Source organism: Pseudofrankia asymbiotica (assembly GCF_001983105.1).
GTDB classification, from domain to species: Bacteria; Actinomycetota; Actinomycetes; order Frankiales; family Frankiaceae; genus Pseudofrankia; species Pseudofrankia asymbiotica.
The window spans coordinates 1-57,671 of record NZ_MOMC01000063.1 but is presented as its reverse complement, the minus strand read 5'-3'; the positions used below and the strand labels follow the sequence as shown (position 1 = coordinate 57,671).

At 71.8% G+C, this 57,671-nt stretch carries 41 protein-coding genes (1 of these 41 running past the window's edge); 14 read left to right on the top strand and 27 right to left on the bottom strand.

From position 1 onward, the window contains the following. From BL253_RS28850 to BL253_RS28840, 3 genes are all read right to left on the bottom strand, one after another. Positions 1-282: the beginning of a peroxiredoxin-like family protein gene (locus tag BL253_RS28850; RefSeq protein ID WP_076820477.1), read on the bottom strand. Its footprint begins 384 nt before the window's first position; the window shows 282 of its 666 coding nt (coding positions 1-282); the start codon lies at positions 280-282; the stop codon falls past the left edge of the window. A 401-nt stretch (positions 283-683) separates the two neighbouring features. Beyond that, the gene (locus BL253_RS28845; RefSeq protein WP_241835246.1) at positions 684-1,934 is read right to left on the bottom strand and encodes an RNA polymerase sigma factor; all 1,251 of its coding nucleotides are present in this window, start codon (positions 1,932-1,934) and stop codon (positions 684-686) included. Then, a complete protein-coding gene (locus BL253_RS28840; protein WP_241835248.1) occupies positions 1,931-2,284 on the bottom strand; it encodes a YciI family protein in 354 nt (117 codons plus the stop codon). Before BL253_RS28840 ends, BL253_RS28845 begins: the two co-directional genes overlap by 4 nt. 284 nt (positions 2,285-2,568) lie before the next feature. On the opposite strand from BL253_RS28840, the gene BL253_RS28835 reads away from it, so the two are divergent. From BL253_RS28835 to BL253_RS28820, 4 genes are read left to right on the top strand one after another with little or no spacing between them, the layout of a single operon-like run. Beyond that, positions 2,569-3,123 (top strand): TIGR03086 family metal-binding protein, encoded by a 555-nt coding sequence (locus BL253_RS28835; RefSeq protein ID WP_076820454.1) that lies wholly within the window; start codon positions 2,569-2,571, stop codon positions 3,121-3,123. Beyond that, the gene (locus BL253_RS28830) at positions 3,120-3,500 is read left to right on the top strand and encodes an ArsR/SmtB family transcription factor (RefSeq protein ID WP_076820453.1); all 381 of its coding nucleotides are present in this window, start codon (positions 3,120-3,122) and stop codon (positions 3,498-3,500) included. The genes BL253_RS28835 and BL253_RS28830 overlap by 4 nt, the downstream gene beginning before the upstream one ends. Next, positions 3,497-3,964, top strand: a complete 468-nt coding sequence (locus BL253_RS28825; protein WP_076820452.1) for an SRPBCC family protein — start codon at positions 3,497-3,499, stop codon at positions 3,962-3,964. Before BL253_RS28830 ends, BL253_RS28825 begins: the two co-directional genes overlap by 4 nt. Further along, complete coding sequence (locus BL253_RS28820) at positions 3,961-5,181, top strand: Fic family protein (RefSeq protein WP_241835245.1); 1,221 nt, start codon at positions 3,961-3,963, stop codon at positions 5,179-5,181. The genes BL253_RS28825 and BL253_RS28820 overlap by 4 nt, the downstream gene beginning before the upstream one ends. A gap of 170 nt (positions 5,182-5,351) precedes the next feature. On the opposite strand, the gene BL253_RS28815 is transcribed toward BL253_RS28820, so the two are convergent. The 4 genes from BL253_RS28815 to BL253_RS28800 all read right to left on the bottom strand — a co-directional run bounded on the left by BL253_RS28815 (position 5,352) and on the right by BL253_RS28800 (position 10,664). After that, on the bottom strand, positions 5,352-6,746 hold the full coding sequence (locus BL253_RS28815; RefSeq protein WP_076820451.1) for a PP2C family protein-serine/threonine phosphatase: 1,395 nt from the start codon (positions 6,744-6,746) through the stop codon (positions 5,352-5,354). Between the two features lie 176 nt (positions 6,747-6,922). Beyond that, on the bottom strand, positions 6,923-8,875 hold the full coding sequence (locus tag BL253_RS28810) for a flavin-containing monooxygenase (protein ID WP_076820450.1): 1,953 nt from the start codon (positions 8,873-8,875) through the stop codon (positions 6,923-6,925). 58 nt (positions 8,876-8,933) lie between these two features. After that, complete coding sequence (locus BL253_RS28805) at positions 8,934-9,776, bottom strand: SDR family NAD(P)-dependent oxidoreductase (protein WP_076820449.1); 843 nt, start codon at positions 9,774-9,776, stop codon at positions 8,934-8,936. Positions 9,777-9,902: 126 nt separating this feature from the next. After that, the gene (locus tag BL253_RS28800; protein ID WP_076820448.1) at positions 9,903-10,664 is read right to left on the bottom strand and encodes a DeoR/GlpR family DNA-binding transcription regulator; all 762 of its coding nucleotides are present in this window, start codon (positions 10,662-10,664) and stop codon (positions 9,903-9,905) included. A 278-nt stretch (positions 10,665-10,942) separates the two neighbouring features. Here BL253_RS28800 and BL253_RS28795 point away from each other — a divergent pair, with 278 nt between their 5' ends. Further along, positions 10,943-12,166 (top strand): MFS transporter, encoded by a 1,224-nt coding sequence (locus BL253_RS28795; protein ID WP_198946435.1) that lies wholly within the window; start codon positions 10,943-10,945, stop codon positions 12,164-12,166. A 48-nt stretch (positions 12,167-12,214) separates the two neighbouring features. Here BL253_RS28795 and BL253_RS28790 read toward each other — a convergent pair whose 3' ends face one another. Together BL253_RS28790 and BL253_RS28785 are read right to left on the bottom strand one after the other, a co-directional pair. Next, positions 12,215-13,411: an EAL domain-containing protein gene (locus tag BL253_RS28790; RefSeq protein WP_076820447.1), complete on the bottom strand. Its 1,197-nt coding sequence runs from the start codon at positions 13,409-13,411 to the stop codon at positions 12,215-12,217. 142 nt (positions 13,412-13,553) lie between these two features. Continuing rightward, on the bottom strand, positions 13,554-14,021 hold the full coding sequence (locus BL253_RS28785; protein ID WP_076820446.1) for a nuclear transport factor 2 family protein: 468 nt from the start codon (positions 14,019-14,021) through the stop codon (positions 13,554-13,556). A gap of 568 nt (positions 14,022-14,589) precedes the next feature. Between BL253_RS28785 and BL253_RS28780 the strand changes: the two genes are divergently transcribed. Then, the gene (locus BL253_RS28780) at positions 14,590-15,360 is read left to right on the top strand and encodes a hypothetical protein (protein WP_076820445.1); all 771 of its coding nucleotides are present in this window, start codon (positions 14,590-14,592) and stop codon (positions 15,358-15,360) included. Between the two features lie 117 nt (positions 15,361-15,477). Here BL253_RS28780 and BL253_RS28775 read toward each other — a convergent pair whose 3' ends face one another. Beyond that, positions 15,478-16,362, bottom strand: a complete 885-nt coding sequence (locus BL253_RS28775) for a DUF1353 domain-containing protein (protein ID WP_076820444.1) — start codon at positions 16,360-16,362, stop codon at positions 15,478-15,480. Positions 16,363-16,647: 285 nt separating this feature from the next. Between BL253_RS28775 and BL253_RS28770 the strand changes: the two genes are divergently transcribed. After that, positions 16,648-18,225 (top strand): AMP-binding protein, encoded by a 1,578-nt coding sequence (locus BL253_RS28770; RefSeq protein WP_076820443.1) that lies wholly within the window; start codon positions 16,648-16,650, stop codon positions 18,223-18,225. Between the two features lie 86 nt (positions 18,226-18,311). Here the strand turns inward: BL253_RS28770 and BL253_RS28765 are convergent, their stop codons facing one another. After that, positions 18,312-20,939: a protein kinase domain-containing protein gene (locus BL253_RS28765; RefSeq protein WP_076820442.1), complete on the bottom strand. Its 2,628-nt coding sequence runs from the start codon at positions 20,937-20,939 to the stop codon at positions 18,312-18,314. A 411-nt stretch (positions 20,940-21,350) separates the two neighbouring features. Further along, a complete protein-coding gene (locus tag BL253_RS28760) occupies positions 21,351-22,718 on the bottom strand; it encodes a hypothetical protein (protein WP_076820441.1) in 1,368 nt (455 codons plus the stop codon). A gap of 672 nt (positions 22,719-23,390) precedes the next feature. Here BL253_RS28760 and purL point away from each other — a divergent pair. From purL to BL253_RS28735, 5 genes are all read left to right on the top strand, one after another. Next, complete coding sequence (gene purL / locus BL253_RS28755; protein ID WP_076820440.1) at positions 23,391-27,335, top strand: phosphoribosylformylglycinamidine synthase; 3,945 nt, start codon at positions 23,391-23,393, stop codon at positions 27,333-27,335. Between the two features lie 177 nt (positions 27,336-27,512). After that, positions 27,513-28,658, top strand: a complete 1,146-nt coding sequence (locus BL253_RS28750) for a hypothetical protein (protein WP_076820439.1) — start codon at positions 27,513-27,515, stop codon at positions 28,656-28,658. Positions 28,659-28,956: 298 nt separating this feature from the next. Further along, positions 28,957-29,562 (top strand): gluconokinase, encoded by a 606-nt coding sequence (locus BL253_RS28745; protein ID WP_076820473.1) that lies wholly within the window; start codon positions 28,957-28,959, stop codon positions 29,560-29,562. Continuing rightward, positions 29,559-31,241 (top strand): GntT/GntP/DsdX family permease, encoded by a 1,683-nt coding sequence (locus BL253_RS28740; protein ID WP_076820438.1) that lies wholly within the window; start codon positions 29,559-29,561, stop codon positions 31,239-31,241. Before BL253_RS28745 ends, BL253_RS28740 begins: the two co-directional genes overlap by 4 nt. A 177-nt stretch (positions 31,242-31,418) precedes the next feature. Further along, a complete protein-coding gene (locus tag BL253_RS28735) occupies positions 31,419-33,488 on the top strand; it encodes a SpoIIE family protein phosphatase (protein ID WP_076820437.1) in 2,070 nt (689 codons plus the stop codon). A 28-nt stretch (positions 33,489-33,516) separates the two neighbouring features. Here BL253_RS28735 and BL253_RS40565 read toward each other — a convergent pair whose 3' ends face one another. The 4 genes from BL253_RS40565 to BL253_RS44135 form a co-directional block, all read right to left on the bottom strand. Beyond that, positions 33,517-36,531 (bottom strand): ATP-binding cassette domain-containing protein, encoded by a 3,015-nt coding sequence (locus tag BL253_RS40565; protein WP_076820436.1) that lies wholly within the window; start codon positions 36,529-36,531, stop codon positions 33,517-33,519. 165 nt (positions 36,532-36,696) lie between these two features. Continuing rightward, positions 36,697-37,560: an enoyl-CoA hydratase/isomerase family protein gene (locus BL253_RS28725; RefSeq protein WP_081438791.1), complete on the bottom strand. Its 864-nt coding sequence runs from the start codon at positions 37,558-37,560 to the stop codon at positions 36,697-36,699. A gap of 128 nt (positions 37,561-37,688) precedes the next feature. After that, positions 37,689-38,528, bottom strand: coding sequence for an NAD(P)-dependent oxidoreductase (locus tag BL253_RS28720; protein WP_076820435.1), 840 nt, complete (start codon positions 38,526-38,528; stop codon positions 37,689-37,691). Between the two features lie 177 nt (positions 38,529-38,705). Beyond that, positions 38,706-40,130 (bottom strand): ATP-binding protein, encoded by a 1,425-nt coding sequence (locus BL253_RS44135; protein WP_076820434.1) that lies wholly within the window; start codon positions 40,128-40,130, stop codon positions 38,706-38,708. A gap of 951 nt (positions 40,131-41,081) precedes the next feature. Between BL253_RS44135 and BL253_RS42520 the strand changes: the two genes are divergently transcribed. Further along, a complete protein-coding gene (locus tag BL253_RS42520) occupies positions 41,082-41,720 on the top strand; it encodes a hypothetical protein (RefSeq protein ID WP_158230440.1) in 639 nt (212 codons plus the stop codon). A 106-nt stretch (positions 41,721-41,826) separates the two neighbouring features. Beyond that, entirely contained in the window at positions 41,827-42,600 is a 774-nt protein-coding gene (locus BL253_RS39675) for a VOC family protein (protein WP_241835244.1), read from the top strand. A 288-nt stretch (positions 42,601-42,888) separates the two neighbouring features. Here BL253_RS39675 and BL253_RS28695 read toward each other — a convergent pair whose 3' ends face one another. The 11 genes from BL253_RS28695 to BL253_RS28645 form a co-directional block, all read right to left on the bottom strand. Next, positions 42,889-45,810: an FHA domain-containing protein gene (locus tag BL253_RS28695; protein ID WP_076820433.1), complete on the bottom strand. Its 2,922-nt coding sequence runs from the start codon at positions 45,808-45,810 to the stop codon at positions 42,889-42,891. A 176-nt stretch (positions 45,811-45,986) separates the two neighbouring features. Then, on the bottom strand, positions 45,987-47,111 hold the full coding sequence (locus BL253_RS28690) for an NDMA-dependent alcohol dehydrogenase (RefSeq protein ID WP_076820432.1): 1,125 nt from the start codon (positions 47,109-47,111) through the stop codon (positions 45,987-45,989). A gap of 100 nt (positions 47,112-47,211) precedes the next feature. Next, positions 47,212-48,336, bottom strand: coding sequence for an ABC transporter substrate-binding protein (locus BL253_RS28685; RefSeq protein WP_076820431.1), 1,125 nt, complete (start codon positions 48,334-48,336; stop codon positions 47,212-47,214). Between the two features lie 40 nt (positions 48,337-48,376). Next, positions 48,377-49,426 carry a phosphotransferase family protein gene (locus tag BL253_RS28680; protein ID WP_076820470.1) on the bottom strand — a complete coding sequence of 350 codons (1,050 nt, stop codon included), beginning with the start codon at positions 49,424-49,426 and terminating at the stop codon, positions 48,377-48,379. Between the two features lie 225 nt (positions 49,427-49,651). Continuing rightward, on the bottom strand, positions 49,652-51,022 hold the full coding sequence (locus BL253_RS28675) for an ABC transporter substrate-binding protein (protein ID WP_076820430.1): 1,371 nt from the start codon (positions 51,020-51,022) through the stop codon (positions 49,652-49,654). Positions 51,023-51,363: 341 nt separating this feature from the next. Next, a complete protein-coding gene (locus BL253_RS28670) occupies positions 51,364-52,578 on the bottom strand; it encodes a CaiB/BaiF CoA transferase family protein (RefSeq protein ID WP_076820429.1) in 1,215 nt (404 codons plus the stop codon). 132 nt (positions 52,579-52,710) lie between these two features. Continuing rightward, a complete protein-coding gene (locus BL253_RS28665) occupies positions 52,711-53,865 on the bottom strand; it encodes an amidohydrolase family protein (protein ID WP_076820428.1) in 1,155 nt (384 codons plus the stop codon). A gap of 91 nt (positions 53,866-53,956) precedes the next feature. Then, positions 53,957-55,117 carry a thiolase family protein gene (locus tag BL253_RS28660; protein ID WP_076820427.1) on the bottom strand — a complete coding sequence of 387 codons (1,161 nt, stop codon included), beginning with the start codon at positions 55,115-55,117 and terminating at the stop codon, positions 53,957-53,959. Continuing rightward, complete coding sequence (locus BL253_RS43055; protein ID WP_081438787.1) at positions 55,104-55,706, bottom strand: Zn-ribbon domain-containing OB-fold protein; 603 nt, start codon at positions 55,704-55,706, stop codon at positions 55,104-55,106. Before BL253_RS43055 ends, BL253_RS28660 begins: the two co-directional genes overlap by 14 nt. Further along, positions 55,703-56,959, bottom strand: a complete 1,257-nt coding sequence (locus tag BL253_RS28650) for a cytochrome P450 (protein ID WP_076820426.1) — start codon at positions 56,957-56,959, stop codon at positions 55,703-55,705. Before BL253_RS28650 ends, BL253_RS43055 begins: the two co-directional genes overlap by 4 nt. Before the next feature lie 148 nt (positions 56,960-57,107). Beyond that, positions 57,108-57,590: a nitroreductase family deazaflavin-dependent oxidoreductase gene (locus tag BL253_RS28645; protein ID WP_081438786.1), complete on the bottom strand. Its 483-nt coding sequence runs from the start codon at positions 57,588-57,590 to the stop codon at positions 57,108-57,110. Positions 57,591-57,671 lie beyond the last annotated feature (81 nt).

Below are 57,671 nucleotides of genomic sequence, written 5' to 3'. Positions count from 1 at the left end.
GAGGTTGCAGTACGGACACCAGGCGCCGCGGTAGAAGACGATGACGACCGGCCCGTCAGCCACCAGAGCACTCAGAGCGCGCTGCTCGCCGTGGACGTCGGGCAGAACGAAGGCGGGCGCTGTGGTGCCCACCGCTGGGACGGCGGCGAGCCTGAGCGCGGCGAGACGCTCGGCGTCCGCGTCGAAGGGATCCAGCACCTCACCGAGCTGGTCGCGAAGCTGCTCGCGCAGCGCGACGGTGGCGTTGGTCAAGGAGGTGGTGGCGGTGTGGGCGATTTGCATGTCCATCACGCTAGGCCGAGATCGCGGGCAGATGTATACCAGAAAATCTCGATTTCTTGTCCGATCGTCTAGGCCTCTGGGTGGAACGCTACGATTCGCTGGCGGACCCGTTGATGTGCTCGAACTCGAACTCGAACTCGGACGCGTGTCGGGAGCCGGTCGCCGTGGACCGTCGACGCGCTCGCCGCGCAGGCCCACGTCTCGCGCACGACCAACCACGAACCCGGTCGTGGTCATCGCCGCCGACCCGACGAGATCGTCGCTCGCGCCCCTGGTGGTCGTGGAGACGGCGGCTTCACCCCGGCCGCGATCGTCGATCGTCGCATTGCGCGACAGCACCCGGCTGGCGTTGATCGCTGCCTACCAGGTGGCGACACGGACGCCGAAGTCCCGCGTTCCCGCTAGGCAGGTGGATGGAGCCGGGCGGCACGGCGGATGAGGTAGCGCTGTTCGGGGAGGCTGGCGGTCATCTGGGCGGCGCTTAGGTAGGAAGCGTGGGCGGCGTCAGTGTCGCCGGCCTGTTCGAGGAGGTGTGCGCGGACGGCTTCGAGGCGGTGGTTGTGGGTCAGCCGGTCGTCGGCGTCGAGGGTGCCGAGGGCGGTGAGGCCGGCGGTGGGCCCGTGGACCATGGCCAGCGCGACGGCGCGGCTGAGGGTGACTACCGGTCCCGGCGCGATGTGGGTGAGCAGGTCGTAGAGGGCGAGGATCTGCGGCCAGTCGGTGTCCTCGGCGGTCGGCGCCTCGTCGTGCAGCGCCGCGATGGCGGCCTGGACCTGGTATTGGCCGACCGGTCCGGTGCCCAGCGTCCGGGTGAGCAACGTCTGGCCCGCGGTGATGGCTGCCTGGTCCCAGAGGTCTCTGCGCTGGTCGGCCAGGGGTACGAGGGAGCCGTCGTGGTCGGTGCGTGTGCCGCGGCGGGCGTCGGTGAGCAGCATCAGGGCCAGCAGGCCGGCGACCTCGGTCTCGGAGGGCAGCAGGCGATGCAGCAGGCGGGTGAGCCGGATCGCCTCGGCGGTCAGGTCGACCCTGGTCAGCGCCGGGCCCGAGGTGGCGGTGTATCCCTCGTTGAAGATCAGGTAGAGAACGTGCAGGACGACGGCGAGCCGGTTGGTGCGGTCGCGGGAGGTGGGCAGTTCGAACCGGACGCCGGTGTCGCGGATCAGCTGTTTGGCCCGGCTGATCCGCCGGGCCATGGTGTCCTCCGGCACGAGAAACGCGGCGGCGATCTGCGCGGTGGTCAGGCCGCCGACCGCGCGCAGGGTGAGGGCGAGCTGGGACGGCGCCGACAGGGCGGGGTGGCAGCACAGGAACAGCAGGACGAGCGTGTCGTCGGGGTCGGGGTCGGGGTCGGGGCCGGGGTCGGGCGGTTGGCGGGTCGGGTCGAGCGCGGCCGTTTCCTCGCGGCGGCGTCGGGCGCTGTCGCTGCGCCAGTGGTCGACCAGTGTTCGGGTGGCGACGGTGGTCAGCCACGCCCGGGGCCGGTCGGGGATGCCGTCGGTGGGCCACTGGACGGTGGCGGCGAGCATCGCTTCCTGGACGGCGTCCGCGCAGGCGTCGAACTGGCCGTGGCGGCGCGCGAGCGCGCTGAGGACCCGCGGCGCCAGGTCGCGCAGCAGGTCCTCGAACGGCTCGGTCGCGATCGGTGGCCTCACATCTGCTGGGGTGGCTCGTCCATGACCCGGCGGATCTCCATCGGGTACTCGGTGACCGCGACGACTCGCGAGGCGATCTCGACCGCGCGTTCGTGGCTGGCCTCGACGATCCAGTAGCCGGCGAGGGATTCCTTGATCTCGGCGAACGGCCCGTCGGTCGGCGTGGGAGCACCGTCACTGAACCGCACGGTCGCGGCCTGCGTCGGGTCGGTCAAATGCCGGCTCTCGACCACCTCACCGGACTCCCGCAGGTCACGGTCCATCCGCATCATCGTCGCCTGCATCTCCATGATCCACTCGGGGCTTCGGCTCGCCAACGAGTCACCCAGACCCCCGAACATCATGATCATGTACTTCACGGGTTCCCCTTCCGTCGCGCGCCCGGTCGCGAGCGCCGCCTCCCGGTCGGAGCAGGCCTTCCGGATCCGGACATCTCCGGGAGGATTTTCTCGCCGGAGCGGTCTGGACCGGCGCCAGACTCGATGGCTCCCGCGCGGGGTCGCAGGAATTCGACGGCGAGGTACGCCGCCCGGGGGCGGTGAGGCTCCAGCACTCTGCGCGCGTCTCGCGGGCCCACTTGCGGATGACATATGTTTGCGATAGATGTTAATTAACGACTATGTGAAGGACGGCCATGGCAACGGCTTCCGTTCTGGACCTGTACCGCCGGGCCGGCACCCACACCGCGACGATCATGGCAGGAGTTCGGCCGGAGCAGCTGACCGCGCCGACGCCGTGCGCGACATGGACCGTCCAGGACCTGGTTGACCACCTCGTCGGCGGCACTCACTACCTGCTGGCGGCAACGACCGGCGCCCAGTCGGGAGAACCGCCCACCCGATCCACCACCGACCGGTTCGCCGCCGGTTTCGCCGCCGTCCTCGACGCGGTGGCCCAGCCCGCCGCGACACGACGACGCTGCCTGTCGCCCCTCGGTTTCGAGTGGAGTGTCGGCGAGGCCCTGGCCGGCACGTTCATGGACGTCCTCGTCCACGGCTGGGACCTCGCCACCGCCACCAGCCAGGACCCCCGCCTCGACCCCGACCTGGTTCAGGCATGCTGGGACATGTTCATCCCCGACATGCCCGAACGAGGCCGCGGCGCAGGGCTGATCGGACCGGAGGTCGCGGTGCCCGCCGACGCACCGCTCCAGGACCGGCTACTCGGCGTGATGGGGCGGCACCCGTGAGCCAGACCGGCCCGCTCGACCGGGCCGACCCGGACGCGGACACCGGCCAGGTCGACGCCGCGTTGCGGGCGCTGGCCCACCCCCGGCGCCGGGCGATGCTCCGCCTCGTACTCGGCGGCGAACGCACCGCCGGCGAACTCGCCGAAGCGGCCGGAACGTCCGCTCCAGACGCCAGCCGCCATCTGAAAGTGCTGCGGGAGGCCGGCCTGCTCAGCGTGCGGGCCCAAAGGAGTAGCCGGCTCTACCGGCTCGACCCCACCCGGCTGGCCGAGGTCCGCGCCGTCCTCGACGAGTTCTGGGACGACCGCCTCGCCGCACTCAAGAACACGGCGGAGACCATGGCCGCCGAAYGGCACCCCCGGCGCGACACGGCGTGAAACTCGTCGTCAGGGAGATCACGATCGACGCACCCGTCGCCCTGGTCTACGAACTGCTCACCGACCCCGTCCTGCTGGTGCGCTGGCTCGCCGACGAAGCCGACATCGACCCTCGACCAGGCGGCCTGGTGCGCTGGAAACACGCCAACGGCGACGTCTGCACCGGCCAGGTCGTCGAGGCCGACCCTCCCCGGCGGCTGGTGTTCACCTACGGCTGGGAACGCGCCGAGGTACAGATCCCACCAGGATCGACGACCGTCGAGATCGACCTGGCTGTCATCCCGACCGGAACCCGGCTACGCCTCGTCCACCACGGTCTCGCCGGACCCATGGCTGACGCCCACAACGGCGGCTGGATCCACTACCTGACCCGGCTCACGACGGCCGCCACCGGCGCCGACCCGGGCCCAGACCCGTTCGCCGACCAGCGCGTGCCCACCCCAGCCGAGCTGGCGGGACGATGAGCACCGCCCGGACGACGCACGGTCCGCCGGGCCGCCGGGCTCGATTTGACGTGATGACTGCGTCAATCTATCATGCGGGCATGCTCTACCCCACGCCGTCGCTCGCGCCTGCCGATGAGCGCGTGCTCGACGAGATCGACGCCATGCGGCAGGCGCTGAGGTACCAGATACAGACCACGCCGTCGAAATGGACTGCCGGGCTCAGGAAGTTCCTGACCGCGGATGCGGTCGCGGCCTCGAACTCCATCGAGGGTTTCAAGGTATCCACGATCGACGTCGAGGACTTGATAGATGGCGAGCGGGATGTCGAGGTCTCGGACGAAAATCGCGAGGAGACCCTTGCTTACCAGCGGATGATGACGTATATCCAGACGCTGCACGATGCCCAGGATTTCTGCTATAGCAAGGGTCTCTTAAACGCGCTGCACTGGATGTTGCAGGGCCACCGGCATTCGGCGCGCAAGCCGGCCGGGCAGTGGCGTCGAGGTCCCGTCTACGTCACGGACCCCCGTGACCCCGGCATCGCGGCCTACACCGCCCCGGATGCCGAGGACGTCCCCACCCTGATGGAGGAACTCGTCGACTGGATTGGCACCGAGAATGGGCCCCACCTGCTGGTACGAGCGRCTATGGCGCATCTGCACCTCGTGTCCATCCACCCGTGGGCTGACGGGAACGGCCGGATGTCCCGGTCCCTGCAGACGCTCATGATCGCTCGTGAGGGTGTTCTCGCCCCGGAGTTCTCGTCCATCGAGGCGTGGCTTGGGCGCCCCGGCAACACCTGGGAGTACTACCGCGAACTCGCGGACCGGGGCCCACGGTACGTTCCCGACCAGGACGTCGCCAGCTGGATCCGCTTCAGCCTGACCGCCTATCACCAGCAGGCCCAGACTGTGCAGGGCCGACTCGACCGCTCCGGACGGGTATGGGGTGCACTCTCGGAGTTCGCCGGCGAGGCTGACCTCGACGAGCGCGTGGTGACCGCCCTCCATGACGTGGCCATGGCCGGACGTGTCCGCCGCTCACGTTACGAGCACGCGGAGGGGCTCAGCCTGCAACAGGCACAACGCGACCTCCGCGACCTGACTACCGCTCAAGTTCTGGTACCGGTCGGCCGAACCCGGGCCCGCTACTACACGGCAGGTCCCCGCTTTCCCGAGCTCGCACTCGACACCGCGCGCACCCCGATGACTCTGAGGAATCCCTACACCGACTGACCAGGCAGGGCAGGCGTGACAGAAGGCAATGCCTGCCGCCGGGCTGCCCGAGCGGGTCGCCGGCCGACGAGGCTGATCCACCTCGACCTCGTGGACCTGCGGGAACATCGAAAGCCGGCGTGGGGCGGGCAGGGCTCGAACCCGCGGCCGGAGGACCACGAGCCGCGAGCTCAGGAACCGCGGACGGCGAGCAGGCAGAGGTCGTCCTCGCGGGTCGCTGGGCCGGCGACGTCGGCGAGGACCCGGTCGCAGAGGGCGTCCAGGCCGGGGGTGTCGGTGCTCAGCCCCCGGGCCGCGGTCGCGGCGAGGGTCGCCAGCCGGTCGGTGAGGGAGGTGCCCCGGCGCTCCACCAGCCCGTCGCTGTAGAGCAGGAGGTTGCTCGCGGGAGGCAGGATCATGGTTCCCTGGCCGTAGTCGTACCCGGGTACGACGCCGAGCATGGGGCCGTGCACGTCGTCGAGGTAGCGGGCGCCGGTACCCGTGAGCAGGAGCGGCGGCGGGTGGCCGGCGCATGACCAGGTGAGACGGCCGGTGTTCAGATCGACCGTCGCGACGATCGCGGTGGCCAGAGTGTCATCCTGCGCGGCGAGGAGGAGGGCGGACAGCCGGGTGGTGATGGCGGCCGGGGTGCGCCCCTCGACCGCGTACGCGCGGGCGGCGTGGCGCAGCTCGGCCATGGCCGAGACGGCGGGCAGCCCGTGGCCGCCGACGTCGCCGACCACCAGGGTGACCGAGCCGTCCGGGCGGACGGCGGCGTCGTACCAGTCGCCGCCGACCTCCACGTCGCGGCCGGCGGGCAGGTATCGGGCGACGAGCTCCATCCCGGGCAGCTCGGGCAGCGTCCGCGGGAGGATCGCGCGCTGCAGCGTCTCGACGACGGAGCGTTGCCGTTCGTGCAGCCTGGCCCGCTCGATCGCCTGGGCATAGACGCCGGCGAGCGTGCACAGGTACGCGCGTTCCTCCTCGTCGAAGGAGCGCGGCGCGGACCAGGCGAGGGACAGGACCCCGATGATGCGGCCGGACACGGTGAGCGGCAGGGTCGCCGAGGCGTCGATGCCGATCGCGTCGAAGACCGCCCGGCGGTCCGGATAGTCGTTGAGGTAGCCCACGCGCGTCGGGTCGAAGCGCGGGCGCCTGGTCCGCACGACCTCATAGGCGGCGGCCGGGCCGGGGTTGCGGTCGCGTACCCAGATGTCGGTGAACACCGGCTCCGTCAGCCGGGGCGAGGCGAGGACGCGGGTGGGGGAGTCGTCGTCACCGAAGAGGACGAAGCCGGCGAAGGTGACCGCGGCGTCCGCCGCGGCGGTGCGGAAGGCCACGTCGGCCACGTCGTCGACGGTCAGGACCGTGCCGAGGGCGCTGGTGGCCGCCAGCAGCCGGCGGGACCGTACCAGTGCCTGCGACAGCGACGAGATCAGCTCGCCAGCGGTGGGTGGCCTCGCCCGAGTGGCGGGGGCGGCGGGGGTGTCGGCGTCGTTCCTGGGAGCCGCCACGCCGGCGACCGGCTCATCGGGTGCTGGCCGGTCGTCCGCCGCGGACCGCTTGGCCCGCCCCAGGTTCCCCATGACCCGCCTTCCTCGGCGCGAGCACGACACGGCCGCGGGCGACATCCCGCCCTACCGCCCGGAGGTGCCGGACCGAGGCCCATCGTAACAGTGTGTTACTAGACGTAGCCCACTGTCGACCGTGACGTCCTTTGTCGACCGTCACGCCCTTGTCCGGCTCCCTCCCGCGGCGGTGGCTACCTCACGATCAGGTCATCGAAGTCGGGCCTGCGCAGGCGGTGCCACATCTCGTTGCCGGGGAACGGGCAGTTCGTGACCGAACGGCCGTGGTCGTTGCGATAGTAGCTGTTCGCGCGCGGGTCCTTGTAGATCTTGAACTTCTCGCGCTCGTCCAGCTGGTCGTTGTACCGCCAGTACGCCTCTTCGGTGACCTCGACGGAGCGCTTCCCGGTGAGGAGGAGCTCCTTGACGCAGTCGAGCGGGAGCCGGGTCGCCATCTCCTGGTGGTTGACGACGCCCAGGCCGCCGTACGGGTTCATGTTCGGCCCGTAGATGAGGAAGAGGTTCGGGAACCCGGGCAGCATCGTGCCGAGATAGGCCCGCGGTCCGTCCTTCGACCACAGGTCGTGCACCGATCGGCCGGCGCGGCCGAGAACCTCCATGGGCCACAGGCACTCGTTCGCCCGGAACCCGGTCGCGTAGATGATGATGTCGACCTCGTGGTCGACCCCGTCGACGGTCCGCGGACCGGTCGGCGTGATCCGCTCGATGCCGTCGGTGATCAGGGTGACGTCGTCGCGCATGATCGCGTCGTACATGTTGTAGCTGTTGTCGACCTGCACCGGCCGCGCCGAGAACGGCGGGTGCGGCGGGATCATCTTCTCGACCAGGTCGGGCCGGCTCGCCAGCTTCTTCCTGATGAAGGCGACGCGCTCGTCGCGGATCTGCTTGTTGACCGCGCTGCGGGCGAACGGGTCCTCGAACTCGGGGTCGATCTCGCGCAGCGGCCCGGACAGGTACGGGCCGAGCAGCCAGTTGGTCCGAAACCGCATGAAGTGCGCGTGGTATGGAAGGTTCCGGTCCAGCCAGTGCACCTGGTCGGGGAACGGCGACAGGTAGCCGTCGTGCCCGAACAGCCACTGCGGCGTGCGCTGGAAGACCGTCACGTGGTCGGCGAGCTTCGCCAGCTCGGGCACCATCTGCACCCCTGAACAGCCGGTGCCGATCACGGCGACGCTCTTGCCGCTCACGTCGAGGCCGTCCGGCCACCGCGCGGTGTGGAACGACAGGCCCGCGAACTCGTCCATGCCCGCGATCGTCGGCAGGCTCGGCCGCGAGAGCAGCCCGACGGCGCTGATGACCGCGTTGGCCCGCAGGACCCGCCGGCCCTCCGGCCCCTTCGCCTCGACCTCCCAGGTCGCCGTGTCCTCGTGCCAGGTCACCGTGGTGACCTCGGTGTCGAACGCGATGTGCTCGCGCACGCCGAACCGGTCGGCGAACCAGTCGAAGTAGCGCTGGTTCTCGGCCTGCGAGCACCAGGGCGACGGGGTGTCGAACTCGACGCCGAGGATGTGCGTGTACGCCCGGCTCGGCGAGTCCACCCGCGCGCCGGGGTAGCGGTTCTCGAACCAGGTACCGCCGACGCCCGAGTTCTTCTCCAGCACCGTGAAGCTGATCCCGGCGTGCAGGAGCTGGGCCGCCGCGTTCAGGCCGCCCATTCCACCGCCGATCACGATGACCGAGAAATCCTCGAGCACCTCCGGCGCCGGCGGCTGCTCCCAGTTGAGCCCGCGCGCCCATGGGTCGAGGGAGAGCTCCTCGACCCAGAGCTCCACATCCTCCTCGGGGAGCTGCTCCATGCCACCGGCGAGCGCCAGGCTCCGCGGTATCCGGTCGAGCGGGCCGGGGCCGAGCGGTCCGGCGCCGGCGTCGCGGTGGGTCTTCAGGAAGGTGGCGGCCCGTGCGCGCAGCCACGCGATGTCGGCCGGGTCCGTCAGGCCGAAGGAGAGATTCCCGCCGACGTAGCCCGGCACCGCCTCGATCTTCGTGGCGGCGACGCTCTCGTCGCCGGTGAGCTGGTACAGCAGACCCCGAAGCGCCATCGGGTCCGCGTAGTTCACCGCGTCGTCGATCTGCTCGTCGGTGGCATCGAGCAACTCGGGGCGGCCGGACGCCTGCTCCGCGACCATGTTCTGCACCTTCGCTCTCGCCTTACGAATGTTGACTGGCCGGCTGGCCGGCTGGCCGTCAGCCGGCCGGCGGCGGTTCCGCCTGCATGTGGCCGAGCATCATCAGCGGCGTCACGGCCATCACTCCGCCGTCGACCGGGAGGACCACACCCGTGATCCACCGGGCCTCGTCGCTGGCCAGGAACGTGGCCGCCCACCCGACGTCCCAGCCGTCGCCGTTCGTGCCCAGCAGGTTCGAGGCGGCGGCCAGCCGCTGCCGGTACTCGGTCTCCGGGTTGACCCCGTTGACGGAGTACAGCAGCGGGGTCGTGATGTGGCCGGGGGCCAGGGCGTTGACCCGGATCCCCTGGCGGCCGTGCGAGAACGCCATGTCGACGGTCAGCGCGTTCACGCCGCCCTTCGCCGCGGCGTATCCGACGTAGTTCCCGCCGCGGGAGCCCGTGATCGACCCGATGTTGACGATCGCCCCGGCGCCTTTCGCCGCCATGACGGGCACCGCGCTCTTGCTGGCGAGGAACATCGTCTTGAGGCTGAGGCCGAGTATCCGGTCCCAGACGGCCTCGCTGGTGTCGACGACGTTTCCCGCGTGGGCGACCCCGATGTTGTTGATCAGGATGTCCACCGTGCCGAAGGCGTCGAGCGCGGCGCCGACCATGGCGTCGCAGTCGGCGGCGCTCGTCATGTCACCGGCGAAGACGGCGGCGGTGCCGCCCTCGCCTTCGATGATCTCCCGGGTCTCCTCCGCGCGTTCCCTTCTGATGTCGGCGAGCAGCACCTGGGCGCCCTCGCGCGCCAGCACGATCGCGCAGGCTCGCCCGGTGGCCATCCCGGGCCCGGGTGTCGAACCGGCCCCGGTCACGATCGCGACCTTGCCCTCAACCCGCCCTCGACGCTGCGCCATCACTCTCCCTGAACCCTCGCTGACCGGGGAGAACGGTAGCTGACGAGGCCAACGCCGACAAGTGAGCACTCACTACGCCTGGCTTTCGGCCAGGGAGGCTGACGTCGATCTGGCCCGCGGCACGGGTCAGGAAATGGTGGTGACCTCGACGCCGGCGGCCAGGAGCTCGCGGACCGGGGCGGCGGTCCGGGGAGCGTCGGTGATCAGCAGGCTGATCTGGTCGGGCGGGCAGATGCGGCCGAAGGTGACGTGACCGAGCTTGTCCGCGGTGGCGACGAGGAGAGTGCGCCGGGCGGCGCGGACGGCGGCGCGTTTCACCTGGACGTCGTCGAGGTCGTACGCGGTGGCGCCGGTGGTGGCGTCGACTCCGCAGCAGGACAGGATGAAGGTGTCGTAGCGCAGTTCCTCGAAGGTGCGCACGGTCAGCGCGCCGTGGAACGACAGCTCACCCCTGCGGACCTGGCCGCCGGGCATGAGCAGCTGGATGCCGTCGCACGCGCCGAGGCGCGTGGCGGCGTGCAGCGAGAGGGGCGTGACGGTCAGCTGCCGCTCGGCCATGGCCGCGGCGACGGCGACGGCGGTCGTCCCGGTGTCCAGCGCGACCGTCTCTCCGTCCCTGAGAAGTTCCACGACGGCCGCGGCGAGYCTGGCCTTGGTCTCGGCGCCCGCGAGGGCGCGCACGGCATAGGGCGGCTCGACCCCACTGAGTAGCGCGCTGACCGCGCCGCCGTGCACCCGGCGCAGCGCGCCCTGGGACTCGAGCTGCTCCAGGTCGCGCCGCACCGTCATCTCGGACGTCCCGGTGACCTTGGCCAGCTCCGCGACCGAGGCGCGGTTGCGCTCGGCCAGCACCGTCAGGACCAGCCGATGCCGCTCGGCAGCGTTCACGGCTCGATTCTGTACGGCCGGGGCCTGCCCCTGGCCGCTCGCGGGATCCGTCGCTCCCCACCATGCGCRACCGGGGCCGCTCGATGGGCCATCCGTTGACATATGAACACTCTATCTGTTCGTATGCTCGATGTGTATGTGAGATCTCACGTGACGACGTCCGATCCCGGTTTCGGTCCCGGTCCCGCGGGTGGCGCTGGTCCCGCGGGTGGCGCTGGTCCCGCGGGTGGCGCTGGGCCGCATGGCTCGTCGCGCCTGATCGACGTCGGGGAACGTCCGTGACCGTCCTGTCCTCCCGTAGGGCGGTGGAGCCGCCCGGCCTGGTCAGCGCGGCGGCGGTGGTCGCCTCCTGCGTCGGCTTCGTGGTGATCGGGGCGCTCCAGGCGCTCTACGGCCCCGCGATCCCCGAGATCCGGGTGAAGTACGGCGTGGCGTCGGGCGTGGCCGGGCTTGGCCTGTCCGCTCACTTCGTCGGGGCGCTGCTCGGTGTCCTGCTTTTCTTCCGCCTGCGTGCCCGGTTCGGCACCCGGCGTCTGCTTGGGATGTCCTATGGCCTCATGGCCGCCGGATCGCTGGCATTCGCGGCCGCGCACACCTGGCCGGTCGCCCTGACGGCGGCCACGGTTGTCGGTCTCGGCTTCGGGGGGATCGACTATGGGCTGAACCAGCTGTTCGCCACCGGGTTCGGACGGCGAAGCACCGCGATGCTCAATCTGCTCAACGCCCACTTCGGCATCGGCGCCGTCGCGGGGCCGGCGCTGGTCGGCTGGCTGGGCGCTCGGCATTACCCGTGGCTCTTCGTCGCCCTGGCGGTGCTCTGCCTGTTCCTTCTACCTGGCCTGCGCGGTGTGCGGTCCGGGGACGGCGAGGCGGTCAGCACGCCCGGATCCGCGGCCGCGCCGTCCAGGCTGGTACCCGTCGTCGCGGCGTTCATTGTCATCTACGTGCTGCACGTGGCGATCGAGACGGGAGTGGGTGGCTGGGAGCCCACCCAGCTGGCGGCCGTCGGCTACAGCGCCTCCGCCGCCGCGGTGGCCACCTCGGGGTACTGGCTCGCGATGACCGTGGGCCGTTTCCTGGCCGTGCCTCTCACCCTGCGATTCCCGGCGCCCCTGATCGTGACCGTGAGCTGTATCGGCATGGCGGCCTGTCTGATCATGGCGCCCGTGGCCGCTCTCGCTCCGTATGCCTACCTGGGAGTGGGCCTCTTCATCGCGCCGATCTTCCCCACCGCCCTGCCCTGGCTCAGCAGGGCGGCCCCGACCGTCGCCTCGGCCAGCGCGTTCGTCATCGCCGCCTCCATGATCGGTGGTGTGGCCTTCCCCCCGCTCCTCGGCGCGATGATCGACGAGGTCGGTGTCCGGGCGGTACCCGCTCTGCTGTTCGGGCTCGCCCTGGTGTGCGGCATGCTGAGCGTCTGGCTGCGACGAACCACCGCCGACCCGGCGGTCTCCCGCGCGGACCCGCCACTGGCCGCGCCACAGCCGGTCGGCGGCGACTGAACCCCATCGCCGGGCTCGACCACCGCCGGGAGGTGTTCTGGGAGGTGTTCACGGCAGGGTGGGTGCCGGTTTCCCGAGCAGGTATCCCTGGCCGTAGAAAATGCCCGCGCTGACGATGGCGTCGCATTCGGCGGGAGTCTCGACTCCCTCGGCGACAACCGTTCCGTCGATCTCGCGGGCCAGCTGGACCAGGCCGGCGGCGAGAGCGCGGCGGGCGGGGTCGCGGTTGAGGCCGCGGGTCAGGATGTGGTCCAGCTTGATGATGTCCGGGCGGAGCTGGACGAGCTGTTCCAGGCCGGAGTATCCCGTGCCGGTGTCGTCGATCGCGATCTGGATGCCGAGGTCGCGCAGGTGACGGATGGCCCGCATGGCATCCGGCTTGGCGAGCGAGTTCTCGTGTTCGGTGATCTCGATGGTCAGGCGGCCGTGGCCGGGCAGGTCGTGGACGAACTCGACCAGTTCCGCCGCGATCGTGCTGGGTGAGGCGTTGATCGCGAGCTTCATGTCACCGATGAGCTGGGGGAGCACGGCGACGGCACGCCTGATGGCGACCATTTCCAGATCCACGCTCAACCCGACCTGGTGGGCGTCGAGAAACCAGTCCTCCGTGCTGTGAGGCCGCCCGCAGCACCGGATGGGGAAACGCGCCAGCGCCTCGACCGCGGTGATGCGGCCCGTGTCGAGCCGGACGATGGGCTGGTACACGATTCTCGGGCCGCCGGCGTCGATGAGGTCGCTGATCGTCGACCACACCTGGCTGCGCGCCTCCCACATGCGCCGCAGGTCGAGCAGGGAGTCGCCGAGGAACGCGCCCGTCAGGCGCAGGAACTGGCTGTGGCGGTCCTGTAGCGCCGGCCGTGGCCGACGGGCCATGCAGAGCAGCATCCCGTAGCGGTCGCCAGCCGGGTCGGTCAGATCCGCCATCGCGTAGGCGCCGACCTTGAGGGAGGCGAGAATGGTCGCGTCCTCCAGCCGAGGGTCCTGGCGGACATCGGGGGACATGGGCGGGAAGGAACCGTTCGCGACTCGGTGGGAAAGGTCCCGGCAGTGCCGGATGGTGGTGCCGGGCGCCAGGCTGAACCGTTTTCCGTCGCCGGCGATGACCTGGACGACCAGCAGGTCGCCGTCCCACATGCCCAGGACCGCGACGTCCATGTCCATGTGCAGGCGCAGCACATCGAGCAGGTCGGTGACCTTCCTGTCCGGTGCGATCACCTTCGCGCGCGGCCCGAACGTCGTCGTCATCGCGTCACCATCGCGTCACCACCACGCCCCCGGTCAGGTCTGCCCGGACGGCGGTCGGCCAACCATCCGGCACCCGGGAGGCGGTGCGTCTCCAGCCGGCATCCGGGCCGCGACGAGCCCGGATGACCATCCGGGACCAGCGCTAGAAACCCAGATCGCTCAGTCCTGGATGGTCATCCGGGCGCCGGCCCAGCGGCCAGTGGTACCGCCGGGCCTCATCCGTGATCGGGAGGTCGTTGATGGAGGCGTGGCGAACGCGCATCAGCCCGTCGTCGTCGAACTCCCAGTTCTCGTTCCCGTAGGACCGGAACCAGTTGCCCGAATCGTCGTGGAACTCGTAGGCGAAGCGGACGGCGATGTGGTTCCCCCCGAACGCCCACAGCTCCTTGACGAGCCGATAGTCGAGTTCCCGGGCCCATTTCCGCGTGAGGAACGCGACGATCTCCTCACGGCCACGGATGAACTCCGCCCGGTTGCGCCACCGACTGTCGACGGTGTAGGCGAGCGCGACCCTGTCCGGGTCCCGGGTGTTCCAGGCGTCCTCCGCGAGGCGCACCTTCTCACGCGCACTGCCCGCACTGAAGGGAGGAACCGGAGGCTTTGCCGTCATATCTCCTCCAACCCGATCCGAATCTTTCTGACGCGCCGCCACCGGAACCGGCCCCGTCATCCTGTTTCCGGTCACTTTAGACCCTGTCCCGTGTGGCGGCGGCGAGAACGGCGCGGCGGCGAGAACGGCGCGGCGGCGCGGAGAAGCCGCGCGAAGAACCCGCGCGGCCGGTCGTGCCCGGTCCGCCGGCCGGCCGGCGGCGGCCCGCCCGCCGGCTGTGCGGGCATGGCCGCGCATCCCCGCCAAGGCCCCACTCGCCGCGGCCTCGTCGCCCGCCCGACAGCTCGCCAGGCCCGCGACCTGCGCGGACGCCGCCACCGGTCGCGACGGGGCCGCGCGTCGCGCGCCTCACCGACTTCTACAGCGGTGTCAAGGGGGGCACCCTGAAACCTGGAGACAGGCTGCCCGGAGGAATTCCGCCGACGTTGTTACTCACGCTCTTCCGTGTCCGGCAGATGACATTCCCGATATTGGCTCGGACGTCGATTCCTCGTGCATTGTGTGGTCATCGATAACAGGGGTTATCGCCGGCCGCGGGTGGCGGCTGGACCGAATTTCGGAGGTCGCTGTGCACAGCATCGGAGATGGGCGGCGGCTGCGCCGGGCGGTATGCGGCGGGCTGGTCGCGGCGGCCCTTGCCGTCGTCGGCACGGCATGTCAGGACGGCGCGGTGGTGGCCGACCCGGCCGTGACGTCCCCGGCGACGACCGCGCCGGCGAGCCCGTCGGCGCCGGCCACCACCGCGCCGGCCCGCCAGCTGCGCGCGGGCGACTACGTGCTCACCGCGGGCCCGGAGACCGAAGGATTCGAGAGCTCGGGCGGCGTCGAGGACGATGACCCGGGCGACAGCGCCATGCGGGCCAAGATCGCCGCGTGCGCGGGCGTGAACAACTTCAACCCGCCGGCGCCGTCCGACGAGACCAACGGCGACACGTTCRTCAGCACCGAGGAATCGGAGTTCCAGGCCTCCAGCCGGGCGAAGATCCTGCCCGCCGAGCAGATCCGGCAGAACGAGCAGGTCGTGACCAGCCCGCGGTTCGGCGACTGCTACCGCGCCGCCCTCGAGGAGTCGCTCGCGGGTGAGGACGCCAACGGCTTCACCTACGAGATCGTCGCGGTCGAGACGCCGGCCCCGCCGCGCGGCGCCACGGCGTTCGTCCGGACCTCGATGGGCGTCACCGACGCGAACGGCACCTACGGCTACGTCCTGGACACCGTGTACTTCTACGTCGGTCAGGTGGCCGTGGAGCTGCAGGTCACCAACGTCCAGGACGTCCCGCCRCCCACCACCGAGCAGGGCCTGATCGACCAGATCGCCGGCAAGCTCGCCGACCAGTAGCACCATCACCATCCACCGGACCGCCAGAAAGCCCGTGGCATCGCCTCCGCCGACGCCACGGGCCTTCGACGTTCGCCGTCCGGGCCGGCCGAGTGGCTGATCCCCGCCGCGGAGTCATCAGAAAGGCGACGATTCCGTGGACTCCGCCGGCCGTTCCCGCCGGGTTGGGAAGGTGAGCGCGATGTCGGTCGTGTTCAGCGGCTCGCCGACGTCGTGCGTTCCGTCGGGCACATTGGCCAGGTTCTTGGCGACGTTGGGGCTGAGGCCCTCGGGCCAGGAGACGAGTTTCTCCAGGACCCAGTAGACGCCCGAGAGCAGAATCACCGCCACGGTCACATGCAGCAGCACCGCCATCCCGATGCCGGTGATGGCGGCGGCCCGCCAGAAACGCCCCCAGAGGGCCGACAGCACCAACGGCGCCGCGACCGCCGCCACCGCGCCGAAGAGCAGCTCCTCCCACCACGGACGGTTCCCCATCCAGGGCAGCACGTTCCAGACGTCGAACAGGTCCAGCGTCGCGAGGCTGCCGAGCGCGACCACGGCGGTGAGCGTGAGCACGGCCAGAATCCGCCACCACCAGCGATGCCGCCGGGTGACCCACACCGTCCCCAGCTCGGCCCCGGTCCAGATGAGCCAGCGCCGGATGACCGGCGTGCCGAGCTCCTTCATGGCGTCGCGGAGAATCCGGTCGGCCTCCGCGCGGGTGACCGGAGGGCCGAGATGCGTGGGAGGCTCGCCGCGGGCTACGACCAGGCCGTCGTGCAGCAGGACCGCTGGCAGGTGGGAACCCAGGCCGGGCACGAGCCAGGCGAACACCGAGGGGATCGAGGCGAGGTCGGTCAGGAACGTCTCCGGGTCGGCGGGCACGACGAACGGCTCGTCGTACTTCCGGTCCCGGTAGCCGAACCGACGGATTACCTGGAACTCGTTCCCGTAGCGCCGCAGCACCAGCACCATCTCGCCGCCGGTCTCCACGTCGAAGAATCCCACCCGCCCGGCCACCTGACGCTCCCCCCGACGAACCAGACGCCGATTTCCTGACATCCCGGCGATCGTGTCACGCTCCACCGACGCGCGCGGCCCGTCCTCGGCGGCCGGCTCCGCTCGGCACAAAGACTCCGGTCGGCACAAAGACCGTGCGCCGGAGGCGTTCACTGTGGTTCGCTGCTGGACGGTGTCGAGCCTCGGATCGCCGGGGCGCGACGAAGCGGGCCGGAGCCGAAGGCCGCGCGGTGACGGCGGGGCCTCGCGCCCGGAGCACTGTCCAGACATCGGGAGAGTGGTCGCATGGTGTCATCGGAGCCGCTGCCGCGGCCGACCATTCCCGAGCTGCTCGGACGCGCGGTGCGCGAGTTCGGCGACACGCCGTACGTCGTCACGCCGACCGACCGGCTCACCTACGCCGAGGCGGACCGGCGTTCCGCGCTCGCCGCCCGCTGGCTGCTCGCCGCGGGGATGGGCAAGGGCTCGCGGGTCGGCCTGTTCTTCACCAACGACACCGAGTGGGTCACCTGGTGGCTCGCCGCCTCCCGCGTCGGCGCGGTCGCCGTGCCGCTCAGCACGCTGTACACCCCCGCCGAGATCGGCAAGGTGCTGCGCCTGGCCGACGTCGGCCTGCTGGTCGCGCCCACCCAGGTGCTCAGGATCGACGTGGTCGAACGGCTCGAGGCGGCGCTTCCCGGCCTCTCCGGGCAGGAGGCCGGGTGCCTTCAACTGCCCTCGGCGCCATACCTGCGTCGTATCGTGCTCACCTCGGCGTCCGACCGGCCGTGGGCGGACGCCCGGGACGCGGACTCCTGGGGTGAGCAGGGCCCGGCCCTGGTCGGCCCCGAGATTCTCGCGGCCGTCGAGGACGAGATCACCCCCGCCGACCTGGCCGTCATGATGCACACCTCGGGCTCGACCGCGGACCCGAAGGGCGTCCTGCACACCCACGGCACGGTCGTCCGCCAGACGTCCACCTGGCCCGCGGCCATTCATCACCTCACCGGCATCGACCGGGCGCCGAAAATCCTCTGCGCGATGCCGTTCTTCTGGATCGGCGGCCTGCTCGCCGCGACCGGCGCGCTGCATGAGCCGGCCACGCTGCTGGTGCTCCCACGGCTGGAAGCCGGCGCGGCACTCGACCTGGCCGAACGCGAACGGGCGAACGGAATCGTCGGCTGGCCAGCTTTCACCCAGCAGCTGCGCGAGCACCCCACGTTCCCGGACCGGGACCTGAGCAGCGCCCCCATGCTGGTCAGCGGCCCGCTGGACCTGGCGATGAACAACGTCCCGGACGGTTTCCCGACCCACCGCAGCCTCACCGAGACCGCCGGCAGCTTCGCGTTCACCGACACCCGCATCGTCGACGACGACGGGAGCCCGGTGCCGGCGGGCACCATCGGCGAGCTGCTCATCCGCGGCATCGGCGTGATGGCCGGCTACAACAAGCGCGAACGCGCCGACGTCTTCGACGCGGACGGCTGGTACCACACCGGCGACAAGGTCTACCGCAAGGAAGGCGACCCGCGCCTGTTCTACGTCGGCCGGACAAGTGAGCTCATCAAGGCCGCCGGCGCCAACGTCTCGCCGCTGGAGGTCCAGGCGGTGGTCGAGACATTCGACGACGTGGCGCAGTGCGTCGTCCTCGGGGTCGATCACCCGTTCCGCGGCGAGGAGGTGTGCGCCATCGTCGTCCCGGCGTCCGAGGCCGTCGACGTCGACGTCGAGTCGCTCGCGGCCCGTGCCCGCGAGCAACTCTCCAGCTACAAGGTCCCCACCCGCTGGATCCTCGCCACCAGCGCCGACATCCCCACCCTGCCCTCGGGCAAGCTCAACCGCCGCGGCCTACACGCCCTGATCACCGACGGAACCCTGAAATAGCCCCACCGGCCAGCCTGCTCCTGGCGCGACGCCAGGTGGTGCTGGTCCGATAGATAGCTACCGGCAGCCATCTATCGGACCGGTCGTCAGGTCTTGGCCGCCGTCGAGGCTGAGGATGACGCGGAAGACTCGGGGCCTGGCAGCGGGGACGGGTCGCCCTTGCAGGCTGTGATCTCTCCGCTTCGGCCCGCGGGGTTACGGGTGGCAATTGTTATCCTGGACAGCAAGGCGTGAGGATTGTTGGCCCAGCCTTTGTAGCTGGTACCAGTGGCAATGAACTGGCCATTGGTAGCTGCTACCGGGTAGCCGGAGTCCATGTAGTAGATCCCTATGACGTAGTCGACGACCACAGATGGGCCACCCGTTTCCGTGGGTGGGCTCCAACTCATGGAGAAGCTGCCATCTGTGYCGCGGGTGCACGAAATGTTGCGCGGTGCTGATGGGTCGATGCAGCCGATGGCGGTTGACGTCGCGGTCGGGGACGGGCCAGCGGCGTTGCTGGCACTGGCCCTAACGGTCGTCTGGGCACAACCGTCGACCTGGATGGTGACTGTCCCAGGGGACGACAGCGACTTAGTGCCGCCTGGGTCGGCGGTGACGGCATAGGTCGTCGGCGCGCCGCCGCTGGTGGGCGCCGTGATCGTCACCTGCACACCGCCGGACACCGACACGACTCGCATCCCCGGGGTGCCGGGCGGTTGCAGCGTGGGGCCATTGCCCTGCGGATTGCCCTGCGGACCGGTGCTCGTGCCGCCCGTGGTCCCGCCGGCCGGCTGGACGCCGTTCGGCTGTCCTGAGCCGTCTGGCTGGCCCGTGCCTCCGCCCGAGGACGAGCCGCCGCCTTGGCCCGAGGTGGTCCCGCCGGCCGGCCGGCCTGGGCCCGAGCGCACCTGGCCTCGCCCGGCGGGGCCGACCGCGCCCACACCAACCGGCGACGACAGGTCGCCGCCTCCGGTAGTTCCCGCGCCGCCCCCGACGTTCCCGTCCTTGCCTGGCGGCGCCTCCACGGTCGCGCCGCCGGTGAGGTCCTGCCCGCCGGACGTCAGGTAGGTGTGGCGGTCGGCGGCGCGCAGGGCGAGCGGGACGGTGACGCCGGCCAGTGCCACCATCGCGACGAGCGCGACGATTGCCGGCGTCAGGCGCTTCGACCGGTCCGTCCGCCGGGTGGTCTTCCGGCCTGGCAGGATGCGCGACCCACGCCGTCCTGTGAGCGACGGCGACTTTCCACCGTCGGACGGCGTGATGACCGACTCCAGTCCGGACAGGTCGCCGGCCGGATCGTCGCTCGGCGCCGCGGCGCCAGACATGCCAGCGGTGCCGGACGCCGCGGACCCGGCGAACAACGTCGGATAGTCGGACATGGTCGCGCCCGTGCCGACGGCGGCCGGCGCGCCGGCCGAGACCGGCTGCAGCGCGGCCCGCGGACCCGTCGCGGTCTTCGTCAGATGTATGGCCCCAGGCGCGGCCGCGGAGGAGTCGGCGCCCATCGCCGTCGCGGTGTCACCAGAGCCGGCCACGCTCTGGCCGACGCCGACGCCGACGCCGACGCCGACGCCGACGCCGACGCCGCCCGCGGTGCCGGCGCCCGCGGTGCCGGCGCGCCAGCCGTCGAGGGCGCGGGCTACGGCCGGGCGCTGGTCGGCCATGGGTTCCGGGCCGCCGAGCAGGCGCAGCAGCAGGCCGGTCGCGGTGGGGCGTTCGTCGGGGTTCTTGCGGAACGCCTGACGCACCACGTCGACGATGCCGTCCGGCACGCCGGTCAGGTCCGGGTCGTCATGGATGACCCGGTAGAGCAGTGCGAGCGGCTCGGCCTCGCCGAACGGGGGCCGGCCGGTGGCGGCGTGGAGCATCACGCCGGCCCACGCGAAGATGTCGGCGGCCGCTCCCACATTGCCGCCGCGGATCTGCTCGGGGGCCATGTAGGCGGGTGTGCCGATCCGGGCGATGTCCTGGCTGACCATCGTCGTCGCGCCGAGTGCCGAGGCGATGCCGAAGTCGATGACGCGCGGGCCCGACGCCCCGAGCAGCACGTTCGACGGCTTGAGGTCGCGGTGCGCGATGCCGGCGGCGTGGATCGCGGTCAGGGCCGCGGCCATGCCGACGCCGAGGCGCGCCAGGTCGCCTTCGGCGAGCGGGCCGCCCGCGGCGATGGCCTCGCCCAGCGTCGGCCCGGGGATGAACTCGGTGACGAGATAGGGGAGTTCCGCGTCCGGGTCGGCGTCGACCACCTCGGCGGTGCAGAACTTCGCCACCTGCCGGACGTGTGTCGTCTCCCGGCCGAACCGGGCTCGGAACTCCGGCACCCGCGCGTAGTCGGAACGGATCACCTTCACCGCGACCCGGCGTCCCTCGGGCGACTCGGCCAGGAAGACGGACCCCATTCCGCCCTCGCCGAGCAGCCGTAGAACGCGGTACCCGCCAATCAGCTCCGGATCCCCGCCGCGCAGCGGAAACCCGGGCTCGGCGGGGGCCTCGGCGCTGTCGACGGCAGGACCGGCGCTGTCCGCGGGGACTGGTTCCGCCGCCGCGGCGGCTGCCTTCTCGGGAACCGTGCCTGACAGGACCTCGCCCGTGTCGGCGGTTTCCCCCTTCGCGGAGGCGGAAACCGTCTTGACGGAGGCGGCATCCGTCTTGACGGCGTCCGCGCCCGCGGTGGCGCTGACACCCGCGGCGGCGTCCGTGCTTGTCGCGGCTTCGGACTGGATCTCGTTCATCGTGCCCCCCGTGTAACCAGACCGCCGGCTCCATGTGGCGCCTCCTGCGCGCGCTGCCACCGGCACTGGCGAAGTACGTTTTCGGACGAAGAATGCGGCGTCCGRCAAACACGACCCCCGTCGCCCCGTCTCCGGCCAGGATGCTCTCCGCGTCCTGGCGCGCCCGGGTTTCAGTGTTCAGTGTGCAGCACGGAATGGCGCACGATTGGCGCACCATGAGGCGTTCATGACCATGATGGCAACACGGCGACAACAATCCAAGAAAACGGCAACCCGAGACGGGTTTTCACCCGTGTTCAGGTCGACGGCCGCCGGCGGCCGCCACCGGGCCGGTGACGGTCCCGGTCCGCGCTGGCTCCGCGACAGCGGCGCCGGTCCTGGGTGATCACAACGGACCGGGCGTTCGGTATCTCAGACTTCGGACGGGTTCGGAGTCAGGGGCGTCACGGGGGTGTCGTCCGTGGGGCCGCTGCCGCGGTAGACGACCACCTCGGCGCTCTGGCCGGCGGGATTGCGTGCCGCGACGGTGATCTTGACGTACGGGTCGCGTCCGGACGCGTTGCTCCGCAGATAGCTGGTACCCGTCACCGCGTAGCTGCTCACGGAGACGACGTTCTCCTTCGATATGTAGACCCGGACGATGTAGTCGACCGCCACACCCGTACCGCCCGTCTCCGCCGGAGAGGTCCAGGTCACCAGGTTGTGCCCGGTGGGATCGCTCGCCTGCGGTGGCTGCTTGATCAGGGTGACGTCGCGAGGCACGGAGGGCGCGACGCAGGCATCGAGCGTGCGACTGGCCGCGGCCGACGTGCCGGCGGCATTGTCGGCGCGTGCGCTGACGGTCGTCCGCGCGCAGCCGTCGACGCGAATGGTGACCGTGCCCGGAGCTGACAGCGATGCGGTGCCGCCAGGGGCGGCCGTGACGACGTAGTTCGTCGCGGCCCCGCCGCCCGCCGGCGCGGTGATCGTCACCTCGACACCGCCCGACACCGGGCGGGCCTCGATCCCCGGCGCGCCCGGCACCTGCGGCGCCGGAACATTGGCGTCGCTCTGGGGATCGGCACCCACGCCCGAGCCGCCACCGTTGCCGGACTGCTGGGTACCCGGACCGCCCGTCTGACGCGTGCCTCCACCGGACGGTGAGGTGCTGTGTCCTCCGGCGCCGGTCCCAGCGCCTGACTGGTCCTGGCCGGGCTGCGCGGAGCCCTGCCCTGGGACGGCGGCCGGCCCGCCGGCCGCGTCCTCGGACAGCGGGACCACGCTGACCGGAGAGCCTCCCGCGGCGTTGGCGGCCTGGCCCGGCGAAGCTCCCACGGTCACGCCGTCATCGGTGACGCCGGTTTCGCTCGACGTCAGGAAGGCGTTCCGGTGAGTGGCGCGCAGGGCGACGGGAACCGTGACACCGGCCAGTACCACCAGCACGACAAGCGCTGTGATCGCCGGCATCGGCACGACGAGGCGCGTCGACCGGCCGGACGCGGACCGTGCGGTGCCGCGACGCGGGCGGCGCCACCTGGTGATGGCCGGGGGGGACCCACCGTCGTGCGTCCCGCCGATCGGCTCGACCGGCGCGTCGATCGGCTCGATCGGCTCCAGCCCGGACAGGTCGGTGGCCGAGTCCTCGCTGCGCGTCGGAGCTTCGTCGCCATCGCCAGAAGGACTGGCCGCGTCCGTGGGGCCAGGCGTCTCCTGGACGGCGTCCTGACCTGTGGAAGCGGAGTCGGCATCCGCGGCGGCGGCGTCCACGATCGCCGTGGCCTCGGACCGGGTCTCGCTCATCCTGCCCCCTATGCGACCAGGCCGCTGGCTCTCGCGTGGCGCGGTCCGCGTGCGCGGCGCCCATCGGCGCCGGCAGAAGTTTCGTACGGATGAAGAATGCCACGTCCGAGGTGCGCGGTACCGCCGACCCTCGTTTCTGGTCAGGATAGCGTTCACCATCACCGCGCGCTGGTCCTGGCGTGTAGCGCGAAACGTGTTGCGACAGGCGCGTCTCAAATCCATCGGAGCTGTTCTGGCAACGGGAAAACAACATTTCAGGAAAGCGCGGCTCACGATGGCTGTTCGGTCGCCATGGAAACGGCCACCGGTCGCTCGTGGGCCGGCCGCGGCGCCGTGACCAGGCGAACATCGCGTACTCGACTCTTGTGATCGGCCTCCCGCGCCGCGGGCCGGTCGGGAACGCGATGGGTGGTCGCGACAGGATCCGCGTCAGAACCACCGCCTGGGGTCGCCCGCGCTGGCTGGAGCTGGCCCGTCCGCCTGGAGCGTGCCGCCATCCAGGTAGACGATCAAGAAGATGGCCTGGTGGGAGCGCTGGGTAGGATGGATGGCCGCGGGGTCCTCCGCGACGCCGCGGGTGGCAGGCCAGCGCGATGTGTGACGACACGGCTGAGTGTGATGACACGGCTGGGTGTGACGACACAGCCGGGCAACCCTCGACGAACGGCGGATATGAAGACCTACGCGGACATCGCGGCGCTCACTGGTCCCGGTCGGCGACGGTTGCTCGCCCGGCTGCGAGCCGTCGAGCCGGCCGTCGCGGACGTGGCCGCCGAGTACGTGCACTTCGTGGACCTCGCCGAGGGCGTTGGCGGGATCGCCGAGGGCACCGGCGGGAACGGCGCGGGCGACGGGCTCACGGCCGAGGACGAGACGCGGCTGCGGGGTCTGCTCACCTACGGTGAGCCGTTCACGGGAGAGCGGGCTGGCGCCGCCCGGACCCTGGTCGTGCTGCCCCGCCTGGGGACCATCTCGCCGTGGTCGTCGAAGGCGTCGGACATCGCCGCCGCCGCGGGGCTCGCCGCGGTCCGCCGGGTCGAGCGGGGCACCGTCTACTACCTGTACGGCCCCGGCGCGCTCGACGAGAGCGCTGTCGCGCCGCTGCTGCACGACCGGATGACCGAGATCGTGGCGGGCTCCCTCGAGGCCGCCGGCGCGCTGTTCGCGGCGGGGCGGCCCCGGCCGCAGGCCGACGTCGACCTGCTCGGCGCGGGCCTCGCCGCGCTCGAGGAGGCGAACCGGGAGTTCGGCCTCGCGCTCACCTCGGAGGACATGGCCTATCTCACCGAGCAGTACCGCGGGCTCGGGCGCAACCCGACCGACGTCGAGCTGATGATGTTCGCGCAGGTCAACAGCGAGCACTGCCGGCACAAGGTCTTCAACGCGAGCTGGGTGATCGACGGCGAGCCGCGCCCGAAGAGCCTCTTCTCGATGATCAAAAACACGCACGAGAAGTCCGGCGAGAACGTGCTGTCGGCCTACTCCGACAACTCCGCCGTGCTGCGCGGCGCCGTCACCCCCTGGTTCTTTCCCGACCCCGAGACGCACGAGTACCGGCGGCACGAGGAATCCGCGCACATTCTCGTGAAGGTCGAGACGCACAACCACCCCACGGCGATCGCGCCCGGCCCCGGCTCGGCGACGGGCGTCGGCGGCGAGATCCGCGACGAGGGCGCCACCGGCCGCGGCGCCACCCCCAAGATGGGCCTGGCCGGCTACACCGTCTCCAACCTGCGCATCCCCGGGGAGGAACTGCCCTGGGAGGGCCCGGAGCGGCGCCCCGGCCGCATCTCCTCCCCCCTGGAGATCATGATCGAGGCGCCGCTCGGCGCCGCCGGCTACAACAACGAGTTCGGCCGGCCGAACCTTGTCGGCTACTTCCGCGCGCACGAGACGGAAGGCGGCCCGGGCGGCCGCTGGGGCTACCACAAGCCGATCATGATCGCGGGCGGGGTCGGCAACGTCCGCGACGCGCTGGTGCTCAAGAACCGGCTCGAGCCCGGTGACCTGGTCATCGTCCTCGGCGGCCCGGCGATGCTCATCGGTCTCGGCGGCGGCGCGGCCTCCAGCGTGCAGACCGGCGCCGGCGACGAGGACCTCGACTTCGCCTCCGTGCAGCGCGGCAACGCCGAGATGCAGCGGCGCGCCCAGGAGGTCATCAACGCCTGCTGGGCGCGCGGCGACGCCAACCCGATCATCTCCATCCACGACGTCGGTGCCGGCGGCTGGTCGAACGCGCTACCGGAGCTGGTCCACGACGCGGGCCGGGGCGCCGTCTTCGAGCTGCGCGACCTGCCGAACGCCGACGCCGGCATGTCGAGCCTGGAGATCTGGTGCAACGAGGCGCAGGAACGCTACGTCCTCGGGATCGCCGCCGCTGACCTGGACGCGTTCCGCGAGCTCTGCGAGCGCGAGCGCTGCCCGTTCGCCGTCGTCGGCAGGGTGACCGACGAGCCGCGGCTCGTCGTGGGCGACCAGCGGTTCGACTGCGCGCCCGTCGACGTCCCGATGTCGCTGCTGTTCGGCGAGGCGTCCCGGCAGACCCGCGAGGCGCACAGCCGCCCCGTCGCCGCGGCGACGTTCGACGAGACCGGCATCGACGTCGCCGAGGCCGTCGACCGTGTCCTGCGGGTCCCGGCCGTGGGCAGCAAGAAGTTCCTCATCACGATCGGCGACCGCACCGTCGGCGGCCACACCGTGCGCGACCAGCTGGTCGGCCCGTGGCAGGTCCCGGTCAGCGACCTCGCCGTCACCGCCTCCGCGTACGGCAGCCGCACCGGCGAGGCGCTCGCGATGGGCGAGCGCACCCCCCTGGCCACGGTGAGCGCGCCGGCGGCGGCCCGGATGGCCGTCGGCGAGGCGGTCACCAACGTCGCCGGCGCCGCCGTCGCCGACCTGTCGGACGTGGCGCTGTCGGCCAACTGGATGGCGGCCGTCCAGGTAGACGACCAGCAGGCCGCGCTGTTCGACGCGGTCCACGCGCTGGGGGAGGAGTTCTGCCCGGCGCTCGGCGTGCCGATCCCGGTCGGCAAGGACTCGACGAGCATGCGCACCGTCTGGTCGGACGGCGACGGCGAGGCGGCGGTCACCTCGCCGGTGTCGCTGATCATCACCGCCGCGGCGCCGGTCGCCGACGTCTCCCGGGTGCTCACCCCGGCGCTCGCGCGGGACGAGGCCAGCTCGCTGGTGTTCGTCGACCTGTCCGGCGGCCAGGCCCGGCTCGGCGGCTCGGCGCTCGCCCTGGCCTACGGCCGGGCCGGCGACGCCGCCGCCGTCCCGGACGCGGACGCGGCCCGGCTGCGGGCCTTCTTCGCCGCCACCCGGTCGCTGGTCCGCGACCCCGCCGTTCTCGCCTACCACGACCGGTCCGACGGCGGCCTGCTCACGACCCTCGCCGAGATGGCGTTCGCCGGCAGGGCGGGCGTCGACGTCGACGTGGCGGCGCTACCCGGGACCCTGCTCGGCAAGCTGTTCAACGAGGAGCTGGGCGCCGTCCTGCAGGTCGCGGGCGGGGCGGTGGGGCGCGTGGTGGCGGGCCTCGCCGCGGCGGTCGGCGCCGGGAACGTGCACGTGCTCGGCGGGGTGACCCGGCGTCAGCGCGTCGTCCTGCGCGACGGCGGCGCCATGGTCCTCGACCGCGGCCGGGCCGAGCTGGAGCGCACCTGGGCGACGACCAGCTACCTGATCCAGCGCCTGCGCGACAACCCGGACGCGGCCGACCAGGAGTTCGACGCGATCCTGGACGACGACGACCCCGGTGTGTCGGAGCGGTTCACCTTCGCCCTCGCGCGCCCGGCATACCCGACCAGGCCGCGGGTCGCCGTGGTGCGCGACGAGGGCGTCAACGGCCAGGTGGAGATGGCCGCGGCGTTCGACGCCGCCGGCTTCGACGCGTTCGACGTCCACATGACCGACCTGCTCACCGGGCGGGTGACGCTGGACGGCTTCTCGGTGCTCGCCGCCTGCGGCGGCTTCTCCTACGGCGACGTGCTCGGCGCGGGCGCCGGCTGGGCGAAGTCGATCCTCGCGCACGCCGAGCTCGCCGCCGCCTTCCGCGCGTTCTTCCACCGGCCGGACACGCTGACGCTCGGCGTCTGCAACGGCTGCCAGATGGTCGCGGGCCTCGGCTCGCTCATCCCCGGGGCGACGGGCTGGCCGGCGTTGCTGCCGAACGCGTCCGAGCGGTTCGAGGCCCGGGTGTCGAGCGTGCTCATCGAGGACTCGCCGTCGGTGCTGCTCGCCGGCATGGCGGGCTCGGTGCTCGCCGTGCCCGTCGCGCACGCGGAGGGCCGGATGGAGTTCGGCCCGTCCGGCCCTGGCGCGGTCGTCGCCCGCTACGTCGACAACCATGGCAAGCCGACACAGGACTACCCGGCCAACCCGAACGGCACCGCGGGCGCCGTCGCCGCCCTCACCTCCGACGACGGCCGGGTGACGCTGATGATGCCGCACCCGGAGCGCGCGTTCCTGACCCAGCAGCGTTCCTGGCTGCCTGTCGATGCCGGCGGGGCGGGCGGCCGTACTCCCGGCAGATCGCTTCGCGATCAGTCGGGTCCCCCGGGCGAGCACGGCCCGTGGCTGCGCCTCTTCCAGAACGCCCGCGCCTGGCTCGGCTAACCGGGCCGGGCGCCGTTCCCGCGGTTTGTCGTCCGTGGACGACGGGGCCGTTGTTAGCTATAAGCAGGTCATAGCTACAAGTAGGCCCTAGCGAAGCGTCGCTTCCGCACGGGAGGTCGGCCTGATGCACTGCTCCGCGCCGTCGTTCATGGCGCTGTTCGTCGTTGGAGCGCGGCCGTGACGGCCGTGACGACCKCGCAGGTCGCCCCCCGGCTGCCCGTCTCCCGACGGCCGCGCTGGATCCGGTCGCCTGGCTACGACCTGACCGTCGCGGCGCTGTGGGTGCCGTTCGCGCTCGCCGCGTGGGCGGTCTCCGGCGACGCGCCGGCCGTGCGCTGGCTGGTCGCGGCGACGCTGATGTTCTCGGTCATGCACCAGCCGCTGACGCTCCTGCTGGTCTACGGCGACCGCCGGCAGTTCGCCACCCGGCGGGCCGTGTTCGTCGTCAGCCCGTTCGTCCTCGCCGGACTGGTGCTGTTCGGGATGTACGTCAGCCTGGCGCTCCTCGCCGTCGTCGCGGCGACGTGGAACGCCGTGCACACCCTGCAGCAGCGCTACGGCCTCACCCGGATCTACGGCCGCAAGGCGGGCGACAGCCACGGCAAGCTCGAACGCGCGGTGCTGTACAGCGCCCTGGTGACCGCCGTCCTCGCCGCGGCCGCCGCCGACGGGACCGCGGACAAGATCGCCACCGTCGACCTGGGCGGCTCCAACCGGCGCGCCCTGGACCTGCTCACCGACGCGGCGCCCGTCGCCCGCGTCCTGCTGCCGGTCGCCGCGTTGTTCGCGCTGGTCGCGCTCGCGCGCTGGGTCCTCGCCGAGCGCCGCCACGCCACCGCCAACCCGGCGAAGTGGATCTATGTAGGCTCGACCCTCGCGCTGATCGCGCTCATCGCCGTCAACCCGCTGCTCGGCTTCGTCGCCTACGTCGGCGCGCACGCGGCCGAGTACTTCCTGATCGTCCACCACCACCTGGAGGGCCGTTACCGGCCTCGGGCCAAGCCCGGCGCACCCGCACCGGTCCCCGATTCCGCGGACGCGGATCTGCGCACCGGGCCCGTCTCAGCGGTGGTGCGGTCCAGGGCCGGCCGCACCGGCTTCCTGGCCGTCTACCTGGCGGGCATCGGCGCGGTCCTGGCCGGCCTGACCTCGGTCGGCTACCCGTACTTCACGCTGTTCGTGCTCGTCGCCGGCGGGCTGCACCTGTTCTACGACGGCCTGATCTGGAAGCTGCGCCGCCCCGACGTCGGCCGTGGCTTCGGCCTGCCCGGCGGCACGCCTGGGGCCGCGCCTTCCCCCACGGCGGGTGCCGGGCCCGCCTGACCGGGCCTGCCTGACGCGCTGTTTCTCGACGCCAAGCGACCTGAACGGTTTGAGCACGGGCTTTCCCGGAAATCGTGGCGAGGCCAACCCATAAACCCTTTTGTCAGGCCGCTCATCCGTCACCTCGACCTGTCCGCGTCAATCGGTGGTCAATCAGCCACGCACCGCGCCGACTGCCTCACCGGTCCCCCGCTGGATGTGCCGGCCTGGTCAACGGGTCATGGGCGGTCGCCAGGCAGCCGTCGGGGCGCTGGCGCCGTCGGTTCAGCTGTTCGAAGTCGTCGTGTTCGGAGGCGTCATGACCGCGAGATCGCGGCCCCCTGTCCTTGTGCTGATGGGTGTGTCAGGCAGCGGCAAATCCACGGTGGCCGCGCTGCTGGCCGCCGGGCTCGGCTGGCCTTTCGCGGAGGGTGACGATCTGCATCCGGCCGCGAACATCAAGAAGATGGCGGCCGGGAATCCCCTGACCGACGCCGACCGCTGGCCGTGGCTCGCCGCGGTGCGGTCCTGGATCCACGAGCGGATCGACGCCGGCGAGCCGGGCGTCATCACCTGCTCGGCGCTGCGGCGCAGTTACCGCGACGCGCTGCGCGGCGACGCGGTCGCGGGCTCGGGGCTCGCCGCGGACGCCGAGGTCATCGCCGGTGCGGGCGGCGGCGCCGAGGTGTTCGTCTACCTGCGCGGATCCCGTGAGGCCATCGGACACCGGCTGGCGGCCCGACACGGCCACTTCATGCCCGCCGGCCTGCTCGACTCGCAGTTCTCGACCCTCGAGGAGCCGGGCCCGGACGAGAACGCGCTCACGGTCGACCTCGGCCCGGCGCCGGCGGTCATAGCCCAGACGATCGTCGACAAGCTCGGCCTCGCCGATGCGGGCTCCTGGCGGCCGGCGGTGGGCCGGTGAACGCCACCATCCTGACAGCCGCGGGCCAGGCCGCCGAGAAGACCGCCTGGGACAGCCACGACACCCGCCTGATCGTCGTCGCGCTCATCGGCATCGGCCTGATCGTCGCCCTGATCGTCTGGGCGAAGCTGCACCCGTTCCTGGCGCTCGTCCTCGGCTCGGCCTTCGTCGGCCTCGCCGGCGGCGTCGGACTCGACAGCGTGATCAAGAACTTCGAGACGGGTGTCGGCAGCACCCTGCAGGAGGTCGGGCTGCTCATCGCGCTGGGCGCGATGCTCGGCAAGCTGCTCGCCGACTCCGGCGGCGCCAACCGTGTGATCGACACGCTGCTCGCCCGTGCCTCCGGCCGCGCGATCCCGTGGATGATGGCCCTGGTCGCGGTGATCATTGGGCTGCCGATGTTCTTCGAGATCGGGCTCGTGCTCCTGCTGCCCGTCATCGTGCTGGTCACCCAGCGGTCCGGGTTGAAGCTGATGCGGGTGGCGATCCCCGCGCTCGCCGGCCTCTCCGCCCTGCACGGGCTGGTCCCGCCGCACCCCGGGCCGCTGCTCGCGATCTCGGCCGTCAACGCCGAGCTGGGTACGACGCTCGCGCTCGGCGTCGCGGTCGCCGTGCCCACCGTCGTGATCTGCGGCCCGCTGTTCTCCCTGCTCGCGGCCCGCTGGGTGCCGGTCGGGCCGCCGGCCGCCGCCGGCGGCGTCGACACCGACGACGCGGTCGCGCCCGCGAGGCTCCCGGCGCCGAGGCAGCCAGCCGCGACGCCCGCCACCGCGTCCGCCGCACCCGCGTCCGCCGCACCCGCGTCCGCCGCACCCGCGTCCGCCGCACCCGCGTCCGCCGCACCCGCGTCCGCCTCGACCGAGACGACCACGACCACATCGACGGCCACCGCGGCGTCCGGCGTGCCGTCCGCCACGCCGGAGGCTGGGCCGACCGCCGGGCCGACCTCCAGGTCCGCGGCCGAGACGGCGAGCGCGCCCGCGCCCGCGCCCGAGACCCACCGGCAGCCGTCGTTCGGGGTGACGCTCGCGACGATCCTGTTCCCCGTCGCGCTCATGCTGGGCAAGGCGCTCGCGGACATCATCGACACGGACGCCAAGAACCCGTCCCAGGCGCGGATGGTGTTCGACTTCATCGGCGAGCCGCTGGCCGCGCTGACCCTTGCCGTGCTGCTCGCGATGGTGACCTTCGGCTACGCGGTCGGGTTCAACGGCAAGGACCTGTCGTCCAAGATCGGTGCCAGCGTGGGCCCGGTCGCCGCGGTGATCCTCATCGTCGGCGCGGGCGGCGGCTTCAAGCAGTCACTCATCGGCGCCGGCGTCGGCGACACGGTCGCGAAGTGGGCCAACAGCGCCCATATCTCGGTGCTGATCCTGGGGTACCTCGTCGCGGTCGCGCTGCGGCTCGCGACCGGTTCGGCGACCGTCGCCACGGTCACCGCGGCGGGCATCGTCGCGCCGCTGGCCGTGGGCCTGAGCCCCACCCACGCCGCCCTGGTCGCGCTCGCGATCGGCACCGGCTCGCTGTTCTTCTCCCACGTCAACGACGCCGGCTTCTGGCTCGTCAAGGAGCTGTTCGGCCTCACCGTCCAGCAGACCATCAAGACCTGGTCGGTCATGGAGACCCTGGTCTCCGCCGTCGGCTTCGGCTTCGTCGCCCTCCTCTACGCGGTCACCTGACCAAACGGTCACCTGACGCGACCACCCTCAAACCTGGGTGTGGCTCCGCGTGCCGGTCGGCGACACGGCGGAAGGGGGCGCGCGGAGCCAGTGCTGGGCCGCGGCCGCGCGGCGGCTGCGCGGCGGACGGCGACTACCGACCGCTTGCGCGGCGATGCGCCGGGTACATGGGCTGCGATGGACGAAGGGCCGGACACGCGGACGTTCCAGGCGGGCCAGGGTGCCGTCGGCTGGGACACCGTCGAGCTGGACGCCGCCCGGCTGTACCGGGCTGTGTCGGGTGTCGGGATCGGGCTGTGGGACTGGGAGGTCGCCAGCGGGCGCGTGCTCGTCGACCGCGCCGCCGCCCGGCTGCTCGGCCTGGACAGGGACGCGGGGCCGATCTCGATGGACGACCTCGTGGCGAGGGTGCATCCCGACGAGCGGGCGACGGTTCTGCGTGCTCGAGAGGTCGCGCTACGCACCAGGAGCACCTTTCTGGAGGAGTACCGGGTGATACACCCGGATGGCGCGGTGACCTGGGTGCAGACCCGCGCCGGCATCCTCGTCGACGCGGCGGACGGCACGCTGCGCGTCATCGGTTTCACGACCGAACGGACCTCGGCGCGCACGGTGCGGGAACGGGTCGCCCGGGCGCTCGACCACGTGAGCGACATCGTGCTCGTGCTCGACGAGGACGACACGATCGTCTACGCGAACATCGAGGCGGTGCGGCAGTTCGGCCTGGCCCGTCAGGACATCGTCGGCCGGCCCGCCGCGGACGTGCTCCTGTCCCCGATCCGCGACCAGGTGGCGGAGCTGCGGCGCCGCCGCGCCGACCCGGCCATGCCGGAGGGGCCGAGCTCGGCCACGGTCCTGGAGATCGAGGAGACCGACCCGGTCGGCATGTGGTGGGCGGTACGCATGTTCACGATCCCCGACGGCCTGGTAGTCACGATGCGCAACGCCGACGCGCGCCACCGCGCCGACGCCGAGCGGGCGGAGCTGATCGGGTCGCTGTCGTCCGCCCTGCGCCGGGGCCGGCAGCTGCTCGACGTCACGGTCGAGCTCGGCCAGGCCCTGACGGTGGACGAGCTGTGTGACGTCGCCGCCCGGACGAGCACGTCCAACCTCGGCGTGCACTTCACCGGCGTCGTGCTGCTGGAGGATGAAGGCCCACCACGGGTCATCACCCGGCCGCACTCGGACTTTCTCACCCGGGCCTGGGCGCGGATGCCCGATTTCGGCCCGGCGTCCACCGCCCAGGTGCTGCGTACCGGCCAGCCTCGGTTCGACGAGAGCCGGGCGGGCTACCTGCGCGAGTTCCCGGACCGGGCGCCGAACGTCGACGCGATGAGCATTGACGCGATGGCCACCCTGCCGCTGATCGTGTCCGGGCGCCCGATCGGCGTGATACTGCTGGGCTGGCCGACGCCGCGGGTCTTCGACGAGGACGAGCGCCGTTTCATGCTCACCCTCGTCGGCCCGTTCGCCCAGGCGATCGAACGGGCCCGCCTCTACGAACGGCAGATGTCCACCGTCGAGTCGCTGCAGCGCGCCGTCCTGCCGCGGACGCTTCCCGACCTTGACCACGTCCGACTGGCCGCCCGCTACCTGCCGGCCGCCCGCGACATCGGGATCGGCGGCGACTGGTACGACGCGACCGTGCTCTCCAACGGAACGGTCAGCCTCGTGGTCGGCGACGTCGGTGGCCACGGCCTGCTGGCGGTCTCGACCATGGCCGAGCTGCGGCACGCCGCCCGGGCCTACGCGCTGCAGCTGCAGCCACCGGCGGACATCACCACCCAGCTGTCGGCCAACCTCGGCGAACGGCCGGACGAGGCGCTCGCGACCGCCGTCGTCGCCCAGCTGGACCCCGCGACCGGCTGGCTGACCTGGTCCTGCGCCGGGCACCCGCCACCGCTTCTCCTCGGCGCCGAACCCGCGGCGAACGAGGCGAAAGGAGTCGGGACGACGCGGTACCTGGAGGACGTGCACGGCCCGATCCTCGGCGTCGACGCCTCCGCCGCCTACGGTCAGAGCAGCGTGCGGCTCCCGCCGGGAGCGGGGCTCCTGCTCTACAGCGACGGCCTGGTCGAGCGCCGGGGCCGGTCGCTGACCGATCAGCTGGCGGCGCTCGCCGTGGCCGCCGAGGCCGGGCTGCGGCCTCCTGAGGATCCTGGCCACCTCTGCGACTACATCCTGCGCGCGATCGCCCCGCCGGAGCGTGAGGACGACCTGTGCCTGCTCATCGTCGCCACGAGCTGAGCCCGGCGGTAACGGTTCGGCTGTGGCCTCAGYGGCGGCGGCGGGTGACGCGGGGATCGAGGCGGCGCAGGAGGAGGCCGGTGACGATGATGCTCAGCACGGCGATGCCGGCCATGCCCGCGAGGTCGGTGAAGTAGACCGAGGAGCTGTGCCGCCAGATCGGGTCCGCGACGGTGCCGGGGTTGGCCTTGGGGTCGCCGATCATCTGGATGCGGATGATGTCCACGACCGAGCCGACCGCGGCATATCCCCACCGGGCGGGCGTGAGGTCGCTGATCTGCTCGAGCCCGATCTTGCCCTTCACCGGGAGGAAGGCGCCGGTGAACACCAGCTGCGACATCGTTATCAGCACGAGCAGCGGCATCGTCTTGTCGGCGTTGTCGACCAGCGCCGAGACCACCAGGCCCATCATCGCCGACGTGACCGCCGCGACGGCGACCACCAGCATCATCTCCAGCAGCGGGAAGTCCGAGAACACGCCCGTGGGCGGGGTGCGCCAGGCGACGCCCGCCACAGTGAACGCGACGCTCTGCGCCGCGATGACGACCGTCAGGACGCAGACCTTGGAGCCGAGATACGCGATGGTGGACAGACCGATGGCGCGTTCTCGGCGGTAGATCTCGCGTTCCTTGACGATCTCGCGTACCGAGCTGGACGCGCCCATGAAGATCCCGCACAGGACGAGCACCAGCAGCACGAGCGGGGCGTTCCGGTTCGGCTCGCCCGGGTGCAGCATGACGAGTTTTCGTGGGAAGTCGATGATCCGCGGGATCAGGCCGAGCACGAACGGATAGGCGATGAGCAGCCGCAGGTAGGACCGGTCGGAGACGATGACCCGCAGGTAGCGGCGGGACAGCGTGAGCATCTGTGACAGCACGGACTGCTGGCGGATACCGGGCAGCGGCGGTGGTGCCGGCCGCGCGGTCGGCACCCTGGTCGCCTTGACGTGGTATTCCGACTCACGGTACCGACGCGCGAGCACGGCCGCGCCGCGGTCGGACCGCAGGACGCGGAAGGCCTGCGACCAGCTGGCCGCACCCAGGAACGACAGGGCGTGTTGTGGTGGGCCGAAGTAGGCGACGTGGCCGCCTTTGGCGAGGACGAGGACGTAGTCGCAGAGTTCGAGTTGGGCGACGCTGTGGGTGACGACGACGACGGTTCGGCCGCCGTCGGCGAGCCGTCGCAGCGACTCCATCACCTCGTAGTCCAGGCCGGGGTCCAGCCCGGAAGTCGGTTCGTCGAGGTAGAGCAGGGTCGGCTGGGTGAGCAGCTCCAGGGCGACGCTGGTGCGCTTGCGCTGGCCGCCCGACAGCGTCGAGACCTGCCGGTCGACGAGGTCGACGGCGTGCCCCTTCGCCCGGCCGCCGTTGCCATTGCCGCCGCCGTTACCGCCAGCGTCGGCGCCGTTTCCGTTTCCGCTGACGGCCGCCGGTCCGCCCGGCTGCCCATCCGCGTATTCCGGACCGAGAAACAGATCGAGCCCGAGGTCACCGCTGCCGGTGAGGCCGAGCTCATGAAGAACCGCGTCGACGCGTGCCCTGCGCTCCTCCCTGGTGGTCTCGGCGGGAAAGCGCAGCTCGGCACCGTACTCGAGGGCCTGCCGGACGGTGAGGGCGGTGTGCAGGATGTCGTCCTGCGGTACGTAGCCGATCCGGCGGCGCAGCTCGTCGTACTCGTCGTACAGGTCCCGGCCGGTGTAGCGGACGCTGCCGACGTCCGCCGGGCGGAAACCAGTGAGCGCGTTCAGCAGCGTCGACTTGCCCGCGCCGCTGGGGCCGATGACGGCGAGCAGCGCGCGGCCGGGCAGCTGGAAGGTCACGTCGTGCAGCAGCCGGGTGTCGCCGATGTCGACCGAGAGGCCCTCGACCTCGAAGGTGACGTCGCCCGAGTCGAGGTACTCGACCAGCTGTGTCTCGGTGACGCGGAAGAGGTGATGCCCGATCCCGACCGTGTCGCCGAGGGCCAGCACCCGGCGGTCGATCCGCTGGCCGTTGACGAACGTGCCGTTCGCCGAGCCGAGGTCGACGACCTGCAGGCCGCTGCGGCCGACGAACAGCTCGGCGTGCTCCCGGGAGGCCAGCAGGTCGCCGACGACGATGTCGTTGGTCAGCGCCCGCCCGATTCCCATCCGCCCCGGGCGCAGCGGGTGGGCGCGCCCGTCGGCGCCGGGTGCCGTCGGCGGGCGTCCGGGCGAGCCCTCCTGGGCACCGGGCGGGAGCAACGGGCCGGTCCCCGGCCAGCGGTCTCCCATGTTCAGGGTCGGCATCTGGTAGTGCTCGTCCGTCCCGAGCACGTCGGCACCGCCCGATGCCTCGGCGGGAACGGCGGCCTCCTTGTGCGCCCACGCGACGTGGGGTTCCAGCACGACACCGGGTCCCTGGACGGCGGCGGGTGGAGCGGCGCCCGGGAACGGGACGGGCAGGACCGCGTCGCTGGACTCCGCCGGCCGCGCCTTGGCGGCAGGGCGGACGGGTGCCGGCGCGCCTGGCGCGGACTGCTGCTGGCTCGGCATCTGCTGGACCGGTGCCGGTGCCGGCGGCGCCGCACCTGGTGCGGCTTGAGCCGGCGCGGCCTGACCAGACGACGGCCGGCCCGGCAGCGACTGGGCGGGCGCTGGCTGGTCCACTGGCTGGCGGGCGGCCGGCTGGCCGGGAGCGGCGGCCTGGGCCGGGGTTGGCTGGGCGGGCGCTGGCCGGCGTTCGGCCGGCTGGCCCGGAGCGGCGGCGTGAGCCGGCGCCGTGCCGGTCGCCCCGTCGTGCACCAGCGTGATCCGCGGGCCGTCCGCCGCGCCGAGGTTGAGTTCGGCCGTCCGCGGCAGCTGGACGCGGCGGGGCATCCGGCGGCCCTCGGACCAGGAGCCGTTGGTGCTGATGTCCACCGCGGCCCAGCCGCCCTCGGACGGTTCGATCATCAGGTGCCGCCGCGACACCCGCCCGTCGCGCACAGTCAGGTCGGACTCGTTGGACCGACCGATCACGAACGGCCGGTCCGGGGGCACATTGACGACGCCTGTGCCGTAGTGGACTTTCAGCCCAGCAGCCACGCCCGCCCTTCCCGCCACGATAGGACGGTTATCGGTTAGGAAGGCTATTAGGAGAACGAGACCCGCGGACAGGGCTGTACGAAATGAGCGGCGAGATGTCGGATATGCGACGCGTGATCGGCCGTGCGGTAGCCCCACGGTCGAGCGCGCGGCCGAAACGGGGAGTCAGCGCTCCCAGGACGGGACGGCGTACCTCGGCTTGAAGCCGAACTTGGCGGCGCGGTTCAGGAAGTCGGGTGAGTACGACAGGCTCGTGACCGCCAGGCGATCGATGTGGCGCTGGACCGTGCGGTCATGCACGTCGGCGTACATGTCGACGACCAGCTTGGCCACCCCGAGAACCTCGGCCGGGATCGACGTCAGCTCCCGGCAGAACGCGTAGACGTCCTCCATGAACGTCTCGGCCGGGAAGACGTCGTGCACCAGGCCGATCTGCTTGGCCTGCTCGGCGCCGACCCRCTTGCCGGCCATCGCCATCCACTTTCCCCACCCGGGGCCGACCAGCCTGGTCAGCCGGCTGGTGCCGCCGCTGCCGGCGATGGTCCCGATGTGCACCTCGGGGACGCCGAACTCTGCCTGCGGCGTGCAGAACCGGAAGTCGCAGGACACCGCCATCTCCACGCCGGCGCCAAGGCAGATCCCGTTCGCGGCCACGATGATGGGCTTCTCGATCGCCTCGAACTCGTCGTAGAGCAGGTGGTGACTGCGGTAGTCGCGCCGGAGGTTCCAGCCCGGGTGCTGGTGCTGGGTGTCCGGATTCCCCGGGCGGTTGCCCACCGGCTGGGACAGGTCCATGCCGGCGGTGAAGTACGGGCCGACCCCGGTGATGACCAGGCAGCGCAGGTCGTCACGGTCCGCGAGCATGTCCCCGGCCCGCCACAGCAGCTCGGTGACCCGCGTGCTGATCGCGTTGCGCTTGCGCTGCCGGTCGATGGTCAGGGTGAGAATGCCGTCCTGCTCCGTAAGCCGGGCGTCCYCCTCCTCGCCGGGCGTGGGCTGGTCCTGGGTCTGGCTGTCCTGGCGGCTCACGGTTCTCCCTGGCGGCACTCGGTGATGACGGGCTGGACGCCCCATGGGTTTCGTAGCGCGCCGGCCCGCATCGCATCAAGTATTCGGTATACAAAGTAGCCCGATGTCGGACCGGCCGTGACCGGCGGCTAACTCGCCGAGACTGGGCCCGCCAGGGTCGTGAGCGTGTCCTGAGCCAGTGCCGTGACCGCCGCGGGCGCGTCCGCCCCGCGGGCGGCGGCGACCTCGAGGGTGAGCCGGACGTCCTTGCGCAGCAGCGGCTCGGCCCCACGCAGCCCGGTGGTGTTGAAGCCGGACGCGGCGAGGATCGCCGCGGCCCGTGACCCGCCGGTGCCGCTCGCCAGCACGGCCGCCGCGGCGGCACGGTCGATCCCGAGGCGGTCGGCGAACGCGAACGTGTCGAGCGCCAGGCCCACCTGCGCGGTGAACACGAAGTTGTTCAGCAGCTTGGCCACCTGCCCGGCGCCGAGCGGGCCCAGGTGCAGGAGCGGGTTCGCGAACGTCTCCAGCACCGGGCGGGCGCGCGCGACGTCCTCGTCGGCGCCGCCGGCCATGACGAGCAGCCGTCGCTCGGCCGCGGCGGGGCCCCCACCGCTGACCGGCGCGTCGATGACCGCGACGCCGCGGGCGGCGGCGGTCTCGGCGATCCGCTGGCAGGTGACCGGATGGACCGTCGAGTGGATCATGATCAGTCCGCTCGGCGCCATGCCCGCGAGCACCCCGTCCGGGCGCAGCAGCACGTCGGTGACGTCGTCGTCCGAGACCACGCAGATCCCGACGACGTCGCTCGCCGCACCCAGCTCGGCCGGCGTCCCCGCCACCGTGGTCGCCGTGCCCGCGAACGGCTCCACGGACGACGCACGCCTGGCCCAGACGGTCAGCGGGAAGCCCCCGTCCACGATGCGCCGTGCCATCGGCCCGCCCTGGCTGCCCAGCCCGACAAACCCGACCCTCGTCACCGGCCACATCCTTTCGGTCCTGGAGCTGTTCGCCGAGCTCCGCGCCCGTCGGCTCGCCACGGCGCGCGCTCTCCTGAGCCTGCCTACCTCTCCCGCGCCTCGTCGCGCATCCGATGGTCGCGCCGTGACGGCTTCATCAGCGGGTCGGTGGCGGTCCGGCCGCCCGGCGGTCCGGCCGCCTGGCGGTCAGCCGCCGCTGAGGATCCGGCGGACGGTCTCGAGCAGGACGCCTTCGGTGAACGGCTTCTTCAGCAGGATGACGTCCGCGTCGAGCCGCCCGCGCGAGGCCAGCACGGGGTGGGCGTAGCCGGATATGTAGACGACGCGGACCGTCGGCAGCAGCGCGCGGATGAGGCCGGCCAGCTCGCCGCCGTGCATACCCGGCATGATCACGTCGGTGATCAGCAGGTCGATGTCATCCCGTGCCTCGTCCCCGCCGCCGACCAGGGCGATCGCCTCGGCGGCCCCGGCGGCGGTCAGCACCTGGTATCCGTTGCGGGCCAGGATGCGCTGCGTCACCTCGCGCATCGCGTCCTCGTCCTCGACGAGCAGGATCGTCTCGCCACCACCCGCGTGGCCGTCCGGGCTTTCCGTCGCCGTCGCTGTCCTCTCTGGCGCCGTCTCCGTGCTCTTGGAGGCTGTCTCCGTGCTCTTCGGGGTCTTCGGGGCGGTCTCCGCGCTCTTCGGGGCAGTCGCCGTGCTCATCAGCACCGGCACGGTGCTCTCCAGCACCGCCACGAGCGGGCCGGTCTCGGCCGCCTCGGAGTCCGCCTCGGGCAGCAGGCAGGTGACGGTCGTCCCGAGCCCCTCCTCGGAGGCGACCTCGGTGTGCCCGCCGAACTGGCTGATGACGCCGTAGACGGTCGCGAGCCCGAGGCCGGAGCCTTCACCCTTCACCTTGGTGGTGAAGAACGGCTCGAAGACCAGACCGAGAGCATCCTCCGGAATGCCGACACCGTTGTCGCTGACCCGCAGCCGGGCGTGCGGCCCCGGCCGCAGGCCGACCCGGGCGGCCACGGCGTCCTCGTCGAGGTCCACATTCGCCGTGTCGATGCTGAGCACCCCGCCGTCGGGCATCGCCTCGCGCGCGTTCGCCACCAGGTTGACGAGCACCTGCTCCAGCTGGTCATGGTCGGCGAACACCGATCCCGCGTCGGGGTGCAGCGAGATCGTCAGCCGCACCTGTTCGCCGACCATGTCGCGCAGCGCCTGCTCCAGGCCGGCGACCACCTGGTTGAGGCTCAGCACCCGCGGCTTTATGGCCTCGCGGCGGCCGAACGCGAGCAGCTGGCGAGTCAGGGCGGTCGCGCGCTCGGCCGCGCGCTGGATCTGCCCGATGTCGTTGAGAACGGACTTCCACCGGTCGTCGCCGGATTCGGCGGCGACCGCGGCGATCTCCTCGGTGACGAACGAGGCGTAGTTCGTGACAACGGCGAGGAGGTTGTTGAAGTCATGCGCAATTCCGCCGGCGAGCTTGCCGAGGCTTTCCAGCCGCCGTGCCTCGTGCCGCCGCGCCTCCCGCGACCGCACCTCGAGCCGGCGTCGCTCCGCGTCGGCCGATAACTGTTCGTCCTCGGCCTGCGTGGCGACCGGTTCCTGCGTCTGAGTCATGCGTCTTCGCTGGGCCACGCTACGCATTTCTCCCGCCGTCGGTTGTGCCGCCCCTTCGGCCTCTTGGCTGGGAACCAGACGGCCGCGACAACGAGGGGTGRCGAAATATCCACCGAACCCGCGCGAATCCGGCGCGGATCGGCCCGATCATAGTGGGGCGCTTCGGATGGCACCGAGGTGCCCACCGCCAGTGACACCCGCCGCGCCGCCCGTCCGGCTCGGCGCCGCCGGCCCGTCCGATTGGGATGGTTCGTCGCCGTTTCGCCATTTCCCTGGACCGCCCGCACAGCCGATGATGGACTTGCCGAGACGTCGATCGACAGGTGCGCCGTGTCCGAGCCCAACTGGCCTCACTCTGAATCACACCCGCAGCCCCCGGAGCAGCCGGAGTGGCCGCGGTCATCTCCGCCGCCCGAAGCGGATGACGAGTTCGACGACGACGTGACTGTCGTGTTGCCGCCGCCGGCCGCGCCACCACCGTCGACGGCCCAGCCGCCGCCAACGCCATGGCCCGGACAGGAACGGGCGGCAGCGACGCCATGGCCCGCGTCGGCGACCGATCCGACGACACCGGCTGCTCCCGCGACCCCGTGGCCGTCTGCCCCTTCTGCTCCCGCGACCCCGTGGCCGGCTGCCCCGGCTGCCCCGGCTGCCCCGGCGACATCGTGGCCGGCGCCGCCGGCCGCGCCGGCGACGCCATGGCCAGGGCCGGCGGCTGCCCCGGCGGCCCCGTCTGCTCCCGCGACCCCGTGGCCGGCGAACCCGGCCGCGCCGGCTACATCGTGGCCGGCGAACCCGGCCGCGCCGGCTACATCGTGGCCGGCGTCGCCGGCCGCGCCGCCGCCCGCGCCCGGGGCGCCGCCGCCGTTCCAGCCGTGGGCCCAGCCACCCGCGCCCCCGATGACACCCGGCCCGCCGACCGGGCCGGTGCCCGTCGCCGGTCCGCCGCGGATGGCGCCTGCCCAGGGCTTCGGGCCGGCGCAGGGGCCCGTGCCGTCGCCGGAGCGCGGCCGGGGAATCCAGACGCTGCCGGTGTTCGACCAGATCATCGTCGGCGTGTCCTGCGTGCTGATCCTCACCGCGGTCGTCCTGACGGCGCTCGCGCCGGTCTACCCCAGCCGCGGGAAGACGGCCAAGGAGTTCGCCACCCGGTACCCGGTTCCGGCCGGTGCCGCCGGCTCGCCGGCGCCGGGAGCGCCGTCGGCGCCGGGAACCCCCGCTCCGAGCCTCGTGCCGTCAGCCGGAGCGGGGCAGCTTCCGGCGGGCATGCGGGGCACCTGGTCCGGCACCGTGGTGCAGCGGTCCACCCAGAGCAACAGCACTTCTTACGCTGTCACCATCACCCTGACAGGCGGGGCCACCGGCAGCGTCGTCGGCACCTCGAGCTACCCGACGAGTCCCTGTTCCGGCGACCTGACGCTCAACGTCGTCGGGACGACGGTAGAGGTGTTCGAGCACATCACCGCCGGTATGACCCACTGCTTCGACACGACGCTGTTCCTCACACTCGGCGGGAACGACAGCCTGACCTACCACTTCGACGACGTCGGCTACGGCACCGGCGACGCGACCCTCACCAGACAGGGCTGACGCACCGTCACCCGGCGACCTGATCGGTGTTCGCGCCCTCCGGTGGTCACGATCTGGCCCCGCTGACACCATGGCACGGCACAACACCGATCTCCGGGGGGTTGGCGTGACGGGAAGTCCGGTCGGTTACCTGTGGATTCCGGCGGTCGACCTGTCTGCCGCCGCCGCGTTCTACCGGGACGTGTTCGGCTGGGAGGTCGACGAGCCTGGCCAGGGCGCGGGCGCGGTCGGCTTCCGCGCGCTGGGCCTCATCGGCCAGCTGACCACCGAGCTGCCGGTCGGGCCCGGCGGGCCGTTGCTGTGGCTGCTGGCCGACGACCTCTCCAAGGCGCTGCGCCTGGTCGAGCTGCGTGGCGGCCGGGTACTCGGGCGGCCGCGGCGGCAGGGTGGCGTCCGCTACCTGATCCAGGTCAGCGACCCGGCCGGCAACCGGCTGGGCATCGCGGTGCCGGCCGGGCCGCCGCGGCCGCAGCCGCTGGTCGTCGCGCGCGACGTCGAGGCGTCCAGTCGCTGGTACCAGGAGCTGCTCGGACTGCGCTCCGACCACGGCGGCAAGGACTACGAGCGGCTCGTCACCGCCGACGGCACGCTCGTCCTACAACTGCACCGCTGGGACGTCGAGCACGGCCACGGCCAGCTCGCCGACCCGGACCAGCGGTTCGGCAACGGCGCGGTGCTGTGGTTCGGCGACGTCGCCGACTTCGACGGCGCCGTCGAGCGGGCCGGGCGGCTCGGCGCGGCGGTGGTGCACCCGCCCATGCGCAACCCGCCCAGTGGGGAGGGAAACGGCCCGGGGCACCGCGAGATCTGGCTGAAGGATCCCGACGGCTACACCGTCGTGATCGCCAGCCCGGACGGCGAAGACCATGAGCCAAGCTGAGCGTCCATGYCGGCCCCACATCGCCCGCCCGTGACTCCGTGGGCTGACGTGGCCCGCGGCGGCGATCGTGATCCGGCTGGTTCGTCGCCTCGTGGTGCACTGAGGACGCGCGTCCGTGAAATGGTCTCCRGAGCGTCAGAGGTCGCGGGTCATCCAGACGGAGGTCTCGTCCTGGAAACCGTGACGACGGTAGAAGCGGTGGGTTCGCTCGTTGGGCGAACAGCGATCAAGCCGTGGGCTTGACCACCTGGTCATGTGGGCTGGTGCGGTGGTCCTGTGGTGCGTCGGTTAGCGCCGGCGGGCGGCGCGTGGCGTGGCGCGGCGCAGGATGCGAGGGTCCAGGCGCCGCAGCAGCAGGGCGGTGATGACCGCGTAGACGACGCCGAGGGCCACGGTGCCGCCGAGAGCGACCAGGAACGCCGTGGGCGTGTGCTGCCACAGCGGGTCGAGGACGGACTCCGGGTTGAACCGGGGGTCGTCCAGCTTCTCGACGTCGACGAGGTCCGTCGCCGACGCGAGCCCGGCGAAGCCCCAGCGGGCGGGGAACACGTAACTGACCTGTTCCAGCCCGATCCGGCCAGTGACGCGCATCAGCACGCCGGCGAAGACGATCTGCGCCATCGACACCAGCACCAGCAGCGGCATCGTCTTGTCGGCGTCGTCGACGAGCGCCGAGATCATCAGGCCGAGCATCGTCGACGCGAGCGCGGTCGCCGTCACCACCACGAGCAGCTCGAGCAACGGATAGCCGGACACCACACCGTCCGGCGACGTGCGACCGGCCAGTCCGATCGCCGTCACGATGGCGCTCTGCACGGCCGTGACGAGTGCTAGCACACAGATCTTGGAGCCGAGGTAGGCGGTGGTGGACAGGCCGATCCCGCGCTCTCGGCGGTAGATCTCGCGTTCCTTGACGATTTCCCGGACCGCGTTGGCGGCGCCCATGAAGCAGATACACAGGACGAGGACCAGGAGGATCGGCTCCACCTGTCGGTTCGGCATGCCGGTCGGCCTAGCCGTGAGCCCGAACGGCGCGTCCATCACCCGCGGGATCAGACCGAGTACGAACGGGTAGGCGATGACGAGCCGCAGGTAGGACCGGTCGGAGGCGATCACCCGCAGGTAGCGGCGTGACAGCGTGTTCAGCTGGCAGAACACCGACTGCTGACGGATGCTCGGCAGCGCGACGGGCCGTGGCCGCGCGGTCGGTACGACCGTCGCGCCCTGGATGAAATGGCTGGACGCGCGGTAGCGGCGCACGACGTCCGTCGAGCCCTCGGTCGTCTGCAGGGCGCGGAAGGCGTCCGCCCAGTCCGCCTCGCCGAGGAACGGCAGGGCGTGTTGTGGTGGGCCGAAGTAGGCGACGTGGCCGCCTTTGGCGAGGACGAGGACGTAGTCGCAGAGTTCGAGTTGGGCGACGCTGTGGGTGACGACGACGACGGTTCGGCCGCCGTCGGCGAGCCGGCGCAGCGACTCCATCACCTCCTTGTCGAGGCCGGGGTCGAGGCCTGAGGTTGGTTCGTCGAGGTAGAGCAGGGTCGGTTGGGTGAGTAGTTCGAGGGCGACGCTGGTGCGCTTGCGCTGGCCGCCCGACAGCTTGGCCACCTGCCGGTCGGCGAGCCCGCCGGTCAGGCCGAGCTCGGCCAGCACCGCGTCGACCCGGGCGCCGCGTTCCTGTCTTGTGGTCTCGGCGGGGAAACGCAGCTGCGCGCCGTATTCGAGCGCCTGGCGGACCGTCAGCGAGGTGTGCAGGATGTCGTCCTGCGGTACGCAGCCGATCCGGCGGCGCAGCTCGTCGTACTCGTCGTACAGGTCACGACCGCCGTAGCGCACCGCGCCGAGGTTCGCCGGGCGGAACCCCGTGAGCGCGCCGAGCAGCGTCGACTTCCCCGCGCCGCTGGGCCCGATGACGGCGAGCAGCGAGCGGCCCGGCAGCCGGAACGAGACGTCGTGCAACAGCCGCGTGTCACCGACGTCGACGCTCAGGTCGTCGACCTCGAACGCCACGTCGCCGGTGTCGAGGTACTCGACGAGCTCGCCGTCGCCGGCGCGCAGGATGTGGTGGCCGATGGCGACGACGTCGCCGAGGGCGAGCAGCCTGCGCTCGACCCGCTGGCCGTTGACGAAGGTGCCGTTCGCCGAGCCGAGGTCGACGACCTCGACGCCGCCGCGGCCGACGAGCACCTCCGCGTGCTGCCGGGAGGCCAGCAGGTCACCGACCACGATGTCGTTGTCCAGGGCCCGCCCGATCGACGTCGCGCCCTGGGTGAGCCGGTGGACGCGCCCCTCGCCCGGCCCGGCGGCCTCGGGCCCGCCTCGGCCGGGGCGCGGCAGCAGCGGGCCGGCCAGCCGGTCCAGGTCGTCGCGCATCAGGGTACGCAGCGTGTGGTGGCTGTCCGCGGGATCGTCGGGCTCGTCGAAGTCCGCCCCGGCGGCGGCCTTGGCCTCCGCCTCGATCAGTGCCTCGATGGCGTCCCCCTCGAGGCTGTCCTCGGCGTCGGCGAGGTTCAGCCCCGGGTCGGCGCTCTGGTCCGCGCTGTCGCTGTCGTCGCGACTGCTGACCTCGTCGCCCCCATCGGTGGCGACGACATCCTGGGCGGGCTCGGCGACGACGGGAGCGGGCGGGGCGGCTCTCCGGATGGCCGAAGCCGGCGGGATCGACGTGATGGGCACCCGTTCGGTGGGCGGGGTGGGGACGGTGGCCGCTCCCGGCCCGGCGGTCAGCCCGCCGACGCCGACGCGCGGCGGGGGCCCGGCCCGCGGCCCGGCCCGGGGCCCGCCGCGTGGCGCCGTCGGGGGAAAGCGGCTCGCGACGGGCGGCGCCTCAGGGACCTGGGGGAGCGGCAGGTCGGGTGGCTCCACCGTGAGGCGGGCCGCGGGTGATCTCCGCCCGGCCCGCGGTCCGTCCCGGCCGGGGACCGGTTCCGGGAGCAGGGTGACCTCCGGCCCGTCCGCCGTGCCGAGCCGCAGGCTGACCTCCCCTCGCAGCTCGACCCTGCGTACCCGCTTCCCGTCGTGCCAGGTGCCGTTGCTGCTGAGGTCGACGACGGCCCAGCCGTCGTGCGCCGGTTCGATCAACAGGTGGCGCCGCGACACGCGGCTGTCGGCCAGGACGAGGTCCGACGCGACGGAGCGGCCCACCACGAATGGCCGGTCGGGAGGCAGCACCACCACGTTCGGYCCGCTACGGATACTCAGCGTGGTCGCCATCGCGCCCCCATCGAGAAACGCCCGCCGGCGGCAGCACCGATGGGTTCGTCTGGTCGACGGGACGGTAGAAAGGCGACCTTCCCCGGAGTTTCCACGCGGGTGTCGTTCACGGGACAACGACTTTCCCGGACTTCCGGACTCCCTGGGACTCCCGGACTCCCCGGCCTGGCCGAGGGTCAGGCTCCGAAGGTGATCACTCCTCGCAGATTACGGCCCGCGCGCAGATCGGCATAGCCGTCGTTGATGGTGTCCAAGGTATAACGGTTGGTGATGAGTTCGTCGAGCTTCAGCCGACCCTGCCGGTAGAGGGCGAGCATCGCCGGGATGTCCTTCGACGGGCTGGCGGCGCCGAACAGCGAGCCCTGGATCCGCTTCTGGTACAGCACGATGTGCCGGATCGACACCGGCAGGCCGACGTCGTCGGCGGCGCGGCCCATCCCGACCAGCACGCACGTCCCGGCCTTGCGAATCGCCTCCAGGCCCTCGCCGACGTGCTCAGGCCTGGTCACGCCCACGCAGAGGATCGCGGAGTCCGCGCCCTGACCGTTCGTGAAGCCTCGCGCGAGGTCGGTCGCCTCGGCCATGGCGGCGACCGCGTGCGTCGCCCCGAACGTGAGCGCCGCCGTCCGCTTCATCTCGACCGGGTCGACGGCGATGACGACCGAGGCGTCCGCGTGGGCCGCTCCCTGCACCGCGTTCATGCCGATGCCGCCGACGCCCATCACGATGACGACGTCACCCGGCTTCACCTCGGCGGAGCGGACGGCCGCGCCCCATCCGGTGCTCACCCCGCAGCTGGTCAGGCAGGCGGCCTCCAGCGGGACGTCGTCCGGGCAGCGCACCGCCGACTGCACCGAAACCGTGGTGAACTCGCTGAACGTCGAGACACCGGCGGCCTGGCTCACGGCACGGCCGTCGATCCGCATGCGGCGGCTGCCATCGGCGCGCACCCCGGACAGCACCCGGGAGCCGTTGTCGCAGAGGTTCTGCAACCCGGAGGCACACCACCGGCACAGCCCGCACATCGGCAGGAACGACAGGACGACGCGGTCACCGACCCGCCACCCCGGCGTGTGCGGGCCGACCGCCTCGACGACGCCGGCGCCCTCGTGGCCGCCCGCCATCGGCAGCGACCCCTCCGCGACCGGCAGGTCGCCGGTCCCGATGTGGTCGTCCGAATGGCACAGGCCCGCCGCCGCCATCCGGATCAGCAGCTCGTCCTGCCGCGGCGGCTCGAGCTCCACCTCGGTGGTCTCCCACTTGCCCGGCTGGTCGAACAGCACAGCCGCTCTCGTCCGCACGGTGACTCCCTCCCTTTCCGCTTCCGCCCGTTTCCCGCCCGCGGGTTCGTCTGTCTCCGGGCGGCCGGTCGCCGGTTCCCGGCCGCGCCCGGTGCGGTGCTCAGTAGTCGTCGGTCGGTTCGAAGAGGCCCTCGAACTCGAGCTTCCCGTCGCGGACCCGGCCGTAGTGCAGCCAGTCACCCTTGAACAGCTGGTGGTCGAACGGACCGCCGGCGATGTGGGTGTTCGGGCCGCCGGTGACCGCCGGCATGAACCGGATCCGCTCGATGCCCTGCTTCACGCCCGGGCCGGTGAGAACGGTCGCGCGGTGCAGCCCCTCGACGATCGTCGCGGCGATGTCGTAGGCGAGGCCCGGAATGGCGTTCGGCCACATCCACGGGTCCTCGCCGTAGCGGGCGACGAACCGCTGGTGGAACGTGTGCATCCGCGGGTTCTGGGGGCACCACTGGTCGATGCCGACCCAGCCCTCGAGCTGCTCGAAGCCCCAGATGTACTGCATGAACGCCGTGGTCATGATCCGCGGCGGGTCCCAGTCGACCTTCTCCAGCGCGGACCGCACCGCCCCGGAGACGACGAGACCGCCGTAGCCCAGCCAGGCCAGGGCGTCCGCGTTCGCCGCCCGCAGCACGTCGAACTTCGCCGCCAGCTCGTCGACGGTCGTGGTGTTGGTGATGTGCTCGACCGCGGCGATCGAGATCTTCAAGCGCCGGCATTCCTGCAGGAAGAAGCGGAAGTACTCCTCGGAGATCGGCGACCACGGGGCGACGACGGCGACCCGCTTGTGACCCTGGCGCTTGAGCCAGTTGACCATCAGGCCCGGGTCGATGCCGACGTCGCCGTTGCCCAGGCGGAAGCAGTACTCGCCGTGGAACATATCGGTCCCGCACATGCTGACCAGCGGCACCTGGGCGGCGTTCGCGTGGTCCGCGAGCGCTATCGCCGAGTCGGTGTAGTTGGCGCCGCCGATGGCCAGGCAGCCGGCGTCGACGAGCCGGTGGAACGCGTCGACACCGCCCTTCGCCGTCCCCTGGGGCAGGCCGGCGTCCTGCTCGAACAGGAACTCGTAGCGGCGGTCGAGCACGCCGCGCTCGATCCCCTCGTCGAACGCCATCCGGATCTCACGCTCGAAGCGCTCCCATTCCATGCCCAGCCAGCCGATCTTTATGGGGGCCAGCCGCAGCCAGCGGTCCTCGATCGAGGGCGTCGCCGCGTTCGTGGTCGTCATCGCTACTCCTTGTCGTTGTGGCTGCCGCCGCCGTGGTCGCTCAGCAGACGTCGAGGGCGTCGAGGGCGTCGTGGTCGGCCGCCGCGGTCCCGAGGCGGGCCAGCAGCGTGCCGGTGATCGCCGGATCGACCTTCAGCGTGATGCCCCACAGGAACAGGCCGTGGACGAAGCCGCGGCGCACGCCGAGCCAGGCCTCGTCCGGGGACGGCGCGTCGACGCCGCCGGCGCGCAGCTCGTCCAGGTAGTGACCCACCAGGTCCCGCTCGGTGCGGCGCCGGTCATCGATCGTCAGCGCGGACGCGATGTGATAGCCGACGTCGAGGTACCACGGCCCGCGCTGCACCAGCTGCCAGTCGAGGAAAGACGGGCGGCCGTCCGCGTCCAGGTACACGTTGCCGACGTGCGGGTCGCCGTGGACCAGCGACCAGGGCGTGGCGGAGGCGGCCTCGGCGGCCAGCCGCCGGTAGGCGGCGACGAGCCGGTCGGCGTCGCGGATCTCGGCCGGCACGCCGGCCCCGATCGGGCCGTCGTAGTTCATCCGGATCTCGTCGGCCCCGCGCTGCACGAGGTAGCTCGACAGCCGGGGCGCGGCCCAGCGGGCGTCGGCGAGCGCCGGGTCGCACCAGGTCGCGGCGTGCAGCCTGGCGAGCTGGGTCAGGCTCTCAGCCGTCTGGTCCGGGGTGTAGGCGGTGAGGGCGTCGAGGAACGCGGCGCCCTCAGGGACGACATCCTCGGTGAGGACGACGCCGTAGTGGGTCGACGGGTCGAAGTCGGYGTACACGGAGCGCAGCGTGCGGACACCGGCCGCGGCGGCCACGTCCCGATAGAAACATGCCTCCGGTTCGCCAGCCTGCCGGAAGGCACGGCCGGCGTCGGTGAAGTAGCCCTTGCCACACAGATGGGGCGACAACCCTGCTGGAGCGGTGCCGTCCGCGCAGGTGATCAGGAAGCGGGCGTTCGTGGCGACGCGGCTGATGACCGGCCCGGGCGTGACCGCCGTGACCGCGATGCCGGGGAACCGGCTGCCGAGCGCGGCGGTCAGCCAGGCCGGCGACAGCATCTCCTCGAGGGTGTCGGGCACCCGGGGCATGGTGGCCGTGCCCACGGCTGCCACGGCCACGGCCACGGCCGCGGGCGCGGCGTCCTCGGCGCCCGTGGCGTGGTCGCCGGCGGCGGTCACCGCGCGGCTCCGGTGCCGGCGGATGACGACGCGGCGCCGGTCGCGGGCCACGGCCGGCCCGCGCGCCACGGGCCACCCGCGCGTGACCGGGGCGCGATATCGGTCGGAACCTGCGGGAGCATGTCGTCCTCTCCGTCAGTTGTTCGGGAAGAGCGGCGTGCAGGCGAGCTTCACGGTCTGCTCGTACTTGCCGCCGGTCAGCTGGACCACAGAGGCGCACGGCGCCGACGTGCTGTGGTTGACCGGCCACTGGGTCTCGCCGACCGCACCCGGGACGTGGTAGCTGTAGCCGCCGCCGTTCAGCGTCTTGAGCAGGTTGGCGAGGGTGAGGTCGCGCCCGGTCTTCTTGAGCGCGTCGACGAAGAAGTCCGCCGTCCAGTAGCCGGCCATCGCGGTGAGGCCGATCGCCTGGTCGGGGGCGTACCTGGCGAAGTCCGCCTTGAGCTGGTCGTCGGCGGCCGAGCCGCTCTCCGCGGGTGCCCACTGGATCAGCGTGTAGGTCCCGTCGAGGTCCTTGAGACCGGCCAGCCGTGGGTCGTAGCCGAGCGGTGTGAGGATCTTGCCCTGGTAGCCGGCGGCGCGCAGCGCGTCGATGAGCTTGAGTGCCGGGGCGAAGTCCACGATCGTCACGATCAGGTCCGGCGGGGCACCCTTGTCGGAGCGCATCAGGTCGCCGACGAGCGCCGTCGGGTCGGTGAGCCCGGAGGCCGGCACCGGGTTCTTGGAATAGGGGACGGAGAACCCGGCCTCCTTGACACCCTTCGCCGCGAGGTTGATGCCGTTCTTCGCGGAGTCGATGTCGACGCCGACGAATGCCACGCTCTTGCCCGCGCTGCCGCCGAGAATGCCGCTCGCGGCCATCGCCCACGTCGTGGTGAGTGCCGGCGAGTCCGCCTCGGCCACCAGGCAGCCGGTCACCCCGAAGCCGATGGCGCTGTCGCAGTAAGGCGCGGCCACACCCCAGCCGAAGTACGGCGTCCCGGACTTGCAGAACGAGTCGAGGAAGTTGCCGGTGCGGACGACGGCGGGCACGGCCGCGAAGACGCCGTCGGCGGCGAGGGACTCGGCCTGGGTCAACGTCCGGGCGGCGTCGGAGCCGTCGTCACGCGTGCCGATGTAGGTGACCTTGCGTCCGTTGACGCCGCCCTCGTCGTTCGCGCGGCTGAACCGGACCTTCGCGCCGACGTCCATCCCGGTGTTCACCGGCCCGCTCGTGCTGGACTGGCTGATCAGGCCGCCGACCTTGATCTCGGTGTCGGTCACGCCCCGGGCCGGCTGGCCGCCCGGGGCGGTGCAGTCGAGCTTGGCCGCGTCGACGCTGACACCGTTGTTCTTCCAGCCCGAGTCCGGCCCCGGCTTGAACGCGTCGGGGCTGACCGCCTGCGCCGACGCTGTGGGCTTCGCGCCGCTGTCGCCGTCGCCGTCATCGCCGCCGCCGCACGCGGCGGCGGCGAATAAGAGGGCCGCGATGGCGATTGTGGGAGCGAGTCTTCGGGTGTTGCGCATGTTGAACCTCCGTTGTCCCGCCGACCTGGCCGGATGGGATCACGCGTGCCGGCTGAGAATCGCCAGCCGAGCGGATCCGGCCGAGGCCGCGCGGTTCCTGACATGGTGACGAGATGGGAATACGGGTAAGGAATTTGGAATACAGTGCCGATCCCGGTTCCGCGAAAGTCCCTGAGCCGAACGGAATATGGGCGGGGGAATGTGGACGGGTCAGGGTCCTGTGGGTGTGACGTCTCGCGAGGACGACGCTCCCGCGACTGGCTGTCTTGTTTCGGATGGGCGCGGCCCGAAGGTGGCGACGGAGAATGGTGGGTGTCTTCGGCGGCGACCGTCGATCTTTTTCACAGAACGGCGCCGGATTCCTTGAAACTCATGATCTCGTCCCAGGTGAAGCCGTGCTCCAGCAGGACCGCGTCGGTGTGCTCGCCGTGCGCCGGGGCCGGCGTCAGGGCCGGCGGCGTGTCGTCGAACTGCGCGGGGCTCGCCACGAGCGGGTACTGCTGGGAGCCCTTCTGGACGGTCGTCACGAAGTTGTTCGACCGGGCCTGGGGGTCGTTCGCCGCCTCCTTGGCGGTCTGCACCAGCGACCACGGTGTCGCGAGCCGCCCGAGCAGCTCGGCCCAGTACGGCAGGTCACGGCTCGCGAAGATCTCGTCGAGGACCGCGATGCAGGCCGCCGCGTTCTCGGCGCGGGCCGCCGCCGTCGCGAACCGCGGGTCGGCGAGCAGGTCCGCCCGCCCCGCCGCGCGGAAGAACTCCTCGACGTGCTTCTCCGTCTGGATACCCGACAGGTAGACGAGCCGGCTGTCGCCCGTCAGGTAGGCGGCGACGAAAGGGTTCGGCAGGTGGTGGTGGCGGTTGCGCGGRATCGCGTCGACGTCGTACAGCTGGCTCGCGACGACGCCGGGCGAGAACATCCACATCCCGGACGACAGGAGCGAGACGTCGACCACCGCGCCCTGGCCGGTCCGCTCCCGGCGGAACAGCGCGGCCGCGATGCCGCCGGCGAGGAAGGCGCCGGAGGCGAGATCGCCGAGCGCCGGGCCCGGCTGCGGCACGAACTCGTCGCTGACCTGACTTGCCGCGTGCGCCATGCCGGTGCGGGCCCAGAAGTCTGTGTGGTCGAAACCGCCCGCGTCGCATTCCGGTCCGCGCGGGCCGTGCCCGCTGGCCCTGGCGTAGACGAGATCCGGCTTGACGGCGGTGAGGTCGCCGACGTCGACCCGGAAACGGCGCCGCGCGCTGGGGAGCAGGTTGGTGATGAAGACGTCGGCCGAACCGACCAGCGCGGCCATCACCCGTTGGCCCCCGTCGGTGCGCTGGTCGATGCCGACACACCGCTTTCCCCGATTGGTGATCTCCCACATGAACGCGACGCCGACCTCGCGGTCGGGCAGCCCGGCGACGGGATTTCCGTTCATCGGGTCCAGCGTCCCGGGTGGCACGACCTTGATGACGTCGGCGCCCCAGTCGGCGAGCACCGCCCCGGCCGACGGCGCGAAGGCATACATCGACGCCTCGACGACGCGTACTCCGGCGAGCAGGTTGTAGGGCATGGCACTCCCTGACAGGCGGGTAGATGTCTATAGCACTGGGCATAGCCCCGCGGATTTAGATCCGCTGGGGCGGATCGAAATCCGCGGGACCCGACGCATCCGTTTCACGAGGTCTCGACGTCGAGGTGGACGTCAGGCGCGGAGCAGGGCGCGGAGGTTCGTCTCCGCGATCTTCAGTGCGTCGCCGTCCGGGACGTCGGCCAGCGTCTTCTCCAGGTAGGCGCGGTTGTTCGGCCACAGGCCGTCGCCGTGCGGGTAGTCGCCCTCGAAAAGCAGGTTGTCGACGGGCACGTCACCCAGGTTCCGCAGCGCGAACCGCTCGTCGACGAGGCAGGCGTACATGTGTCGGGCGAAGACCTCGCGGGGCGGGCGGGAATCCTTCACACCCGCCTGGCCGATGGTGACGTCCGTGCTGATCCGATTGTCGTGGAACGCCTTCTCGGCGCGCTCCAGGATGTAGGGCACCCAGCCCGCGCCGCCCTCGGAGAGCATCACCTTCAGCCGGGGGAAACGCTCCAGGATCCCGCTGAAAAGCCAGTCGACGCAGGTCATCATCGAGTTCACCCCGATGAGCGCGACCAGCACCGACGGCGGAGCGTCCGCGGACGTCGTCATCAGCCGCGACGAGCTGCCGATGTGCATGCACACCGGGATCTCCGCGTCGTTCGCGACCGCCCACAGCGGGTCCCAGTGGTCGGTGTGCACCGACGGCAGGCCGAGCACGGTGGGGTTCTCGGAGAAGGCGATCGTCCGGGCGCCCTTCGCGAGTACCCGCCTCAGCTCCGCGACCGCCGCGTCGAGGTCGTGCAGCGGCAGGATCGCCGCGCCGAAGAGCCGGTCCCGGTCGGCCGCGCACCATTCGTCGAGCAGGTAGTCGTTGTAGGTGCGCAGGCAGGCGAGCGCCAGCTCCGGGTCGGACACGTTCAGGAAGAACCGGTGGCCGGCGAAGCGGGCGTAGTTCGGGAAGCACAGCTGCCCCCACACGCCGTCGACGTCCATGTCCTTCAGCCGCTCGTCCGGGTCGTAGCAGCCGGGCCGGATCTCGTCGTAGCGGGCGGTGCCCGGCGCCGGCGGGTAGCCGGACTCGGAGAAGCCGGGCAGCGCCCGGCAGGAGCCCATCGGGATGTAGGTGAGCTCACCCTCGTAGAGCCAGGCCTGGCGGCCGTCGACCTCGACGATGCGTGGGCAGGCGTCGCGGAACCGGGCAGGCACCCGCTCGACCCAGAGGTGCGCCGGCTCGATCATGTGATCGTCAGCCGACATGATCTTCGTGGACTCGGGCAACATCAGCGTTCCTCCTGTCGGGTGACGGCTCGGGCAAGGGCCTGGGCAGCGGCTCGGGAGCTGGCGGGCGGGACGGCGGCGGTTCGGATGGCGGTCATCGGGGCGCGCCGAGGAGCAGCGAGGAGGTGAACTGCTCGGCACCGCTCGTCACGACGGCCACCTGGGGACCGGAATCCAGCTGGTGAGCGCCGGCCTCGCCGCGTAGCTGCAGGCACGCCTCGAGCAGGCCGCCGTACCCGTGCATCCGACCGCCCGAGAGTTGCCCGCCGCCGGTGTTCAGCGGCAGCTCGCCGCCCGCCGCGATCCGGGTGCCACCGTCGACGAAGTCCGTGCCCTCGTAGGCGCCGCAGAAGCCGAGCGCCTCCAGCCAGCGGATCGCGTACACGGTGAAACCGTCGTAGACCTGCGCGACGTCGACGTCCGTCGGCTTGAGGTCGGTACGCGCCCACATCATCGCCGCCRCCTCGTCGAAGCCGGAGGCGCTGCCCAGTCCCTCGAAGGTGACCGCGCGGGCCGGGTCGGGCGCGTCCGTGGCACGGGAGACGATGAACGCCACCGAGCCGTCCACCGGGACGTCGCAGTCGTACATGCAGACCGGATCGGAGATCATCCGGGCGTCCAGGTAGGTCTCGAGCGTGAGCGGTTCGCGATACACCGCGGACTCGTTGCGTGCCGCGTGGCGCCGGCTGACGAGCGCGACCTGGGCGAACTGCTCCCGCGTCGCCCCGGCCAGCTCCATGCGCCGCCGCATGTCCAGCGCGGCATGGCACGGGTAGCCGATCCCGAACGGGGTGGTCCACTGCGTGAGCTCCCGCCCGAACCGGACCGGCCGGCCGTCCGCGCCCCCACCGTCCAGCAAGGTCGAGGCCCTGCCCCCGAAACCCTGCTGCGCGGTGGACTCCCACACCGTCCGAAAGCAGAGGACATGGGTCGCGAACCCGGCGGCGACGGCCAGGACCGCGTTGACCACCGACCCCAGCTGGCCCGCGACCTCGCCGCCGCCGGCGTGCCAGCGCAACCGCAGCCCGAGCATCGCCCGCACGTCGTCGACACCGGCACCGGTGATCCCCGGCGTCGACCAGAACGCCCCCGGATAGGTCGACACCCCGTCGATGTCGTCGGCGGTCAGCCCGGCATCGGCGAGCGCGGCGAGCGCCGCGTCCGCGGTCAGAACCCAGGGGTCGATCCCAAGCCGCCGCCCGATCCGCGAGCGCCCGACGCCGCCGATGACCGCCCGGCTCTCAGCCCGCTCCATCGTCGGCCCCTGACCCCACCCCGGCCTCGGTCTCCGGCCGACCGTGCCGCTGTCCGGTCTCCGGCCGACCGTGCCGCTGTCCGGTCTCCGGCCGACTGCGCAGAATGCCGGCCTCCGGCCGGAAGAGCGGCACGTACGCGTCGCCGGCCTTGCTGAAGCAGACACGTACCGGCAGGCCGACGCGCATCGCGTCGGGCGGGCAGTCGAGGATGTTGGTGAGCAGCCGCAGGCCGGGCTGCTCGACGAGTTCGACGTCGGCGACCACGTAGGGCGGCGGCATCGACGGCACCCAGCCGTAGCGGTTCAGCGTCCACGACCACACCGTGCCGCGGCCCGAGACCGGCGCGAACCCGACGTCGCGCCCCCGGCAGGCCGGGCAGGTTGGTCGCGGCGGGTGCTGGTAGCGACCGCAGCCGTGGCAGCGGGCGATCCGCAGCACGCCGTCCGCGCCGGAGGTCCAGAACGCGGCGGTCCGCTCGGTCAGCGGCGGCGCCACCCGGTCGAACGCCTCGACGACCAGCGTCGGCGTCCTCGGAGTCTCCTCGGTCGTGGCTTCGTTGGTCACCGTGGTCACCGTTTCGTCGGTCATCGGGTTTCCCACACCACCGGCACGGACGTCGGGCCGCGCTCGTACATCCCGACGATCCGTGGCTGCTCGGCGGCCTCGTCGAGGCGCAGGCCGGGCAGGCGGTCGAGCAGCGCGTCGATGGCGGTGTGGAGCTCCGCGCGAGCGACATGCATGCCCAGGCAGATGTGCGGGCCGCCACCGAAGCCGAGGTGGGCGCCCAGCGGGCGGGAGGGGTCGAACTCGTCCGGGCGTTCCCAGCGGGCCGGGTCGCGGTTCGCCGCGGCGAAGCACAGGTGCACCACCGAGCCGGCCGGGATCGCGACCCCGCCGAGCTCGGTGTCCCGGACCGCGTAGCGGGAGAACATCGGGTCGGTGGGCAGCCAGCGCAGGGACTCCTCGATCGCCGGGCGCAGCAGCGCCCGGTCGGCGCGGACGGCCTCCAGCCAGTGCGGGTGGGTCAGCAGCGCGAGCAGGGTGATGCCCATCTGCTTCCAGGTCGTGCCGGAGCCCGCGGCCAGCAGAAGGAGGGCGAAACCGAGGATGTCGGTGTCGGACAGGGCCTGGCGGACGCCGTCCTCGGTGATCTCGGCCTGGACGAGGACGCTGATGATGTCGTCCTGGGGCTGGCCACGCCGCGCGCTGATGATGGGCAGGAGGATCTCGGCGAGCACGGCCCGGTCGCGGCCGGCGGAGGTCGCCGCCTCGCGGATGCGCAGCGCGTCCTCGACGCCCACGCCGAAGCTGCCGCAGATCGTCAGCAGGGGGATCGCGGCGCAGAACTCGACGTTGAGATCCGCCCGCCCGTTGCCCTGGAACGTGTCGATGAGGGCGTGCACCGTTGTCCGGATCCAGCGCTCGGTCCACCAGGCGCCGCGCTTGGGCACGAACGACCCCTGGACCAGCGCCCGGTAGCGGCGATGCCGGTCGCCGTCGAAATAGAGCATGACCGAGTCGGCCATGTCGAGCTCGGGGCCGGGGGCCGTCGGCCGGGAGACGAACGTGTGGCCGTCGCGCAGGACGTCCTGACAGGTGGCGTAGTCGAAGACCGAGAAATGTGGCAGCTCGGGAAAGGGAAGCCCCTGGAAGAACCCCTCGCCGTGGTAGCCGACGAGCGGCCCGAGGACGCCGGGGTGCACCGGGCCCGTCTCGCGCAGCCGGTGGAAGTCCGGGTACGGATTCTTCTCGAAGGAACCRCCGCGGCTCGCGTACACGTCGCTTCGCAGGTCGAACAGCTCGCGGATACGCCGAGGGTCCAGCGTCACGATGTCGCTCATCTCATGCCAGCCCTTGTCGTGGTCAAGTTCCGGTTCCTGTCAGGCCGAAGGCGTTTTGCCGGAGATCGACCGATACCGATCTCCGGGCCGGCGGCGACGGMGAGGCCTCGCGCGCCCGGAGGACGTGTCGGGTGTCGGGTGCCGGGTGTCAGGTGCGCTCCAGGACGACGACGGGAATGTGCCGCGACGTGCGTCTCGCGTACTCGTCGTAGTTCGGCCAGAGCTCGGCCATGATCTTCCAGAGCCGCTCGCGCTCCTCGCCCTCGGCGGTGCGCGCCCGCGCCTGGAACCGGTCCGCCAGCACCTGCGCCTCGACCCGTGGCTCGGCGACGATGTTGTGGTACCAGCCCGGGTGGGCGGGCGCCCCGCCCTGGGAGGCGATGACGAGATAGTGGTCGCCGTCGCGGCCGTAGATGAGCGGTGTCACGCGGCGCTGACCGGTTCGCCGGCCGACGGTCCACAGGACGAGGCAGGTGACGCCGTTCCAGGTGTGCCCGGCGGTGCCGCCGGTCTCCAGGTAACGCCGGACGTGCTCCTCGCCCAGCAGGGTCAGAYCGGGCGGCGCATAGCCTGGCGAGCCCTCGCCATTCCTCTCGCTCTCGCCTTTGCCCGCGTCCCAGGGCCCCGGCAAGTTTGCTGAGGTGCCGGCGATCGGCGCTGCCTGGGGTTTCTGGTGGGGCTGTGTAGCGAGGGACTGACGCCTGGTCGGGGC

Coding starts and splice junctions, on each gene's coding strand:
- BL253_RS43055 (WP_081438787.1), bottom strand. CDS start 55,706: ATGACCGACGAAACGGTGACCACGGTGACCAACGAAGCCACGACCGAG.
- BL253_RS28685 (WP_076820431.1), bottom strand. CDS start 48,336: ATGACGACCACGAACGCGGCGACGCCCTCGATCGAGGACCGCTGGCTG.
- BL253_RS28790 (WP_076820447.1), bottom strand. CDS start 13,411: ATGACGACGACGTTCGGGCCGCGCGCGAAGGTGATCGCACCGGACAGG.
- BL253_RS28735 (WP_076820437.1), top strand. CDS start 31,419: ATGGACGAAGGGCCGGACACGCGGACGTTCCAGGCGGGCCAGGGTGCC.
- BL253_RS28675 (WP_076820430.1), bottom strand. CDS start 51,022: ATGCGCAACACCCGAAGACTCGCTCCCACAATCGCCATCGCGGCCCTC.
- BL253_RS28805 (WP_076820449.1), bottom strand. CDS start 9,776: ATGGCGCAGCGTCGAGGGCGGGTTGAGGGCAAGGTCGCGATCGTGACC.
- BL253_RS28785 (WP_076820446.1), bottom strand. CDS start 14,021: ATGACGGCAAAGCCTCCGGTTCCTCCCTTCAGTGCGGGCAGTGCGCGT.
- BL253_RS28720 (WP_076820435.1), bottom strand. CDS start 38,528: ATGTGGCCGGTGACGAGGGTCGGGTTTGTCGGGCTGGGCAGCCAGGGC.
- BL253_RS28835 (WP_076820454.1), top strand. CDS start 2,569: ATGGCAACGGCTTCCGTTCTGGACCTGTACCGCCGGGCCGGCACCCAC.
- BL253_RS44135 (WP_076820434.1), bottom strand. CDS start 40,130: ATGACTCAGACGCAGGAACCGGTCGCCACGCAGGCCGAGGACGAACAG.
- BL253_RS28815 (WP_076820451.1), bottom strand. CDS start 6,746: ATGGGGAACCTGGGGCGGGCCAAGCGGTCCGCGGCGGACGACCGGCCA.
- BL253_RS28760 (WP_076820441.1), bottom strand. CDS start 22,718: ATGAGCGAGACCCGGTCCGAGGCCACGGCGATCGTGGACGCCGCCGCC.
- BL253_RS42520 (WP_158230440.1), top strand. CDS start 41,082: ATGGCGCCTGCCCAGGGCTTCGGGCCGGCGCAGGGGCCCGTGCCGTCG.
- BL253_RS28840 (WP_241835248.1), bottom strand. CDS start 2,284: ATGATCATGATGTTCGGGGGTCTGGGTGACTCGTTGGCGAGCCGAAGC.
- purL (WP_076820440.1), top strand. CDS start 23,391: ATGAAGACCTACGCGGACATCGCGGCGCTCACTGGTCCCGGTCGGCGA.
- BL253_RS28770 (WP_076820443.1), top strand. CDS start 16,648: ATGGTGTCATCGGAGCCGCTGCCGCGGCCGACCATTCCCGAGCTGCTC.
- BL253_RS28665 (WP_076820428.1), bottom strand. CDS start 53,865: ATGTTGCCCGAGTCCACGAAGATCATGTCGGCTGACGATCACATGATC.
- BL253_RS28810 (WP_076820450.1), bottom strand. CDS start 8,875: ATGGTCGCGGAGCAGGCGTCCGGCCGCCCCGAGTTGCTCGATGCCACC.
- BL253_RS28745 (WP_076820473.1), top strand. CDS start 28,957: ATGACCGCGAGATCGCGGCCCCCTGTCCTTGTGCTGATGGGTGTGTCA.